The 57,671-nt window shown below is 71.3% G+C and carries 47 protein-coding genes and 1 tRNA gene (2 of these 48 running past the window's edge); 34 read left to right on the top strand and 14 right to left on the bottom strand.

Annotated features, from left to right (window positions below):
* Positions 1-364 carry the beginning of a DEAD/DEAH box helicase gene (locus tag ABZV42_RS19245; RefSeq protein ID WP_356052825.1) on the bottom strand. The gene continues 1,910 nt to the left of window position 1, outside the view, so 364 of the gene's 2,274 nt are visible here — the first part of the coding sequence; its start codon is at positions 362-364; its stop codon lies beyond the left edge, outside the window.
* Positions 365-836: 472 nt separating this feature from the next.
* Here ABZV42_RS19245 and ABZV42_RS19240 point away from each other — a divergent pair, with 472 nt between their 5' ends.
* Positions 837-1,598, top strand: coding sequence for a ferritin-like fold-containing protein (locus tag ABZV42_RS19240; RefSeq protein ID WP_355985902.1), 762 nt, complete (start codon positions 837-839; stop codon positions 1,596-1,598).
* A gap of 124 nt (positions 1,599-1,722) precedes the next feature.
* On the opposite strand, the gene ABZV42_RS19235 is transcribed toward ABZV42_RS19240, so the two are convergent.
* From ABZV42_RS19235 to ABZV42_RS19220, 4 genes are all read right to left on the bottom strand, one after another.
* Entirely contained in the window at positions 1,723-1,992 is a 270-nt protein-coding gene (locus tag ABZV42_RS19235) for a hypothetical protein (RefSeq protein ID WP_355985903.1), read from the bottom strand.
* A 272-nt stretch (positions 1,993-2,264) separates the two neighbouring features.
* Complete coding sequence (locus ABZV42_RS19230; RefSeq protein WP_028801993.1) at positions 2,265-2,492, bottom strand: DUF3107 domain-containing protein; 228 nt, start codon at positions 2,490-2,492, stop codon at positions 2,265-2,267.
* 219 nt (positions 2,493-2,711) lie between these two features.
* The gene (locus ABZV42_RS19225) at positions 2,712-3,353 is read right to left on the bottom strand and encodes a TetR/AcrR family transcriptional regulator (protein ID WP_355985238.1); all 642 of its coding nucleotides are present in this window, start codon (positions 3,351-3,353) and stop codon (positions 2,712-2,714) included.
* 187 nt (positions 3,354-3,540) lie between these two features.
* Positions 3,541-3,759, bottom strand: a complete 219-nt coding sequence (locus ABZV42_RS19220) for a hypothetical protein (protein WP_356052823.1) — start codon at positions 3,757-3,759, stop codon at positions 3,541-3,543.
* Positions 3,760-3,919: 160 nt separating this feature from the next.
* Here ABZV42_RS19220 and ABZV42_RS19215 point away from each other — a divergent pair, with 160 nt between their 5' ends.
* The 12 genes from ABZV42_RS19215 to moeZ all read left to right on the top strand — a co-directional run bounded on the left by ABZV42_RS19215 (position 3,920) and on the right by moeZ (position 19,061).
* Positions 3,920-4,909, top strand: a complete 990-nt coding sequence (locus ABZV42_RS19215) for an alpha/beta hydrolase (protein WP_355985243.1) — start codon at positions 3,920-3,922, stop codon at positions 4,907-4,909.
* Between the two features lie 8 nt (positions 4,910-4,917).
* Positions 4,918-6,648 carry a DUF3152 domain-containing protein gene (locus tag ABZV42_RS19210; RefSeq protein ID WP_356052821.1) on the top strand — a complete coding sequence of 577 codons (1,731 nt, stop codon included), beginning with the start codon at positions 4,918-4,920 and terminating at the stop codon, positions 6,646-6,648.
* A gap of 67 nt (positions 6,649-6,715) precedes the next feature.
* Positions 6,716-6,808: an Ms4533A family Cys-rich leader peptide gene (locus tag ABZV42_RS19205; RefSeq protein ID WP_328553587.1), complete on the top strand. Its 93-nt coding sequence runs from the start codon at positions 6,716-6,718 to the stop codon at positions 6,806-6,808.
* A 200-nt stretch (positions 6,809-7,008) separates the two neighbouring features.
* On the top strand, positions 7,009-8,727 hold the full coding sequence (locus ABZV42_RS19200; RefSeq protein WP_356052819.1) for an ABC transporter substrate-binding protein: 1,719 nt from the start codon (positions 7,009-7,011) through the stop codon (positions 8,725-8,727).
* Positions 8,728-8,731: 4 nt separating this feature from the next.
* The gene (locus ABZV42_RS19195) at positions 8,732-9,901 is read left to right on the top strand and encodes an ABC transporter permease subunit (RefSeq protein WP_356052817.1); all 1,170 of its coding nucleotides are present in this window, start codon (positions 8,732-8,734) and stop codon (positions 9,899-9,901) included.
* The gene (locus tag ABZV42_RS19190) at positions 9,898-10,896 is read left to right on the top strand and encodes an ABC transporter permease (protein WP_356052815.1); all 999 of its coding nucleotides are present in this window, start codon (positions 9,898-9,900) and stop codon (positions 10,894-10,896) included. Before ABZV42_RS19195 ends, ABZV42_RS19190 begins: the two co-directional genes overlap by 4 nt.
* Positions 10,893-12,542, top strand: coding sequence for an ABC transporter ATP-binding protein (locus ABZV42_RS19185; RefSeq protein ID WP_356052813.1), 1,650 nt, complete (start codon positions 10,893-10,895; stop codon positions 12,540-12,542). Before ABZV42_RS19190 ends, ABZV42_RS19185 begins: the two co-directional genes overlap by 4 nt.
* A 186-nt stretch (positions 12,543-12,728) precedes the next feature.
* The gene (locus tag ABZV42_RS19180) at positions 12,729-14,501 is read left to right on the top strand and encodes a DUF3492 domain-containing protein (RefSeq protein ID WP_356052811.1); all 1,773 of its coding nucleotides are present in this window, start codon (positions 12,729-12,731) and stop codon (positions 14,499-14,501) included.
* A complete protein-coding gene (locus tag ABZV42_RS19175; protein ID WP_356052809.1) occupies positions 14,498-15,637 on the top strand; it encodes a hypothetical protein in 1,140 nt (379 codons plus the stop codon). The genes ABZV42_RS19180 and ABZV42_RS19175 overlap by 4 nt, the downstream gene beginning before the upstream one ends.
* 485 nt (positions 15,638-16,122) lie before the next feature.
* Positions 16,123-17,082, top strand: a complete 960-nt coding sequence (locus ABZV42_RS19170) for an NAD-dependent epimerase/dehydratase (RefSeq protein ID WP_355985259.1) — start codon at positions 16,123-16,125, stop codon at positions 17,080-17,082.
* Positions 17,070-17,819, top strand: coding sequence for a spherulation-specific family 4 protein (locus ABZV42_RS19165; RefSeq protein WP_355985261.1), 750 nt, complete (start codon positions 17,070-17,072; stop codon positions 17,817-17,819). The genes ABZV42_RS19170 and ABZV42_RS19165 overlap by 13 nt, the downstream gene beginning before the upstream one ends.
* 63 nt (positions 17,820-17,882) lie before the next feature.
* Positions 17,883-19,061 (top strand): adenylyltransferase/sulfurtransferase MoeZ, encoded by a 1,179-nt coding sequence (moeZ, locus tag ABZV42_RS19160; protein ID WP_355985264.1) that lies wholly within the window; start codon positions 17,883-17,885, stop codon positions 19,059-19,061.
* Between the two features lie 71 nt (positions 19,062-19,132).
* Here the strand turns inward: moeZ and ABZV42_RS19155 are convergent, their stop codons facing one another.
* The 3 genes from ABZV42_RS19155 to ABZV42_RS19145 all read right to left on the bottom strand — a co-directional run bounded on the left by ABZV42_RS19155 (position 19,133) and on the right by ABZV42_RS19145 (position 25,383).
* Entirely contained in the window at positions 19,133-20,686 is a 1,554-nt protein-coding gene (locus ABZV42_RS19155; protein WP_356052807.1) for an alpha/beta hydrolase, read from the bottom strand.
* 115 nt (positions 20,687-20,801) lie between these two features.
* The gene (locus ABZV42_RS19150; RefSeq protein WP_356052805.1) at positions 20,802-22,346 is read right to left on the bottom strand and encodes an alpha/beta hydrolase; all 1,545 of its coding nucleotides are present in this window, start codon (positions 22,344-22,346) and stop codon (positions 20,802-20,804) included.
* A gap of 154 nt (positions 22,347-22,500) precedes the next feature.
* Positions 22,501-25,383 (bottom strand): lysylphosphatidylglycerol synthase transmembrane domain-containing protein, encoded by a 2,883-nt coding sequence (locus tag ABZV42_RS19145; protein WP_356052802.1) that lies wholly within the window; start codon positions 25,381-25,383, stop codon positions 22,501-22,503.
* Between the two features lie 185 nt (positions 25,384-25,568).
* Here ABZV42_RS19145 and ABZV42_RS19140 point away from each other — a divergent pair, with 185 nt between their 5' ends.
* The 5 genes from ABZV42_RS19140 to nudC all read left to right on the top strand — a co-directional run bounded on the left by ABZV42_RS19140 (position 25,569) and on the right by nudC (position 36,081).
* Positions 25,569-25,934, top strand: coding sequence for an MGMT family protein (locus tag ABZV42_RS19140; protein WP_162683959.1), 366 nt, complete (start codon positions 25,569-25,571; stop codon positions 25,932-25,934).
* 255 nt (positions 25,935-26,189) lie between these two features.
* Positions 26,190-29,702 carry an ATP-dependent DNA helicase gene (locus ABZV42_RS19135; protein ID WP_356052800.1) on the top strand — a complete coding sequence of 1,171 codons (3,513 nt, stop codon included), beginning with the start codon at positions 26,190-26,192 and terminating at the stop codon, positions 29,700-29,702.
* A gap of 229 nt (positions 29,703-29,931) precedes the next feature.
* Positions 29,932-33,615 carry an ATP-dependent DNA helicase gene (locus ABZV42_RS19130; RefSeq protein WP_356052798.1) on the top strand — a complete coding sequence of 1,228 codons (3,684 nt, stop codon included), beginning with the start codon at positions 29,932-29,934 and terminating at the stop codon, positions 33,613-33,615.
* A gap of 10 nt (positions 33,616-33,625) precedes the next feature.
* A complete protein-coding gene (locus tag ABZV42_RS19125; RefSeq protein WP_356052796.1) occupies positions 33,626-35,038 on the top strand; it encodes a dipeptidase in 1,413 nt (470 codons plus the stop codon).
* A gap of 95 nt (positions 35,039-35,133) precedes the next feature.
* Positions 35,134-36,081 (top strand): NAD(+) diphosphatase, encoded by a 948-nt coding sequence (nudC, locus tag ABZV42_RS19120; RefSeq protein ID WP_355985279.1) that lies wholly within the window; start codon positions 35,134-35,136, stop codon positions 36,079-36,081.
* Positions 36,082-36,151: 70 nt separating this feature from the next.
* Here the strand turns inward: nudC and ABZV42_RS19115 are convergent, their stop codons facing one another.
* Complete coding sequence (locus ABZV42_RS19115; protein ID WP_326785638.1) at positions 36,152-36,406, bottom strand: mycoredoxin; 255 nt, start codon at positions 36,404-36,406, stop codon at positions 36,152-36,154.
* 322 nt (positions 36,407-36,728) lie between these two features.
* On the opposite strand from ABZV42_RS19115, the gene ABZV42_RS19110 reads away from it, so the two are divergent.
* The 5 genes from ABZV42_RS19110 (at position 36,729) to ABZV42_RS19090 (ending at position 40,644) form a co-directional block, all read left to right on the top strand.
* Positions 36,729-38,924: an ATP-dependent DNA helicase UvrD2 gene (locus tag ABZV42_RS19110; RefSeq protein WP_356052794.1), complete on the top strand. Its 2,196-nt coding sequence runs from the start codon at positions 36,729-36,731 to the stop codon at positions 38,922-38,924.
* A gap of 164 nt (positions 38,925-39,088) precedes the next feature.
* On the top strand, positions 39,089-39,415 hold the full coding sequence (locus ABZV42_RS19105) for a hypothetical protein (RefSeq protein WP_355985283.1): 327 nt from the start codon (positions 39,089-39,091) through the stop codon (positions 39,413-39,415).
* Between the two features lie 176 nt (positions 39,416-39,591).
* A complete protein-coding gene (locus tag ABZV42_RS19100) occupies positions 39,592-39,960 on the top strand; it encodes a WhiB family transcriptional regulator (protein ID WP_355763875.1) in 369 nt (122 codons plus the stop codon).
* On the top strand, positions 39,957-40,280 hold the full coding sequence (locus ABZV42_RS19095; protein ID WP_355985285.1) for a hypothetical protein: 324 nt from the start codon (positions 39,957-39,959) through the stop codon (positions 40,278-40,280). Before ABZV42_RS19100 ends, ABZV42_RS19095 begins: the two co-directional genes overlap by 4 nt.
* Positions 40,281-40,419: 139 nt before the next feature.
* Complete coding sequence (locus ABZV42_RS19090) at positions 40,420-40,644, top strand: hypothetical protein (protein ID WP_355985287.1); 225 nt, start codon at positions 40,420-40,422, stop codon at positions 40,642-40,644.
* 109 nt (positions 40,645-40,753) lie between these two features.
* Here ABZV42_RS19090 and ABZV42_RS19085 read toward each other — a convergent pair whose 3' ends face one another.
* Both ABZV42_RS19085 and ABZV42_RS19080 read right to left on the bottom strand, forming a co-directional pair.
* The gene (locus ABZV42_RS19085; RefSeq protein ID WP_355985289.1) at positions 40,754-42,130 is read right to left on the bottom strand and encodes an AarF/UbiB family protein; all 1,377 of its coding nucleotides are present in this window, start codon (positions 42,128-42,130) and stop codon (positions 40,754-40,756) included.
* Positions 42,123-43,313, bottom strand: coding sequence for a ThiF family adenylyltransferase (locus ABZV42_RS19080; protein ID WP_355985291.1), 1,191 nt, complete (start codon positions 43,311-43,313; stop codon positions 42,123-42,125). The genes ABZV42_RS19085 and ABZV42_RS19080 overlap by 8 nt, the downstream gene beginning before the upstream one ends.
* Before the next feature lie 218 nt (positions 43,314-43,531).
* Here ABZV42_RS19080 and ABZV42_RS19075 point away from each other — a divergent pair, with 218 nt between their 5' ends.
* The 4 genes from ABZV42_RS19075 to ABZV42_RS19060 all read left to right on the top strand — a co-directional run bounded on the left by ABZV42_RS19075 (position 43,532) and on the right by ABZV42_RS19060 (position 47,388).
* Entirely contained in the window at positions 43,532-44,128 is a 597-nt protein-coding gene (locus ABZV42_RS19075; protein ID WP_355985293.1) for a M48 family metallopeptidase, read from the top strand.
* Between the two features lie 125 nt (positions 44,129-44,253).
* Positions 44,254-45,924: a TerD family protein gene (locus ABZV42_RS19070; RefSeq protein ID WP_355985295.1), complete on the top strand. Its 1,671-nt coding sequence runs from the start codon at positions 44,254-44,256 to the stop codon at positions 45,922-45,924.
* Between the two features lie 11 nt (positions 45,925-45,935).
* Entirely contained in the window at positions 45,936-46,616 is a 681-nt protein-coding gene (locus ABZV42_RS19065; RefSeq protein WP_355985297.1) for an AIM24 family protein, read from the top strand.
* Positions 46,617-46,632: 16 nt separating this feature from the next.
* Positions 46,633-47,388 (top strand): AIM24 family protein, encoded by a 756-nt coding sequence (locus tag ABZV42_RS19060; RefSeq protein ID WP_355985299.1) that lies wholly within the window; start codon positions 46,633-46,635, stop codon positions 47,386-47,388.
* Between the two features lie 116 nt (positions 47,389-47,504).
* On the opposite strand, the gene ABZV42_RS19055 is transcribed toward ABZV42_RS19060, so the two are convergent.
* Together ABZV42_RS19055 and ABZV42_RS19050 are read right to left on the bottom strand one after the other, a co-directional pair.
* The gene (locus tag ABZV42_RS19055; protein WP_355985301.1) at positions 47,505-48,026 is read right to left on the bottom strand and encodes an NUDIX hydrolase; all 522 of its coding nucleotides are present in this window, start codon (positions 48,024-48,026) and stop codon (positions 47,505-47,507) included.
* Positions 48,023-49,462, bottom strand: coding sequence for a zinc-dependent metalloprotease (locus tag ABZV42_RS19050; RefSeq protein WP_356052792.1), 1,440 nt, complete (start codon positions 49,460-49,462; stop codon positions 48,023-48,025). The genes ABZV42_RS19055 and ABZV42_RS19050 overlap by 4 nt, the downstream gene beginning before the upstream one ends.
* Positions 49,463-49,652: 190 nt before the next feature.
* On the opposite strand from ABZV42_RS19050, the gene ABZV42_RS19045 reads away from it, so the two are divergent.
* The 4 genes from ABZV42_RS19045 to ABZV42_RS19030 all read left to right on the top strand — a co-directional run bounded on the left by ABZV42_RS19045 (position 49,653) and on the right by ABZV42_RS19030 (position 53,149).
* The gene (locus ABZV42_RS19045; RefSeq protein WP_037620811.1) at positions 49,653-50,768 is read left to right on the top strand and encodes an SDR family oxidoreductase; all 1,116 of its coding nucleotides are present in this window, start codon (positions 49,653-49,655) and stop codon (positions 50,766-50,768) included.
* Between the two features lie 248 nt (positions 50,769-51,016).
* The gene (locus ABZV42_RS19040; protein ID WP_355985306.1) at positions 51,017-51,478 is read left to right on the top strand and encodes a molybdenum cofactor biosynthesis protein MoaE; all 462 of its coding nucleotides are present in this window, start codon (positions 51,017-51,019) and stop codon (positions 51,476-51,478) included.
* A 180-nt stretch (positions 51,479-51,658) separates the two neighbouring features.
* Positions 51,659-51,844, top strand: a complete 186-nt coding sequence (locus ABZV42_RS19035) for a hypothetical protein (protein WP_339131356.1) — start codon at positions 51,659-51,661, stop codon at positions 51,842-51,844.
* A gap of 207 nt (positions 51,845-52,051) precedes the next feature.
* Positions 52,052-53,149, top strand: coding sequence for a PDZ domain-containing protein (locus ABZV42_RS19030; RefSeq protein WP_356052790.1), 1,098 nt, complete (start codon positions 52,052-52,054; stop codon positions 53,147-53,149).
* Between the two features lie 72 nt (positions 53,150-53,221).
* Here ABZV42_RS19030 and ABZV42_RS19025 read toward each other — a convergent pair whose 3' ends face one another.
* Entirely contained in the window at positions 53,222-53,764 is a 543-nt protein-coding gene (locus ABZV42_RS19025; RefSeq protein WP_355985311.1) for a PPA1309 family protein, read from the bottom strand.
* A 164-nt stretch (positions 53,765-53,928) separates the two neighbouring features.
* Between ABZV42_RS19025 and ABZV42_RS19020 the strand changes: the two genes are divergently transcribed.
* The 3 genes from ABZV42_RS19020 to ABZV42_RS19010 all read left to right on the top strand — a co-directional run.
* Positions 53,929-56,913, top strand: coding sequence for a UPF0182 family protein (locus ABZV42_RS19020; protein ID WP_355985391.1), 2,985 nt, complete (start codon positions 53,929-53,931; stop codon positions 56,911-56,913).
* A gap of 64 nt (positions 56,914-56,977) precedes the next feature.
* Positions 56,978-57,051: transfer RNA gene (locus ABZV42_RS19015), tRNA-Met, on the top strand.
* A gap of 226 nt (positions 57,052-57,277) precedes the next feature.
* Positions 57,278-57,671 carry the beginning of a tetratricopeptide repeat protein gene (locus ABZV42_RS19010; RefSeq protein ID WP_355985313.1) on the top strand. The gene runs 1,457 nt beyond the window's last position, so 394 of the gene's 1,851 nt are visible here — the first part of the coding sequence; its start codon is at positions 57,278-57,280; its stop codon lies off the right edge, out of view.

Genomic DNA, 57,671 nt, shown 5'->3' with positions numbered 1-57,671 from the left:
TCTTCTGGCCCGCCAGGTCCAGCAGTCGCCCCGGGGTGCCGACGATGACGTCGACGCCCTTCTTCAGGGCCTCCACCTGGGGCTCGTACGCCCGGCCGCCGTAGATGGCCAGAACGCGTACGTTGCGGACCTTTCCGGCGGTCAGCAGGTCGTTGGTCACCTGGGTGCACAGCTCGCGCGTCGGGACGACGACGAGGGCCTGCGGCGCGTCGGTGAGCTGCTCGGGCTTGGCCCGGCCTGCCTCGACGTCCGCGGGGACGGTGACGCGCTCCAGGAGCGGGAGGCCGAAGCCCAGCGTCTTGCCGGTGCCGGTCTTGGCCTGGCCGATGACGTCGCTGCCGGAGAGGGCGACCGGGAGCGTCATCTCCTGGATGGGGAAGGGGTTGACAATGCCGACGGCCTCAAGGGCTTCGGCGGTCTCAGGGAGGATTCCGAGGTCTCGGAAAGTCGTAGTCAGGGTGCTGCCTCTTCTGTGTACGCGGTACGAGGCGAACGCGGGGGTCGTGTCGGGACCGTGCCGGGGACGTCGGCCGCTCTTTACGGGCGGGCCGGCTGGCATGGGACCACTGCCGACGCTCGAGCTCTCGTGCCGCTGAGGGTTCCCTCCGGATGCCGTACGCAATGTGCCGTACCGACGAGGAGGGCTGTCGGGTCGGAGCCGATCGGGCCACCGACCGGGCATCCTCATTCGTGCGGCCCGTCGAATCACTCGCCGGGCGCATTACCACCATACCCCGGATTCGCGCACATGCGATGGCCGATTTGGTCACGTAGTCGTCGTCGCACTGGTTGACCAGGGACTTCCCTCGTGCTGTGAGCGGGCTATTGTGCGCTTCATGACGACGCCTGACAACGCCGCTGAGAAGCCCGCCGAGGCCACCGCCGACACCGCCCCCGCGGCCACCGGGGTCGCGGCGCAGAGCTGGGAGACGGCCTCGGCCCAGCCCCAGTACCGCGCCGCGGTCGTGGACCTGCTCGGAGCGCTCGCGTACGGCGAGCTCGCGGCGTTCGAGCGGCTCGCGGAGGACGCCAAGCTCGCGCCCACGCTCAGCGACAAGGCGGAACTGGCGAAGATGGCGTCCGCCGAGTTCCACCACTTCGAGCAACTGCGGGACCGGCTCTCCTCGGTCGGCGCGGAGCCGACGGAGGCGATGGAGCCCTTCGTCGCCGCGCTCGACGGCTTCCACCGGCAGACGGCTCCCTCGGACTGGCTGGAGGGTCTCGTCAAGGCCTACGTCGGCGACTCGATCGCCAGTGACTTCTACCGTGAGGTCGCGGCCCGCCTCGACTCGGACACCCGCGGACTCGTCCTCGGCGTCCTCGACGACACCGGTCACGCCGGTTTCGCCATCGAGAAGGTCCGCGCCGCGATCGACGCCGACCCGCGTGTGGGCGGCCGGCTCGCGCTGTGGGCGCGACGGCTGATGGGCGAGGCGCTTTCCCAGTCGCAGCGCGTGGTCGCCGACCGTGACGCGCTGTCGACGATGCTGGTGGGCGGTGTGGCGGACGGATTCGATCTCGCGGAGGTCGGCCGGATGTTCTCCCGGATCACCGAGGCGCACACCAAGCGGATGGCCGCACTGGGCCTCGCCGCCTAGCGAGCCGGGAACTCCCGCCTGCCGGAGACCTGTCGAGCCGGGAACTCCTGCGCGCCGGTGACCTGAGGACCACGCCGTCTACGGGCGTGGTTCACGGTCGCGGGAGCGGGACCTTCGCAGCGGCCTACGCCGTCGCGGAGCGGCGCCGAAACCGCTCCTCGGGGCGCAGCAGCAGCGACAGCAGCGCCGCCGAGACGGCCACCGCACCGAGAAGGATGGCCAGGAAGTGGCCGGAGCCCAGCGCCGTGTGCGTCAGGAAGGCACCGAACAGGGCTCCCGCCACGCCGGTCGACATCACCAGGCTGCGCGCCGGCAGGCGGTGGGGCAGGCGGTACGAGGCCGCCCACGCCAGCGCGACACCGAGCAGTGCGGAGCCGAGCACTTCCAAGAACATGGTGGGGTCCCTCCCGCACGGCCGGTGCAAATCGGTCGTAGCCGGTCCTACCCCTGACGTTCGGAACGCAATCCTCCTCAGCGCCCGGCATGTGCTCCATCTGCGTCCGCGCAGGTGCGGGGCGCACGGGACGGCGGCCCGGAGCACCCGGCCGGCAGGCGCCCGTACGAACACGTACGAACACGTACGAACATGTGCGAGCACGCGGTACGGGAAGGGCCCGGTGACAGTGTCACCGGGCCCTTCCCGTACCGCTTCGTCGCCCAGTCGCTCTACAGAGCGCTGAAGCCGACCTTGCGCTGCGTGGGCTCGCCGAGCTCCACGTACGCCAGCCGGTCGGCCGGAACCAGGACCTTGCGGCCGTGGTCGTCCACGAGGCTCAGCAGCTGCGACTTGCCGGCCAGCGCCTCGGACACCGCGCGCTCGACCTCTTCCGGGGTCTGACCGCTCTCCAGAACGATCTCGCGGGGCGCGTGCTGCACGCCGATCTTGACCTCCACGGCTTTGTCCCTCCGACGGTCAGTCATGTGCGCGTTCGTACGCGCCGTACGCAGCACACATTAGCCCGGCGAGGGGACGCGCACGCTCCGCCCGGGAACGCCAGGAGCGAACAGCCGACGGGAACAAAGAAGCGGCCGACGGGAACAAGGAAGCGGCCGGGGGCGCGCCCCCGGCCGCTTCCACGGCGTCGGTGTTCCGCTGGTCCGGTGACCGGCGGATCAGTTCTGGTCGGTGCCGTGCAGTGGGAAACCCGCGATGCCCCGCCAGGCGAGCGAGGTCAGCAGCTGGACCGCCTGGTCGCGCGGCACGCTGCGGTCGCTGTGCAGCCAGGAACGGGCCACCACCTGGGCCAGCCCGCCGAGGCCCGAGGCGAGCAGCATCGACTCGGCGCGGGAGAGACCCGTGTCCTCCGCGATGACGTCGCAGATCGCCTCGGCGCACTCGTGTGTCACCTTGTCGACACGCTCGCGCACCGCCGGCTCGTTTGTCAGGTCCGACTCGAAGACCAGCCGGAACGCGCCGCCGTCGTCCTCCACGTACGCGAAGTACGCGTCCATCGTGGCGCGGACGCGCAGCTTGTTGTCCGAGGTCGACGCGAGCGCCGCCCGTACCGCCATGAGCAGGGACTCGCAGTGCTGGTCGAGCAGGGCCAGATACAGATCGAGCTTGCCCGGGAAGTGCTGGTAGAGAACCGGCTTGCTGACGCCCGCGCGTTCGGCGATGTCGTCCATGGCGGCCGAGTGGTATCCCTGCGCAACGAAAACTTCCTGGGCGGCGCCGAGAAGCTGGTTGCGCCGGGCACGGCGCGGCAGGCGAGTGCCCCGCGGGCGTGCTGCCTCTGTCTGCTCGATGGCTGTCACGCCGCCTCCCAAAGTTGTCCACGTGCGGTGTGCGCCGCGCCGCCATCGTACTTTTCGGTAACCCTGCTGTGCGCGGTGCGAGCGCAGAATTTCACGGACCGGACCCGACCGGGAGGGCGCACAGTGTGCGGAAGGGGACGAGATGGGCACCCGGCCGCCGCGGGGGGCCTTGATCAGCGGTGTCGGATCACCTGTAGTCGTCCTCGTTCAGCCGGACGACGCGGGCCTGCTCGGCCAGGTCCGCGTCGTCGGCGTTGAGGCGGTCGCCCGGGGGTTCCGGGTCGACGTCGTCCGCGGGGTCCAGCTCGGCGGACTGCTCGGCGGCGTCGGCCTCCGGGGCCTCGGGGTCGAGGATCTCCCGGAACTGGTCGTCGAACGTTGCGGGGTCTGTCGGGTCGACTGTCATGGTTCCTCTTCCCGAACGGGTACGGGTGCGCTCCTGATATGCGTACGAGTGCCCTCGTTCGAAGCCTAGGAGACGCGCGATCCGGACGCTATGCGATCCGCCCGCGATCTGTGACGGCGAACACATGAGCCCCCGCGTGATCGTCTCGTAACATTGCGGCATGTCTTCGACCGAACTCCCTTCCGCGCCGGCCGCCACCGTCATGCCGAGGGTCGGCGCCGTGAAGGTCGCGGAGGGGGAGCGGCTGCGATCGGTCGGGCTGCCGGGCATGACCCTGACGATCCGGTCGAGACCGTCGACCGGGGACGGCCTGCCGCCGGCGTTGTACGTGCACGGTCTGGGCGGTTCCTCGCAGAACTGGTCGGCACTGATGTCCCGGCTCGACGGGCTCGTGGACGGCGAGGCCCTCGACCTGCCGGGCTTCGGGGACTCCCCGCCGCCGGACGACGGCGACTACTCGATCACGGGACACGCGCGCGCGGTCATCCGCCATCTCGACGCGTCCGGACGCGGTCCTGTACATCTTTTCGGCAATTCACTCGGCGGCGCGGTGTCCACACGGGTCGCGGCCGTCCGTCCGGATCTCGTCCTGACGCTCACGCTGGTGTCCCCCGCGCTGCCCGAGATCCGCGCGCAGCGCACCGCCTGGCCGACCGCGCTCCTCGCCCTCCCGGGGGTGGCGGGGCTGTTCACGAAACTGACGAAGGACTGGAGCGCTGAGCAGCGCGTACGTGGGGTGCTGGCCCTCTGTTACGGCGATCCCGGCATCGTGACGCCCGAGGGGTTCCGTGATGCGGTCGACGAGATGGAGCGGCGGCTCGCCCTGCCCTACTTCTGGGACGCCATGGCGCGTTCGGCGCGCGGGGTGGTGAACGCCTACACACTCGGCGGGCAGCACGGACTGTGGCGTCAGGCCGAACGGGTGCTCGCCCCCACGCTCCTGGTCTACGGAGGCCGCGACCAACTTGTCGGCTACCGTATGGCGCAGCGCGCGGCCCGTGCCTTCCGCGACTCCCGGCTGCTGTCACTGCCGGACGCGGGGCACGTCGCGATGATGGAGTATCCGGAGACGGTCGCCACCGCCTTCCGTGAACTCCTTGCGGACCTGGAAGAGTCGACCTCTTCGGTTGCAGTCGGCGCGGAGAGCTGAGGCGGGAAGTGGGACGACACAGTCGTCGGGGGCGGGCAGGCAGGACGGACGCCGCGCAGACGCGAGCGGTTCCGGCGGAGGAGGCGGCACCCGCTCCGGCGCCGGGCCCGGACGGCGCCCACCACGCGGCGACCCGCCCACCGGGCTCCCTCGATCCTTATCCGCCCGCGGGCAGTCCGCAGCAAGGCCCGCGGCGTGTCCCCGACGGAACTCAGGCGCCCGGCGTCCCGCGTTTCCACGAGGGCACCCCGGCCCACGGAGTACCCCGTTTCCAGGGCGGTACTCCGGCTCAGGGTGGCCCGCGTGTGCAGGGCGGTCCCCCGGGTCAAGGTGCGCAGCGTTTCGCCGAAGGGACCCCGGCGCACGGGTTTCCGCGGGCGGCCGACGGCACTCCCGCGCGCGGGGTGCCACGTTTCCCTGACGGGACCCCGGCGCACGGCGTCCCGCGTTTCCAGGACGGCACCCCGGCGCGTGGGGTGCCGCGTTCATTCGACGGGACTCCCGCGCACGGAACGCCTCGTTTCCCTGATGGGACCCCTGCTCACGGCACGCCCCGGCTTCCCGACGGGACCCCCGGGCGCGGGGTGCCGCAGGTGCGGGGCGGGCATCCCGAGCAGCGTGAACAGGGCGGCGGCTGGGGGGAGTCCGGGGCCGGCGCGGCTCCTCAGGGCGCACCCGCCGGGCCGCGAGTGCCGCGGCAGCGCGGGCAGGCGGTGACGGGACCCCGGCAGGCGTACGTCGACGCGTTCGACCTCGACGAGCGGGAGAGCGGCGGCCCACGCGGGCCTCGCGGCGGTGCGGCGGCGCGGACGGCCGGCACCCGGGCCGCCGGTTTCGACGAGTCGGTGGACCGGAATGCCGAGCCCGCCGACACCGGTGAGCGGCCGTTGCCGCAGACCGGCGACGAGGACGAGAACAAGGCCCGCAAGGGATGGGCGTTCACCGGCATCGCGGCGGCAGCCGTCACCACCGTGCTGGCCGTCGTCGTGGCCGGACAGATGGCCACGGGAGGCCACGACGCCGACGCCCGGACGCAGGCCGCCGACGGCGGCAGCCGGGCGGCCCAGGACTCCGCCTCGCGCGGAGACGGCAGGCCGACCCAGTCGGGGCAGCCGCAGGTGGCCGCGGCGCCCCTGACGTACGACCAGCAGATGGCCAGGACGTACCCGCTCGGGGCGAAGCTCAAGGGCTCGGGGAAGTTCGACGTGGTGCCCGGATTCGCCAAGGCGCCCGGCAAGGGACACAGGTACACCTACCGGGTCGACATCGAGCAGGGCCTCGGTCTCGACGGCGCTCTCTTCGCCGACGCCGTGCAGAAGACCCTGAACGACACGCGGAGCTGGGCCCATGGCGACGCCCGCACCTTCGAACGGGTCGATTCCGGCAAACCGGACTTCGTCATCACGCTGGCGAGTCCCGGCACCACCGCCGAGTGGTGCGCCAAGTCGGGGCTCGACACCACGGAGGACAACGTGTCGTGCGACTCGGCGTCCACCGAGCGCGTCATGATCAACGCGTACCGCTGGGCCCAGGGCTCCGAGACCTACGGTTTCGGCGACAAGATTCACGCCTACCGCCAGATGCTGATCAATCACGAGGTCGGCCACCGGCTCGGACACGGGCACGTCACCTGCCAGAAGGACGGCGATCTCGCCCCGGTCATGCAGCAGCAGACCAAGTTCCTCGACCATGACGGAATCCACTGTCTGGCCAACCCCTGGCCCTATCCGGGGAGTTGACGGGGAGTCGACGGGGAGCGCTCCGGCCGCGTTGACATGCGCCGAAAGATCGTTCATATTTTTCCGCATGTCACCCCGTCACGCCTCCGTTCGCGCCGCCCTTGAGCTGGCGCTCTTCGGCGTGACCGCGCTCTGCGTGGCCGACATTCACTGTTGCTGACGCCCGCCCCCGGCGAGTGCGTCGCTTTCCTTCCCGTCTTGTTCCCGTGCGCTCCCGAACCTCCGCTGTTCGGCGTGCCTGTGCCTCTTTCGGTCCGGTCGGACACCGACGCCTGACGCCCTGGGCGAGCTCCGCGCTCCCCCGTCTCACCCCGTGTCATTCCGTCTCAGTATTCGAGTCATCCGAGAGGTCGTCTTCCGATGCGTCAACCGTCCGTCATAGCGCGCCGCGTGGCCGCGGCATCCGTCAGCCTGGTCGTGGCAGCGGGCGCCGCCGCCTGCGGGCCTAAGGACAACGATGCCAAGAGCTCCGGTGGCGACTCCCAGCCCCACAAGGGCGGCACGCTCACCGTCCTGAACGCCAACGCCCAGCAGGACTTCGACCCCGCGCGGCTCTACACCTCCGGCGGCGGCAACGTGCCCTCGCTCGTCTTTCGTACGCTCACCACGCGCAACCGTGAGAACGGGGCCGCCGGCGCCCAGGTCGTCCCCGACCTCGCCACGGACACCGGCCGCCCGAGCGAGAACGCGACCGTGTGGACGTACACCCTGAAGGCGGGCCTCAAGTTCGAGGACGGCACGTCGATCACGTCCGCCGACATCAAGTACGGCATCGAGCGTTCCTTCGCCGCCGAGCTCTCCGGCGGCGCGCCCTACCTGCGGGACTGGCTGATCGGCGGCGCCGGCTACCAGGGGCCCTACAAGGACAAGAAGGGCCTCGACTCGATCGAGACGCCGGACGCGCGGACCATCGTCTTCCACCTGAACAAGCCCGAGGGCGAGTTCCCCTACCTGGCCACGCAGACGCAGTTCACGCCCGTCCCCAAGGCCAAGGACACCGGCACGAAGTACGAGGAGCACCCGGTCTCCTCGGGTCCGTACAAGGTCGTCAAGAACGAGAACGACGGCGAGCGCCTCACCCTGGAGCGCAACACGCACTGGTCCGCGTCGACCGACGCCGAGCGCAAGGCGTACCCGGACAGGATCGACGTACGGTCCGGCCTGGACTCCTCCGTGATCAACCAGCGGCTGTCCTCCTCCCAGGGCACCGACGCCGCCGCCGTCACCACGGACACCAACCTCGGCCCGGCCGAGCTCGCCAAGGTGACGGGTGACAAGGAGCTGGCCTCCCGCGTCGGCACCGGGCACTTCGGCTACACCGACTACATCGCCTTCAACCCGAAGGTGAAGCCGTTCGACAACCCGAAGGTCCGCCAGGCGATCTCGTACGCCGTCGACCGCAGCTCGGTGATCAACGCCGCGGGCGGATCCTCGCTCGCCGAGCCCGCGACGACCTACCTGCCGAACCAGAAGTCCTTCGGCTACACGCCGTACGACCACTTCCCGGCGGGCGCGTCCGGCAACGCGGCCAAGGCCAAGGAGGTGCTGGCCGAGGCCGGTTACAAGAACGGCCTGACCGTGACGCTCACCCACTCCAACAGCAAGGACTTCGAGACCAGCCCGGAGATCGCGACGGCGATCCAGGACGCGCTCAAGAAGGCCGGCATCACCGTCAAGCTCCAGGGCCTGGAGGAGAACGACTACAGCGACAAGACCCACGGCGCGAAGACCGAGCCGGGCTTCTTCCTCGCCCACTGGGGTGCCGACTGGCCCTCCGGCGGTCCCTTCCTGGCCCCGATCTTCGACGGCCGGCAGATCGTCAAGGACGGCGCCAACTTCAACACCGGCTTCCTCGACGACAAGTCGGTCAATGACGAGATCGACGCGATCAACAAGTTGACCGACCTCGACCAGGCGGCCAAGCGCTGGGGTGCGCTGGACAAGAAGATCGGTGAGCAGGCACTGACCGTGCCGCTGTTCCACCCCGTCTACAAGCGTCTGTACGGCAAGGACGTCAAGAACATCGTGATCAGCGACTGGACCGGCGTTCTGGACATCTCCCAGGTCGCGGTGAAGTAGCGCCGTGAGCGAGGCACTTCCCGCCTCCCCGGCCCCCGCGGCGGACTCGTCCGTCGCGGGGGCCTCGGGGGCCCGTCAGTTCTGGCGGCGGCTGCGTGCGCAGCGCGCCGCCCTTGTCGCGGCGGCCGTCGTCGCGCTGCTCGTCCTGATCGCGCTCGCCGCACCGCTGCTCACGGCGATCGAGGGCCAGGATCCCACCACCTACCACCCCTCGCTGGTGGACTCCGCGCGCGGCGGCGTCCCCGTCGGCGCGCTCGGCGGCATCGGCGCCGACCACTGGCTCGGCGTCGAACCCCAGACCGGCCGCGACCTGTTCGCCCGCCTCGTCTACGGCGCCAGGGTCTCCCTCGGCGTCGCGCTCGCCGCGACTTTGGTACAGGTCCTGATCGCCGTCGTCGTGGGCGTCTCGGCGGCGCTCGGCAACCGATGGGTCGATCAGGTGCTGAGCCGGATCACCGAGATCATCGTCGCCCTGCCGCTGATGATCATGTCGTTGGCGCTGCTGGCCGTCGTGCCCGGCAGCTTCCCGCGGCCCGTCCTGGTCGCCCTCGTCATCGGTCTGATCGCCTGGGGCACCCTCGCGAAGATCGTGCGCGCACAGACCCTCACGCTCAAGCAGCTGGACTACGTCGCCGCCGCGCGGCTCAGCGGCTGGAGCACCTGGCGGATCGCCCGCCGCGATCTGCTTCCGGGCCTCGCGGCGCCGCTCATCACGTACTCAGCGCTCCTCGTGCCCGCGAACATCGGTGTCGAGGCGGCCCTGTCCTTCCTCGGCGTCGGCGTCAAGCCGCCGACGCCGTCCTGGGGGCAGATGCTGACCGCCGCCGACGTCTGGTACCAGGCGGCGCCGCAGTACCTGCTGCTGCCCGCGGGCGCGCTGTTCGTCACCGTCCTCGCCCTGACCGTCCTCGGCGACGGCGTGCGCACCGCCCTCGACCCGCGCGTGGCCTCCCGCCTGCGCGTCGGCACGGGCCGCAGGGGAGAGGCCAGGGCCGACGCGAGCGTGGACACCCCCACGGGCGACGTGCCCCGGCAGGTCGCGCCCGGAACGGATCCGCTTCCGCAGAGCGAGCCCGGCGACGGGACGAACGAAGCCGGCCGGCAGGGCGAGCCCGGAACGGAGCCGCTCCCGCAGGGCGCGCCCGCCGACGGAAAGAAGGAGGCCACGGCATGAGCGGCTTCAGCGGGTTCGTCCTGCGCCGGACCCTCGGCACCGCGGTCACCCTCCTCGCCATCTCGGTGATCGTCTACGTCGTCTTCTACGCCACCCCGGGCAACGTCGCCCAGATCACCTGCGGGCCGCGCTGCTCGCCCGCCCAAGTGCACCAGGTCGCCCAGCAGTTGCACCTCGGGGACCCGCTGTACGTGCGCTACTGGCACTTCCTCCAAGGCCTTCTCGCCGGTCAGGACTACTCGACCGGCACCTCCGTCCAGCACTGCCCCGCGCCCTGCCTCGGGCTGTCGTACCAGACCGACCAGCAGGTCACCCGGCTGATCCTGGCGAAGCTGCCGGTCAGCCTGTCGCTGGTCCTCGGCGCGATGGTCGTCTGGCTCGTGCTCGGTGTCGGCACCGGCGTGCTCTCCGCCTGGCGGCGCGGCCGGCTCAGCGAGCGGGTGCTGACCGGCCTCACCCTCGCGGGCACGGCGACACCCGTCTTCGTCATCGGCCTGATCCTGATGATCGTCGTCTGCGGCCAGCTGGAACTGCTGCCCTTCCCGCAGTACGTGAACCTCACCGACGACCCCGAACAGTGGGCGTGGAACCTGGTGCTCCCCTGGCTCTCGCTCGCCCTCGTCGAAGCCGCCGCGTTCGCCCGGCTGACCAGGGCCTCGATGCTGGAGACGCTGGCCGAGGACCACATCCGTACCTTCCGGGCGTACGGCGTGGGCGAGCGGTCGATCATCGGACGGCACGCCGTCCGGGGAGCGCTCGCCTCGATCATCGCGCTGAACGCCAACACCTTCGGGTCGGCGGTCGGCGGCGCGGTGCTCACCGAGACCCTCTTCGGGCTGCCCGGCATCGGCCAGGAACTGGTGCACGCGGTGAACGTCGTCGACCTTCCCGTGGTCGTCGGCATGGTCCTGGTCATCGGCTTCTTCGTGGTCATCGCCAACGCCGTCGCGGACGTGCTGTACGCGGTGGCCGACCGACGGGTGGTGCTGGCATGAACGACTCCTCCGCGACTTCTCTGGTCGAGGTGAGCGACCTCGTCGTCGACTTCGGGGGCCTGCGCGCCGTCGACGGCCTTTCCTTCCGGCTGGAGAAGGGCGCCGCACTGGGACTGGTCGGCGAGTCCGGCTCGGGCAAGTCCACCGTGGCGTCGGCCCTGCTGGCGCTGCACCGGGGCACCGGAGCGCGTGTCGGCGGCACGGTCCGCGTGGCCGGCGTCGACGTCCGGCGGGCGTCCGAGGACGAACTGCGCGGGCTGCGCGGCCGCAAGGCGGCCATGGTCTTCCAGGACCCGCTGTCCTCCCTCGACCCGTACTACGCGGTCGGCGACCAGATCGCCGAGGTGTACCGGGTGCACACCAAGGCCTCCCGTCGGGAGGCACGCGCGCGTGCGGTGCGGGTGCTGGACCGCGTAGGCATCCCCGACGCGGCCCGCCGGTCCCGCTCGCGCCCGCACGAGTTCAGCGGCGGTATGCGCCAGCGCGCCCTCATCGCCATGGCCCTGGTCTGCGAACCGGAACTCCTGATCGCCGACGAGCCCACCACGGCCCTCGACGTGACCGTCCAGGCGCAGATCCTCGACCTCCTGCACATCCTGCGGCAGGAGACCGGTACAGGCCTGCTGCTGGTCACCCACGACGTCGGGGTCGCCGCCGAGAGCGTCGACGAGATCCTGGTGATGCGGCACGGACGCGCCGTCGAGCACGGCCCGGTCGGCGCCGTCCTCGGCGCACCCCGGGAGCCGTACACCCGCGAACTGCTCGGCGCCGTACCCCGCGTGGACACCCCCCGACCGGCCGGGCGTGCCGGGCGGGACGAAGGCTCCGGACCCGTCGAGGACGGCCGGCCGGACGACATCGTCCTCGAAGCGGCCGGACTCCGGCGGGAGTTCGGGCGCGGCAAGCGCCGGATCGCGGCCGTCGACGACGTGTCGCTGACCGTCCGCCGGGGCGAGACCCTCGGCATCGTCGGCGAGAGCGGCAGCGGGAAGACGACCCTGGGAAGGATGCTGGTCGGACTCCTGGAGCCCACGGCCGGCGTGGTCCGACACGAGGGGCGCGAACTGACCGGCGTCCGCCCCTCGGTGCAGATGGTCTTCCAGGACCCTGTGTCGTCCCTCAACCCCCGGCGGAGCGTGGGCGAGTCCATCGCCGACCCGCTGCGGGCGCGCGGGGGGCAGGAGGACGGGCAGATCCGGCGACGCGTGAGGGAACTGCTGGAGCGCGTGGGACTCGGCGGGGCGCACTACGACCGCTACCCGCACGAGTTCAGCGGCGGACAGCGCCAGCGCGTCGGCATCGCGCGGGCACTGGCCGCCGAGCCCCGGGCGATCGTGTGCGACGAGCCGGTCTCCGCGCTCGACGTCACCACACAGGCCCAGGTGGTCGCCCTGCTCGGCGAGCTCCAGCGGGAACTCGGGCTCGCGCTCGTGTTCGTGGCGCACGATCTCGCGGTGGTACGCCAGGTCAGCGACCACGTGGCGGTCATGCGGCGCGGCCGGCTCGTCGAGTACGGCCCCGCCGACGAGGTCTACGAGCGCCCCCGCGACCCGTACACCCGGCAGCTGCTGGCCGCCGTGCCGGCGCTCGACCCGGAGGCCGCGGCACGGCGCCGCGCGGAGCGCGAGGAGCTGTCCCCGGCGTGATCCGGGGGCCGGGACCCCGCGGAAACGCGCCCGCGTGATCCCGTAGCGCGGCAAAACGCCGCCTGCGCGGGAAAGTTACGACCGTTCACCCCTTCTGGTGGTACGACGGACAACCGTCCGTCGTACCACCGCCTTGTCCGCATACCTTCGTCCCGCTGCGAGCCGCCGGGTCAACGGCGGCTCCCCATGCGGGAGATCGGGGGTGTGCTCGTGCGCATCGGACTGCTTACGGAGGGTGGCTATCCGTATGTGAGCGGTGATGCCGGACTCTGGTGCGACCGGCTCGTGCGTGGGCTCGGGCAGCACGAGTTCGACATCTACGCGCTCAGCCGCAGCGAGCGCCAGGAGGACCGGGGCTGGGTCCGGCTGCCGCCCCAGGTCGGCCGCGTCCGCACGGCACCGCTGTGGACGGCGCACGACGACGGGGTGGTGCACGGGCGCCGGGCCCGACGCCGGTTCTCCGAGGCGTACGGGGAACTGGCGGCGGCGGTGTGCGGGGGGCCGCAGGCTGGGAGCCCCGAAGTTCCGGGGGACCCGGCGGATTCCGCCGGCGCCGAGGCGGACCGTTTCGCCAGCGCCCTGTACGGACTGGCCGAACTCGCCAGGGACGAGGGCGGACTGGCCGGTGCCCTGCGCTCCGAGAGCGCGGTACGCGTCCTCGAACGAGCCTGCCGCGCACCCGGCGCACTCCGTACGGCCCGCACCGCGCGCGTTCCCGACCTGCTCGCCGTCGCCGCGCACATCGAGCGCACCCTGCGCCCCCTCTCGCTGGACTGGTACGAGGACGACGCGCTCGGCTCCGCGGACCTCTGCCACGCCGCGGCGGGCGGGGCGGCGGCGCTGCCCGGCCTCCTCGCCCGGCACTTCCTCGGCGTCCCGCTGCTGGTCACCGAATACGGCGTGCACCTGCGGGCGCACTACCTCGCCGCCGCGACCCTCGAAGAGGCTCCCGCCGTACGGGCGTTGCTCGCCGCCTTCCACGGCCGGCTCGCCACCGAGGTCTACCGCGCGGCCACGATCGTCACGCCCGGCAACTCGCACGCCCGCCGCTGGCAGGAGCGCTGCGGCGCCGACCGCGCCAAACTGCGTACCGTCCACCCGGGCATGGAGGCCGCGCGCTTCGCGGACGTCGGGGAGGCGGTGCCGGGCAGTCGGTGCGCGGACTCCGGCACGCTGGTGTGGGTCGGCCGTGTCGAGCCCGCCAAGGACCTGATCTCCCTGCTGCACTCCTTCGCCGAGATCCGCAAGGCCGAGCTGGGGACCCGGCTGCGGATCGTCGGCGCCCCCGCCGAGGACCCGGACGCGGCCACCTATCTGGCCCACTGCAAGGCGCTGGCCGCGCAGCTCTTCCCCGACGAGGCGGAGGGCGCGCACGCCGTCGGCGACAACCCGGTCTCCTTCGAGGAGATCGGCGGCCCCGAGATCCCGAACCTCGCGGAGGCCTACGCCTGCGGCGCCGTGGTCGTCCTGTCCAGCGTCGTGGAGGGCTTCCCGGTCAGCCTGGTCGAGGCCATGCTCTGCGGCCGGGCCACCGTCTCCACGGACGTGGGCGCCGTCGTCGAGATCATCGGGGGTACGGGGCTGGTGGTCCCGCCGCGCAACCCGCGGGCGCTCGCGGAGGCGTGCGTGGCGCTGCTGCGCGACCCCGAGCGAGGTGAGCGGCTCGGGGCGGCCGCCCGCGCCCGCGCCCTCGAACTCTTCACCGTCGAGCAGAACATCGCGGCATTTCACGGCATTTACCTGGAGATCGTCTCGCACTCCCCGGTGCGCCGGGTCCTCGTCGACGACGAGGGGGAGCCGCTGCCCTTCGGCACCCCCGCCGAGGCCCATGTGCCCGGCCGCTGGACCGAGACCCGCTTCCTGACCGAGCGCCGGCCGCGCTGGGCGGAGGGGGCACCGGTACGCGCCACCGTGCCCCCGCCCACGCCGGTACCCGTCTCCGTGGGGGAGGGCACATGACGATCGACAGCGCGAACGCGGGCGCCCCTCGGAGAGCCGGCAACCGGAACGAACCGGAGCGGCCCGCCGGGCGGCGCGGTGCGGTGGATCCGGTGAAGGCGCTCATGCACCGGCACCGCGAGCTCTGCGAACGGGCCGTGGACCCCCTGGAGATCGCGGCGGGCCTGGAGGCGCACGGGGTCACCGACCGGACCGCCGCGCGTCTGCGGCACCGGGACGTCTTCTCGCTCGCCGAGGAGATGTACGCCCGGGCGGCACGCGACGGGGAGGAAGCGCCCCGAACCCAGCCCGGGCCGGGGCGCCCCGGCCCGCGTGCCTATTGGGCGGCGCTCGCCCTGGCGCCGGGCGCCCTGTGCGCGGCCGTCGTCGTGGGTCTGCGGCTCACCGACGGGCAACCGCGTTCGGCCGTCGCCGTGTTCGGCGCCCTGGCCATGACGCCGGTCCTGCACATCGCCTTCCGGCGCGGGCCCCTGAGCACCCGGCGCCGCACGACGGGCGCCGCCCGCGCGTGGACCTGCTGGCTCATCGCCTACGCCCTCGTCGGAGACGGGCTGCTGAGCGCCGCCAGGGACGGCGGCCCGCACGGCCCCTGGCCCCTGGCCACCGCACCCGTGCTGGCCCTCTGCCTGGCCTGCGCCCCGGCGACCTGGTGCGCCCACCTCTTCGCCGCCCGCGCCCGCCGCCGGCTGAGCGCGAGCCGTGGCCTGGAGGAGTTCGCCGCCTCCGTGCGCCCTCTGCTCCTCGGGGCGTTCGCCCTGTTCGTGTCCGCGCTGTGCGGGCTGCTCGCGCTGTGCGGGACGGTACTGGACGAGCCGCCCGCCTACGCCGGAGCCGGTGCCCTCGGCGCACTGCTCCTCCTCGCACGGCTGCTCACGGCACGCGGCTTCACCCACGTCCCGGGCCGTGCGCTCGCCGGAGCCGGGGCGGCGGAGGCCCTCGCCCTCGCCACCGTCTTCGCCGCGCGCCTGCCCGGCTGTTCGTTCCTGGCCGTCCCTGTCGAGCGCCTGGCCGAAGCGGCGGGCCCCGGGGCCGTGCCCGCCCTTGCCTGCGGGGCGGGCGCCCTCGTCCTCTTCGTCCAAGCGGCCCGCACCCTCACCCGAGCCTCGGCCCACGCCCCGCCCTGCGAGGCCCCATGAACCACACCCGCCCCGAACCCGGAAGCCCCGAGCCGGCCAGCCCTGAGCCTCGACGCACCGAGTTCGCACCGGCCGAGCATCGACGCACCGAGCTCGCACGTACCGAGCCCCGACGCAAGGAGCTCGTACGCACCGAGCCAGCCCGCGCCCAACCTCGATGCACCGAGTTCGCACGGGCCGAGCCCCGACGGGCCGAGCGCCGACGCGCCGAACCCCGACGCGCCGAGCGCCTACGCGCCGAGCCCGGTGGCTCGTTCGGTCCGGTGGTTCGTTCGGCCGGGTGGTTCGAGGCCGGCCGGCACCGGCCCACGACGCCCCCACCGCCGTGAGTCCACCCCGGAATCCGGTCAGCCGCCCGGATCCGGGCCCCTTTTCTCCCGCGGGGCCGACACCGCGGGCCCTCTCCCCGACCTACGGCATCACCTTGAAGGAGACAGCCAGATGATCACCTCCCGAACCGGAGAATCCGCCCCGGGAGCCGCCCGATGAGGGTCCTGCTGATCGGAGCCAACGGCTACCTCGGCCGATTCGTCGCCGACAGACTGCTGGCCGACCCGGCCGTGCAGCTCACCGTGCTCGGCCGGGGCGACGACGCCGACGTACGGTTCGACCTCGCCTCGGGCAGCCCCGGCGCGCTCACCCGCTTCCTGGACGCGGTGCACCCAGGAGTCGTCATCAACTGCGCCGGCGCCACCCGCGGCGGCGCCCGCGAACTGACCCGGCACAACACCGTCGCCGTCGCCACCGTCTGCGAGGCGCTGCGCCGCAGCGGCTGCGGGGCCCGGCTCGTCCAGATCGGCTGCGGCGCCGAGTACGGGCCCAGCCAGCCCGGCTCCTCCACCGCAGAGGACGCCGTGCCTCGCCCGGGCGGCCCGTACGGGGTGAGCAAGCTCGCCGCGACCGAACTCGTCCTCGGCTCCGGCCTGGACGCCGTCGTGCTCCGTGTCTTCTCCCCGGCCGGACCCGGCACGCCCGCCGGATCCCCGCTCGGCCGGCTCGCCGAAGCCCTGCGCCGCGCCATGCAGGCCAACGACGGTGAACTCAAGCTGGGCGGCCTCGGTGTCCAGCGCGACTTCATCGACGTCCGCGATGTGGCCCGCGCCGTCCACGCCGCCTCCCTGTCCGCCGCGCAGGGCGTGATCAACATCGGTTCGGGCCGTGCCGTACGCCTCCGCGACGCCGCCGCCGTCCTCGCGCGGGTGGCCGGCTACGGCGGCAGCCTGCACGAACTGGACGGCCCGCCCGGCCCCATGCGGTCGGCCATCGGCCACCCCCGCCCCGAACCCGACCACGCGGCCCCGGTCGCCTACCCGTACCCGGACGGCTGCGGCAGTTGGCAGCAGGCCGATGTGCGCACCGCACGCGACCGGCTCGGCTGGCGGCCCCGGATCAATCTCGAGGAATCCCTCGCCGACATCTGGATGGAGGCTGCGTGTCGTATCTGACCAGGACCGCGACCGGTAGCGCGAGCACCGACCTGGGCCTCGGATTCGGTGTCCCCGGCTATGCGCATCCTCTCGTCGCTCCGCTCGAATGGGACGAACTCACCCGCCCCGGCACCCCCTTGCACTGGGTCGTCCTGAACGTGGACGACGGTCCCGGCGAGCGGCCCGACCCGCGCTGCCTGGAGGCGACGGGAAGGCTGCGCAACGCCGGGGTCAGGGTGCTGGGACTCCTCGACGCCGCCCGTGGAGTGCGCCCCTTCGGCGAGATGATCGCCGACGCGCGCCGCCACCTCGACTGGTACCAGGCCGACGGCTTCATCCTCGACCGCTGCCCCACCGAACGCGCCGCGCTCCCCGACGTCCGCCGGACGGTAGGTGAACTGCGCGCGCTCCGTGACGGTGCCCACATCGTGTTCGGCCACGGCACCCACCCGCACCCGGGATACGCCGAGTGCGCCGACCAGCTCGTGACCTTCTCGGGCCCCTGGACCGAATACCGCTGGTCGCAGGTCGCCGAGTGGACCGCCGACCATCCCCCCGAGCGCTTCTGCCATTTCGTGCACGGCATACCGCGCGGCCACCTGGACGAGGCGCTGCGCATCGCCCGCTGGCAGGGCGCCTCGACGATCTACTTCACCGACCGCTCCGATCACGGCGGGACGGCCGACCCCTGGGAGACGATGCCCGGCTACTGGGACGAGATCGTCTCGCGGATCGGAACGGGTGTCTCGGAATGAAGAAGGGCGTGGCAGTGTTACGGGGAGAACAACCGTAGTGATAGACCGACCAACGGAGTCCCCGTGTCGCTGCCACCCCTGGTCGAGCCAGCCTCTGAGCTCACCGTAGACGAGGTCCGCAGGTACTCCCGCCACCTGATCATCCCCGATGTGGGCATGGACGGGCAGAAGCGGCTCAAGAACGCCAAGGTGCTCTGTGTGGGCGCCGGCGGCCTCGGATCGCCGGCGCTGATGTACCTGGCCGCGGCGGGCGTGGGCACGCTCGGCATCGTGGAGTTCGACGAGGTCGACGAGTCGAACCTCCAGCGCCAGATCATCCACAGTCAGGCGGACATCGGCCGTTCCAAGGCCGCGTCCGCGCGCGATTCCGTGCTGGGTATCAACCCGTACGTGAACGTGGTCCTTCACGAAGAGCGGCTCGAGGCCGAGAACGTGATGGACATCTTCAGCCAGTACGACCTGATCGTCGACGGCACCGACAACTTCGCGACCCGCTACCTGGTCAACGACGCGTGCGTGCTGCTCGACAAGCCGTACGTGTGGGGCTCCATCTACCGCTTCGACGGTCAGGCCTCCGTCTTCTGGTCCGAGCACGGTCCCTGCTACCGCTGCCTGTACCCGGAGCCCCCGCCGCCGGGCATGGTCCCCTCCTGCGCCGAGGGCGGTGTCCTCGGCGTGCTGTGCGCGTCGATCGGTTCCATCCAGGTCAACGAGGCGATCAAGCTCCTCGCGGGTATCGGTGAGCCGCTCGTCGGGCGCCTGATGATCTACGACGCCCTGGAGATGCAGTACCGCCAGGTCAAGGTCCGCAAGGACCCGGACTGCGCGATCTGCGGCGAGAACCCCACCGTCACCGAGCTCATCGACTACGAGGCCTTCTGCGGCGTCGTGTCCGAGGAGGCGCAGGAGGCGGCCGCCGGTTCGACGATCACTCCCAAGCAGCTCAAGGAGTGGATCGACGACGGCGAGAACATCGAGATCATCGATGTCCGCGAGGTCAACGAGTACGAGATCGTCTCGATCCCGGGCGCCAAGCTGATCCCGAAGAACGAGTTCCTCATGGGCACCGCCCTGGAGACCCTGCCGCAGGACAAGAAGATCGTCCTGCACTGCAAGACGGGTGTCCGCAGTGCGGAGGTGCTCGCCGTCCTGAAGTCCGCCGGATTCTCCGACGCGGTGCACCTCGGCGGCGGCGTGATCGGCTGGGTCCACCAGATCGAGCCCGCGAAGCCGGTGTACTGACCGGCGGACCGTCCCGCTCTTTCGATGGCGGGGGTTTCGCGGACCAGGTGTCCGTGGAACCCCCGCCGTCGTCATGAACAGACCTTGCCGTCCTTCGGCACCGTCCCGTCCAGCAGATAGCTGTTCACGGTCGAGTCGACACAGTCGCTCCCGCTCCCGTAGGCGCCATGGCCCTCGCCCTTCCAGGTGAGCTCCACGCCCACGCCCTTGCCGAGCTCGTCCGCCATCCTGCGCGCGCCCTCGTAGGGCGTCGCCGGGTCCCCGGTGTTCCCGACGACCAGCACGGGTCCCGCTCCCGGCGCAGCGACCTCGGGATTGTCGAACTGACCGGCCACCGGCCAGTCGTGACACCAGCCGGCCGTGTCCCAGCCCATGAAGTCCCCGAAGACGGGCGAGATCTTCTCGAACTCGGACAGCCGCTTCTTCGTCTCCTCGGGAGTCGGCCGCTGCTTGTCGTCCAAGCACGATATGACCCGTTGTGAATGGGTCGTCGTGCCGTAGTGCCCGGAGGCGTCACGGTCGTTGTAGGCGTCGGCGAGCGTCAGCAGAGCCGAACCGTCGCCGTTCTCGGCGTCCTTCAGGGCTTCGGTCAGGCGCGGCCAGCCCTCCTTGCTGTAGAGCGGCAGCACGATGCCGGTGAGAGCGAGCGTCTGGCCGAGCCGACGGCCGCCGGTGGCGGGCAACGGCTTCGCGTCGATCCGCTTCAGCAGGTCCGCGATCTTCCTGGAGCCCTGCTTCGGGTCCTGCCCGGTGGACTTCAGGTAGTCGTCCAGGGCGCGCTGGAAGCCCAGCGTCTGGTTCTTGGCGTGGCCCACGGTGTCGGCGCTCGGGTCGACGACCGCGTCCAGCACCAGCCGCCCCGCGTTCTTCGGGAACAAGTGGGCGTACACACCGCCCAGTTCGGTGCCGTACGAGATGCCGAAGTAGTGCATCCGGCGGTCGCCGAGGACCTGGCGCATCAGGTCCATGTCGCGGGCCGTGTCCGTCGTCGAGACATGGGACAGCAGCTTGCCGGCGGCCTTCGCGCAGCCCTTTCCGAAGTCGGCGGCGTCCTTGAAGTACGCCGCCTCCTCGGCCGCGTCGTCCGGTGTGGCGTCCACCGACTCGGCGGCCTGGATCGCCTTGTCCCCGCGGCACCGCACACCCTCGCTGGCAGCCACCCCGCGCGGGTCCCAGCTCACCAGGTCGTAGCGTTCGTGGAGCGGGCCGACGACGCTTTCGTACGCCGGCATCGTGGAGACACCCGAGCCGCCGGGGCCACCGAAGTTGAAGAGGAGCGAGCCGATGCGTTTGTCCTGGCCGCCGGTCGCCCTGGAGCGGATGACGGCCAGGCCGATCGTCGCGCCCTTGGGCTTCGCGTAGTCCAGCGGCGCCTTGAGCGTGGCGCACTGCCAGCCGCTCCCGGGCGCGGGGGAGTCCGAAGTGCCTTTGCAGCGGCCCCAGTCGAGCTTCTGGGCGGTCAGTGCGGCGGGCAGGCCCGGTGAGCCGCCGGAGGGCGGCGCGGTGGCCGGTGCTCCGTCGCCGTTCTTCCCCTCGTTCTTGCCGTCGGACGGCGAGCCCCCGCCGCAGCCGGCCAGCAGAAGCGTGGCGGCGGTCACGGCCGTCCAGCGTGCGAAACGTGTCATGAGTGTCCCCCTCGCCCGTGGTCCGCCCGAAGTCGCGGATCACATGCAGGCCATAGTAGGCGCCAGCCGCAGACCACCGTCGAGGCCTGTGGATAACGCTCTGACCTGCGACTTTCTAGGAGCAGACGGTTCCGGCGGACGGCACGGTGCCCTCCAGCAGATAGCCGTTCACCGCCCCCTGCACGCACTTGTTCTTGCTGTCGTACGCGCCGTGTCCCTGGCCCTTGTACGTCAGCTGGACCCCGACGCCCTTGCCGAGCGCGTTCACCATCGCCCGGGCACCCTCGTACGGCGTCGCGGGGTCGCCGGTGTTGCCGACCACGAGGATCGGCAACGCTCCGGGGGCGCTCACGTCCGGGTGCTCGGCGGCTCCCGGCACGGCCCAGTCGGTGCAACTGACCATGCCCCAGGCCAGATAGTCACCGAACAGCGGGGAGGCGGCCCGGAACTCGGGAACCTTCGACTTCACGAAGTCCGCGGTGTAACGCGGCTTGTCGTCGGCACAGTTGATGGAGACGTTCGCCGGGGTGATGTTGCTGTACTGGCCGTTCTCGCTGCGTCCGTTCATCGAGTCCGACAGCAGCATCAAGACCTTGCCGTCGCCGTCGTACGCCTGCTGAAGTCCCTCGGTCAGGTACTCCCAGAAGTCCTTGGAGTACAGCGACTGCGCGATGCCGCTGGTCGCGGCGGTCTGGGTGAGTCGGCGCGGGAAGACGCCGGGGATCGGCTTGCTGTCGAGGTCCTTCAGCAGTCTGGCGATGCGGTCCTTGACGTCCTGCGGGTTGTCGCCGATGGGGCAGTCCTCGGCCTTCGAGGTGCAGTCCTCGGCGAAGTTGTCCAGCGCGAGCTGGAAGCCCTTGGCCTGGCCGAGGGAGCTCTGTTCCACGTTCTGGGTCGGGTCGACGACCCCGTCGAAGACGGCCCGTCCCACGTTCTTGGGGAACAAGTGGGCGTAGACGCCGCCCAGTTCGGTGCCGTACGAGATGCCGAAGTAGTGCAGCTTGTCGTCGCCGAGTACCTGCCGCATCAGATCCATGTCGCGAGCGGCGTCCGTGGTGCGCACGCGGGGAAGGACCTTGCCGGAGTTCTTCTCGCACGCCGCGTTGAAGGTACTGGTGTTCCGCAGAAGTGCCTGCTGTTCGGCGGTGTCGTCCGGAGTGGCGTCCTGCTGGAAGAACCGGTCGAGCTGCTGGTCGTTCTCGCACTTCACCCCCGCGCTGCGGCCGACGCCGCGGGGATCGAAGCTCACCAGGTCGTAGCGGGTGCGCAGGGCGGCGTAGTCCTGTCCGAAGGCGGGCAGGGAGGCGACTCCCGAGCCGCCGGGGCCACCGAAGTTGAAGATGAGCGAGCCGATGCGCTTGGCGGGGTCGCCGCTCGCCTTCGCCCGGATCAGCGCGATGCCGATCGTGTCGCCCTTGGGGTCGGACCAGTCAAGGGGCACCTTCATGGTGGCGCACTGCCACTCCGCGCCACCCGGCAGAGGTGAGGGGGCGTTGCCGCCGCCCTGGGCCTCGGACGGCGCGGAGCACGCCTTCCAGTCCAGCTTCTGCGCCGTCAGATCCGCGTCCTTGGAGTCACCGCTACAGCCGGACACCCACGATGTCAGCAGGACGGCTGTGACGGCCAGGGCGGTGGCGCGCGGCCGGGACGGGTTCGGCATGTTCCCCATCCTGCGGGCGGGCGGGGTGGGGCGCTCGGGGCGCGAGCCGTGTGGGTGAGCGCGCTCCAGGGGCTCTCACCCGTGGGCGCGGGCCGGGACGGGACCGTCCGTACGCCGCCGGGACGGGGCGCGTACGGAGGGTCCGGCGCGGTCTCTAGAGCGCGCCCTTGCGTGTCAGGTGGTTGAAGAACAGCCATCCGGGCAGCACCGGGATCCACAGTGTCAGCAGCCGGTACAGGAGCACCGCGGGCGCCGCGACCTCCTTGGGCAGACCGACGGCGATCAGTCCGACGGTCAGGGTCGCCTCGACCGCGCCCACCCCGCCGGGGGTCGGCGCCGCCGAGCCCAGCGCGTTGCCGGCGAGGAAGACGACGGCGACGCTGGCGAGGCTGAGCGTGGTCGGTTCCTCGTGGCCGAACGCGCGGATCGATGCGTCCAGGCACATCACGAAGCAGGCCGTCAGCAGCAGCATGCCGCCGATGCCGGTGACGAGCTTCTGCGGCCGCTGGAGCACGTCCAGCATGCGCGGTACGACGCCCGCGAACAGCGACCTCACGCGTGTGGAGACGAACTTGCGCAGCATCGGCACCGACGTCACGACGAGGATGAACACCGCGACCGTCAGCAGACCCGCGATGACCGTACGGGACGGCGACAGGGACGGTGTCTTCTCCGTACCGGTCAGATAGCCGAAGGACAGCAGCATCAGGATGTGGCAGCCGAGCCCGAACAGCTGCGACGCGCCGACACTCGCCACCGCGAGCCCCGGCCGCACCCCGGCCCGCTGGAGGAAGCGTGTGTTGAGGGCGACACCGCCGACCGCGGCGGGCGCCACGATCTTCACGAACGAGCCGGCGACCTGGGCCGCCGCGGTCCGCAGGAACGGAACCCGCTCGGGCACGAAGCCGAGGAGGCTCATCGCGGCCGCGAAGTAGCTCAGGGCGGAGAACAGGGCGGCCGCCGCGACCCAGCCCCATTCGGCGTTGTCGAAGAGGGTCCCGAACTCGATGTGGGTGAGCTGCGTGAGCAGGAAGTACGCACCGATCGCCCCGGCGATGAAGCTGATCAGCGTGCGGGGCTTGACCCGCTCCAGGCGGGCCGGCTCCACGGGCGCCTGCGGTCTGATCAGCAGTACCTGGTGGCGGATCTGGGTGAGCAGGTCCTCCTCGCGTGCCTCGTCCAGGGCCTCGTCGATCGCCCGCTTCTCGGCGCGCTGCTCGGCGCGTACGGCCTTCTTCCCGGCCTTCTCCGGCACGGGCGCGGCGGCTTCCCCGCCTTCCTCGGCCGCTTCCGCGGCGCGGGCCAGCTTGGCCTGCCGCGAGGCCTCCAGCACCGCCTCGCGTTCGCGCTGCGCGCGCTCCCGGGCGAGTCTGCGCAGCGTCGCGCGCGTGGAGCGCGTGAGTGCGATCGGCTGGAGCATGGGAAGACAGTCGGCGACGGCGTCAGGACCGAGCACGCCCACCGCCGAAGCCACCGCGCGCTCGGCGCCCACGCGCAGCCCGAGGGTGGTCAGCAGCTGGGCGATGTCCATGCGCAGCAGCAGATCGCCGGCCGCGATCTCGCCGCCGCGCAGATCCGTGAGGATCACCGTGCCGGAACGATCCACCAGAATGGCGTCGCCGGCGAGCCGGCGGTGCGCGATGCGCCGGGACTGGAGCGCCTGCACCTGGTGCCAGGTGTCGCGCAGCAGCTCGTCGGTGATCAGCTCGTCGGGCAGGGAGTCGAGGGTGTGCGCGCCGGTGTGCTCGTAGACGAGCATCACGGCGTCCGGGCCCAGCTCGGAGGTGGCGATCAGCTTGGGCGCGTTGGCCCCGGCAGCGATGGCCGCGTAGGCGAGGAGGGCCTCCTGCTCCAGCGCCTGGCGCAGTGACTGGAGACTGCGGCGGGTGGTGATGCCTCGCAGCGTCAGACGGCGCCACGCGCGGTAGAAGAAGCCCTGTGCCTGCTGTTCGCGGTCGACGACCGTGACGTCCAGCGGCGGGCCGTCCTCCAGCGTGACGAAGTAGCGCCGTCCGCGGTCACCGCTCTCCGAGGTCTCCGGCATCTCCTCGCGGGCCGCGCTGACCGGGTGGAAGCCGACGTGCCGAAGGCCCGCCATCAGCGTCCGTCCGGTCGGCCGCACGTTCGGCGACCCGACCGCGTACAGCGTCCCGTAGGCGACGGTCCAGCCGATCAGCACCGTCAGGATGATCGAGAACGGGGTCGTGTAGCCGGTCACCAGCATGGAGAAGGCGTCGAGGAGCAGCACGACCCAGAGCACCCCGCGCCAGCGCGGTCTGCGGGACATGCCGACGGCCGTCATGTAGGCGATGACCGGTGCGAGATAGCCGTGCACCGGGTCGGTGAGGGCGTGGATGTCGCCCGGCGAGGGCTGGGTGAGCGCCTCCTGGATGGAGCCCGGGGCGCCCTTCGCGACCCAGAGGTCGGTGGCGAGGGTCACTCCGTGCGCGAGGACCGCGGCGAGGACGCCGTCGGCGATGCGCAGCCCGTCCCGCTTGATCAGCCGCTCGATGGCGAAGGCGACCGGCACCAGGAGGATCGCGATGCTGGAGGCCAGCCCCGCGATCTTGATCAGCAGATCGGGTGCCTGCCCGGTGCCTTTGTTGATGTCCTGTTCGAGGCCCGAGGTGGTGCCGTGCGCGAACGCGGCGATGGCGAGCAGCACCACGATCGCGAGAACGCCGACCAGGAGCCGCATCAGGTCGGAGGGGCGGTGCACGCGCGCGGGAAGCAGCGGTTCGTCGCCCTCGACCTCGTCCGCGTGGACGATCTCGTCCAGGCAGTCGGTGCCGCGCTCGACCTGCCGCTTCTCCTCCGAGGGAGGTCGGGAAGGGGTTTCCCGGTCCTCAGGAGACGAGTTTTCCCGTGCCTGGGGAGAGGATCCGGCGGCCTCGCCGGAATCCGTCCCGGCCGTCCCGGAGGGGGAATCGGCCGAGTTGCCGTCCGTGTCCTTGCCTTCGACGCCGTCGGTGTCCGGGCGCGACGAGGCAGCGGAGATGCCCTCCGCGTCCTCGGGGTGCACGCCCTGCTGCCTCATGGTCTCTTCTTGATCTCGTATCACCAGTCACCGCCCGCACGATGGTGGCATGCCCGAACGACACACGGGGGCATCAGGGTGCAAATGCGGGGCGCGCAATCTGCTACAAGCGTCACTCCGCGGGAAGGAATATGCACAGTCGCCGCCGGGTCACGTTGTCGGTGGGGTGGGGCAGGATGGGGCGGATGAGCGAGGAGAGCCTTCCGGCGGACGCGCTGCCGGAGTACGCGGAGCGGGTCCTCGACGTCGCCGAGCTGATCCCGCCCGGCCGCGTCATGACGTACGGCGACATCGCCGAATGGCTGGAGGAGGGCGGGCCGCGGCAGGTGGGCCGGGTGCTGGCCCTGTACGGCGGAGCGGTTCCGTGGTGGCGTGTCATGCGCGCCGACGGTGTGCTGCTGCCCGGCCACGAACTGGACGCGCTGGCCCACTACCGCGCCGAGGGGACGCCTCTGAAGGAGGCGAGCCGGGCCTCGGCGGGACATCTGCCACGCGTCGACATGAGACGGGCCCGATGGGACGGCGGCGAACGCGCGGAAGGTCACACCTGACAGCTTCCGGCATTCACGGGGCCGAAGGGGACACTGAGGCCGGTACGAGGGAAACGAGGCACATCCGTGACATGCCGTACGTTCGTAAGTCACGGGACACATGGGGCGCACGGCGCGTGAGGGAACAATCGGAAGCCCTCCTTCCGGGAACCGCACCGGCGTAGCGTCGTCGGCACACGTCCCTTCCTCCCCGCGGTCACCGCCCTCCACGCGGCAGCCCGCCCACCAGTACGAGCACCAGGACCGGCGAACCACGTGAGCCCCACTTCTTCCACCAGGCGCCTGACGCACCCTTTCGTGCGCCAGAGGGCCCGTGGTGCTTACCGGCTGGTGCGCACCACGCCGGCCAGGGTGGATCCCCCTCGTCTTGACGCAGGGCAGCGCGCGGTGGTTGACCACGGGAGCGGACCGCTGCTCGTGCTCGCGGGGCCCGGTACGGGCAAGACGACCACGCTCGTCGAGTCCGTGGCCGCCCGGATCGAACGCGGCGGCGACCCGGAGCGGATCCTGGTGCTCACCTTCAGCCGCAAGGCGGCCGTCGAGCTCCGCGACCGCATGGCACTGCGCATAGGGGCCGCCCGCGCGCCCCGGGCCACCACGTTCCACTCCTTCTGCTACGCCCTGATCCGCGCCCACCAGGACAGTGACCTGTTCGTGGAGCCCCTGCGGCTGCTTTCCGGCCCGGAGCAGGACGTGGCCGTGCGCGAGCTGCTCGCGGGCCAGCCCGACCTGGAGCGGCTGGGCCTCGCCCATGTGCGCTGGCCGGACGAACTGCGCGCCTGTCTGACCACGCGCGGCTTCGCGGACGAGGTCCGCGCGGTCCTCGCCCGCAGCCGGGAGCTCGGTCTCGGTCCCGACGCGCTGGAGGCCTTCGCGCGGCGCATCGGCCGCCCGGACTGGGGCGCGGCGGCGGCCTTCCTCGCCGAGTACCTCGACGTCCTCGACATGCAAGGAGTCCTCGACTACGCGGAACTCGTCCACCGCGCGGTGCTCCTCGTCCGCCGCCCCGAGGTCGCCGAGCGGCTCGCGGCGCAGTACGACGCCGTCTACGTGGACGAGTACCAGGACACCGACCCCGCCCAGGTGCGGCTGCTGCGCGGCCTCGCCGGCGGTGGGCGCACCCTGGTCGCCTTCGGTGATCCCGACCAGTCGATCTACGCCTTCCGCGGCGCCGACGTGAACGGCATCCTTGAATTCCGCGACGCCTTCCCGCGCGTCGACGGCCGCCCGGCCCCCGTCGAGATCCTCGGGACGTCCCGCCGCTCGGGCGCCGGCCTGCTGGAAGCCACCCGCCGGCTCACCCTGCGCATGCCACTTACCCGCCTGCCGGCGCAGAAGGTACGCGCCCACCGCGAGCTGTCCCCGGTGCGGGACGGGGGGCACGTCGAGGTCTACACGTACCCGACGTCCGGCACGGAGCTCGACAACATCGCGGACATCCTGCGCCGCGCCCACCTGGAGGACGGTGTTCCCTGGGGGGAGATGGCCGTCCTCGTACGCGCCGGTTCCCGCACGATCCCCACGATCCGCCGGGCGCTCACCTCGGCGGGCGTGCCGCTCGACATCGACGGCGACGATCTGCCCCTGCGGCACGAGCCCGCGGTCGCGCCCCTACTGACGGCACTGCGGGCGGTGGCCCGCGCGGAGTCGGGGACGAGTGCGGAGGGGGCGTCCGGTGCGGACGTGATGTCCGCTGCGGCCGCGGATCCCCGTGCCGACGCCGATCCGAATGCCGATGCCGCCGCCGATCCGAATGCCGGCACAGCTCCGGATGCCGAAGCCGATACCGACCCGCACGCCGGCACAGCTCCGGGTGCTGACGCCGAGCCGAACGCCGAGACCGATCCGGATGCCGCCGAATCGCTGGAGGACGGCGACGGTGTCCACGTGGCGTCCTGGCTGGACACCGAGACCGCGCTCACCCTGCTTGCGTCGCCTCTCGCGAGCATGGACGCCGCCGACCTGCGGCGCCTCGGGCGTGCCTTGCGCGAGGAGGAGCGCGCCGGCGGAAACCTCGTACCGCCGCCGTCCGACGTCCTGCTCGCCCGCGCGCTGGCCGAGCCGGAGCGGCTCGTCGCGCACGATCCCGCGTACGCCCGAGGGGCCCAGCGCCTCGGCGCGCTGCTGCGCAAGGCGCGTGAGCGTCTGGCGGGCGGCGGAACGGCCGAGGAGGCTCTCTGGGACCTCTGGGACGGCACGCCCTGGCCGCAGCGCCTGGAGCGGGCCGCCCGGCGCGGCGGCGCGGCCGGACGCAACGCCGACCGGGACCTGGACGCTGTTTGCGCGCTGTTCGCGACCGCCGAACGCGCGGAGGAGCGCACCGGCGGCCGGGGCACTCTGAACTTCCTGGAGGAGATCGACGCCGAGGACATCGCGGCCGACACCCTCACCCGCAGGGCCGTCCGCCCCGATGCCGTACGCCTGATGACGGCGCACCGCTCCAAGGGCCTGGAGTGGCGTCTCGTCGTCGTCGCGGGCGTCCAGGAGGGCCTGTGGCCGGACTTGCGCCGCCGCGGCTCCCTGCTGGAGGCCGACCGCATCGGGCGGGACGGTCTCGCCGAACCTCTCACCCCCAGGGCACTCCTCTCCGAGGAGCGCCGGCTGTTCTACGTGGCGGCCACCCGCGCGCGTGAACGGCTCGTCGTCACGGCGGTCAAGGCACCGGCCGACGACGGCGACCAGCCCTCCCGCTTCCTGACCGAACTCGGCGTCGAGCCCAAGGACGTGACCGGCCGCCCGCGCCGGCCGCTGGCCGTCGCCGCGCTGGTCGCCGAGCTGCGCGCCACCACGGTCGACCCGCGCGTCTCGGAGAGCCTCAGGCAGGCCGCCGCCCGCCGCCTCGCCCGGCTCGCCGCCCTCGCCGACGAGGACGGCCGCCCGCTCGTCCCCTCCGCGCACCCCTACCGCTGGTGGGGCATGTACGAGCCGACGGAGAGCAAGGTCCCGCTGCGCGACCGCGACCAGCCCGTCGTGCTCTCCGGCAGCGCCCTCGACCAGCTCGCCAACACCTGTGCCCTGCAATGGTTCCTCGGGCGGGAGGTGAAGGCCGACGCGCCCGCGACGGCAGCTCAGGGCTTCGGCAACGTGGTGCACGTCCTCGCCGACGAGGTCGCCTCCGGGCGCACCCCCGCGGACCTCGACGTCCTCATGGAGCGCCTCGACTCCGTGTGGAACGCGCTCGCCTTCGACGCGCCCTGGAAGTCCGCGCAGGAGAAGGACCACGCGCGCGTGGCGCTCGAACGCTTCCTGAAGTGGCACGTCATGGACCGCACCGGGCGTACGCCGGTGGCCAGCGAGCACGACTTCGACGTGACCCTCGAAGCGGGCTCCTACGAAGTACGCATCCGCGGCTCCATGGACCGTGTGGAGGCGGACACCGAAGGCCGTGCCTACGTGGTCGACTTCAAGACCGGCAAGCACGCGCCGAGCGCCGCCGAGGTGACCCACCATCCACAGCTCGCCGTCTACCAGCTCGCCGTCGGCGAGGGCGCGGTCGACGAGGTCTTCGACGGCGCGCGTCCCGAAGCCGGCGGTGCCGAGCTCGTCCAGCTCCGCCAGGGAGCCGCCAAGAAGAACGGCGGCGAGACCCTCCCCAAGGTGCAGGCGCAGGAGCCGCTGGAGGGCGAGTGGGTCGGCGACCTGCTGGCGAACGCCGCGGGCAAGGTCCTCGACGAACGGTTCTCGCCGACGACGGGACAGCACTGCACGCACTGCTCCTTCCGGGCGTCGTGCAGCGCCAGGCCGGAGGGCCGGCAGGTGGTCGAGTGACAGGCCGCGCACCGGCCCCGGGCGGGGGGCCGTGGGCCTGGCCGCGCGGCGCACGCCGGGCCGGCGGGCGCCGGGTCGCGTGACGCCGTACGAGCCGTCCGTCCGGGTGGCCCCCGAGGACACGACGTCGACGAGTGACGTATAGCACCACATGTGCTGACCTGCGGTTCTATCGCCCCTGCCGCCGATGTGGCCACCGCTGTCAGTGGACGCCGCTAGCCTCTGCGACATGCCCGCCCGTATCACCGACCCCGAACAGCTCAAGGAGCTCCTCGGCATTCCGTTCACCCCGGAACAGACGGCCTGCATCACCGCGGAGCCGGCACCGCAGGTGATCGTGGCCGGAGCCGGTTCGGGCAAGACCACGGTGATGGCGGCCCGCGTGGTGTGGCTGGTCGGCACCGGGCAGGTGGCCCCCGAGCAGGTGCTCGGCCTGACGTTCACCAACAAGGCGGCGGGTGAACTCGCCGAGCGGGTCCGCAAGGCGCTCGTCAGGGCGGGAGTCACCGACCCGGACGTCATCGACCCCGACAACCCGCCGGGCGAGCCGGTCATCTCCACGTACCACGCCTTCGCGGGCCGGCTGCTGACCGACCACGGTCTGCGCATCGGCCTCGAACCGACGTCCCGGCTCCTCGCCGACGCCACCCGCTACCAGCTCGCCGCGCGCGTGCTGCGTGAGGCGCCGGGCCCGTACCCGGCGCTGACCCGCTCCTTCCCGGACCTGGTGGGCGACCTCCTGACCCTCGACTCCGAGCTCGCCGAACACCTCGTGACGGCGCAGGACCTGCGTGCCCACGACGCCGAGCTGCTGCGCACCCTGGAGAGCGCCCGGCTCACCAACGCCGATCTTCGCAAGGTCCCCGAGGCAGCCGCGGCCCGGCGCGAACTCGCCGAGCTGGTGGGCCGCTACCGCGCGGCGAAACGAGAGCGGGACCTCCTCGACTTCGGCGACCAGATCGCCCTGTCGGCCACCCTGGCCCGCACCCGCCCCGAGGTCGGGGAGATCCTGCGGGACGAGTTCCGGGTGGTCCTGCTGGACGAGTACCAGGACACGTCGGTGGCCCAGCGGGTCCTGCTCGCCGGACTGTTCGGCGGCGGCACCGGACACCCCGTGACCGCGGTGGGCGACCCCTGCCAGGCCATCTACGGCTGGCGCGGGGCCTCGGTGGCCAACCTCGACGACTTTCCCGAGCACTTCGCACGCCCCGACGGCCGCCCCGCTACCCGACAGTCGCTCAGCGAGAACCGCCGCAGCGGCGGCCGCCTCCTCGACCTCGCCAACGGCCTCGCCGAGCCGCTGCGCGCCATGCACGCGGGCGTGGAAGCCCTGCGGCCCGCCCCGGGGGCCGAGCGGGACGGCCTGGTGCGCTGCGCGCTGCTGCGCACCCACGCCGAGGAGATCGGCTGGCTCGCCGACTCGATCGCCCATCTCGTGCGCACCGGGAAGGCACCCGCCGAGATCGCCGTCCTGTGCCGTACCGCCACCGACTTCGCGGAGATCCAGGGCGCGCTCGTCGCCCGTGACATCCCCGTCGAGGTGGTGGGCCTGTCCGGTCTGCTGCACCTGCCCGAGGTGGCCGACCTCGTGGCCGTCTGCGAAGTCCTCCAGGACCCGGGGGCCAACGCCTCCCTCGTCCGGCTGCTCACGGGCCCGCGCTGGCGGATCGGCCCGCGCGATCTCGCCCTCCTCGGGCGCCGCGCCCGTCTGCTCGTGTCCCACGCGCGCGTGGGCGCTGACGACGATCCGGACCGCAGGCTCGCCGCGGCCGTCGAGGGGGTCGACCCGGCCGAGGTGATATCGCTGGCCGACGCGCTGGACACGTTCCTGGAGACGCCCATCGCGGCGGCTGGGGACGACGACGGGCTGCCCTTCTCGCCGGACGCACGCGTGCGCTTCGCGCGGCTCGCCGCCGAGCTGCGCGACCTGCGCCGCTCGCTCGCCGACCCGCTGATGGACGTCCTGCACCGGGTCCTCGCCGTCACCGGCCTGGAGGTCGAGCTCTCCGCGTCCCCGCACGCCCTGGCCGCCCGCCGCCGCGAGACCCTGTCGAACTTCCTGGACATCGCCGCGTCCTTCGCGTCCGGCGACGGCGAGGCGAGCCTGCTGGCCTTCCTCGGCTTCCTGCGTACCGCCGCGCAGTACGAGAAGGGCCTGGACAACGCTCTGCCCGGGGGCGAGAACACCGTCAAGGTCCTCACCGCACACAAGTCCAAGGGCCTGGAGTGGGACGTCGTGGCCGTCCCAGGTCTCGTCGACGGCACCTTCCCCAGCGGCCAGGGCCGCGAGAAGTGGACCGCCCAGGGCAAGGTCCTGCCCCACCGGCTGCGCGGCGACGCCGACACGCTGCCCGACGTCGAGGCCTGGGACGCCAAGGGCATCAAGGCCTTCCACGAGGCCATGAAGGCCCACCAGAGCACCGAGGAACTGCGCCTCGGCTATGTGACGTTCACCCGTCCCCGTTCCCTCCTGCTCGGCTCCGGTCACTGGTGGGGGCCCTCCCAGAAGCGGACGCGCGGCCCCTCGGACTTCCTGCACGCCCTCTACGACCACTGTGCGGCCGGACACGGCGAGATCGAGGTCTGGGCGGACGAACCGGCCGAGGACGAGGAGAATCCGGCCCTGCGCGAGGCGGCCGCCGACCACGCCTGGCCGCTCCCGCTCGACGACGCGGCGCTCGTCCGGCGCCGCGCCGCGGCGGAGACGGTGCTCGCCCACCTGGAACGGGTCGCGTCCCACGACGAGACCCACCCGGGCGCCGACGCTCACCCGTACACGGCCGCCCACGACCCCGGCTCGTACGACGATCCGGACTGGCCGCCCCCGCCCGAGGCCGACATCCCGCCCTACGACGAGTACGACGAGTACGAGGAAGGCGGCGCCTACGGCGAGGACGGGCTCCCGGAGGACGAGTTCGCCGAAGCCGGTCCTACGGAGGACCGCTTCCGCGAGCACCGCTCCCGCGAGGACCGTCCGACGCAGGAACGTCTCGCGGAGAACGCCCTGTCCGAGGGCGAGAGTGAGGACCGGGACTGGGACTCCTGGACGACGGAACGGCCCGGAGACCGTCCGGCCGGCCGCGGGAGCGGGCGCCCGACGGTGCCGCACCAGGCCCAGGCTCCTGCCGCCCGCCCGCACCCCCGGGAGCCCGGGACCGAGCGCCTCACGCCCGAGGAGGCCCGCACCCTCGCCTCCTGGGACCGCGACCTGGACGCGCTGACCGGGGAGCTCCTGCGCGCCCGCGAGACCGTCACCCACGTACCCCTGCCGGCCTCGCTCACCGCTTCCCAGCTGTTGCGCATGGCCGCCGACCCGGACGGCTTCGCACAGGAACTCGCACGCCCCATGCCACGCCCCCCGCAGCCCGCCGCGCGCCGGGGCACGCGCTTCCACGCCTGGGTGGAGTCCCGCTTCGAGGAACTGCGGCTGCCGATGCTGGACCCCGAGGACCTGCCCGGCAGCGAGGCGGAGATCGCCGACGAGCACGACCTGCAAGCCCTGAAGGACGCCTTCGAACGCAGTCCCTACGCGCACCGCACCCCGTACCGGGTCGAGGTGCCCTTCCAGCTCTCGATCGCGGGCCGGGTCGTCCGCGGCCGGATCGACGCCGTCTACCGGAACGGCGAAGGCGACGGGACGACGTACGAGATCATCGACTGGAAGACCGGCCACGGCCGCACGGCCGACCCGCTCCAGCTCGCGCTCTACCGCCTGGGCTGGGCCGAGCGGCAGGGAGTGCCCCTGGAAACCGTCACGGCCGCGTTCCTCCACGTGCGCGACGGTGAGATCGTACGACCGGACGGCCTCCCGGATCGTGCGGCGCTGGAGCGGCTGCTCACCGAGGACCCGGCGGGCGCACCGGACGGGCTTCCCGGGGAACCGCCGGACGAACACGCCTCTGTGGGCGGATAGGCTCAGGAACATGAGCAAGCCCGTTGACAACGCCGTCAGCACCGTCCGTACGTACATCGAGACCCACCGCGCGGCCTTCCTCGACGACCTCGGTCAGTGGCTGCGCATCCCCTCGGTCTCGGCCCAGCCCGACCACGCCGCGGACGTGGCACGCAGCGCCGACTGGCTCGCCGCCAAACTCCGGGAGACCGGCTTCCCGACCTGCGAGGTCTGGCCGACCGCGGGTGCCCCGGCCGTCTTCGCCGAGTGGCCCTCCGAGGACCCCGGCGCACCCACCGTCCTCGTCTACGGGCACCACGACGTGCAGCCCGCCGCGCGTGAGGACGGCTGGGACACCGACCCCTTCGAGCCGGTGATCCTGGGCAACCGCCTCCACGCGCGCGGGGCCGCGGACGACAAGGGGCAGGTGTTCTTCCACACACTCGGCGTCCGCGCCCACCTCGCGGCCACCGGGCGTACCACCCCGGCCGTTCACCTCAAGCTGCTGATCGAGGGGGAGGAGGAGTCCGGCTCACCGCACTTCCGTGAACTCGTCGAGAAGCACGCGGAGCGCCTCGCCGCCGACGCCGTGATCGTCTCCGACACCGGCATGTGGTCCGAGGACACCCCCACGGTCTGCACGGGCATGCGGGGGCTCGCCGAGTGCGAGATCGTCCTCCACGGACCCGAGCAGGACATCCATTCCGGGTCCTTCGGCGGCGCCGTGCCCAACCCCGCCACCGCGATCGCCCGCCTGGTCGCCGCCCTGCACGACGAGCACGCGCGCGTGGCCGTACCCGGCTTCTACGAGGGCATCACCGAACTCACCGACCGCGAGCGCGAACTCTTCGCCGAACTGCCTTTTGACGAAGAGCGGTGGCTGAGCACCGCCAGGTCCACGGCCACCCACGGAGAGGCCGGACACACCACCCTGGAGCGCGTCTGGGCCCGCCCGACCGCCGAGGTCAACGGCATCGGCGGCGGCTACCAGGGCGCTGGCAGCAAGACGATCATCCCGTCCTCGGCCCTGGTGAAGCTCTCCTTCCGGCTCGTCGCGGGGCAGGACCCGGACCACATCGAGAAGGCCGTACGCGCCTGGGCCGCCGAGCAGGTGCCCGACGGCATCCGGCACGAGATCACGTTCGGGGCGGCGACCCGCCCGTGCCTGACGCCACTGGACCACCCCGCCCTTCAGTCCGTCGTACGCGCCATGGGCCGGGCCTTCGAGCAGCCCGTCCGCTACACCCGCGAGGGCGGCTCGGGACCGGCGGCCGACCTCCAGGAGGTCCTCGGGGCCCCGGTGCTCTTCCTCGGCATCTCCGTTCCCTCCGACGGCTGGCACGCCCCCAACGAGAAGGTCGAGATCGACCTCCTCCTGAAGGGCGTCGAGACGACCGCCCACCTGTGGGGCGACCTGGCCGAGAACTGGCGCGAGACACACTGAACAAGCAGAACCGCAGCGCCAAGAGCGCACCGTACGACCGCCCTGCTGAACCGCCCGCCGAAATATCCGTTCCACCGGGGGAGTTGGAAGCATCCGTGACCACCTGGACCGACCACAGCGCCGACCGTCCCATCTCGCTCACCGCTCCGAGCGGCATCGACCGGGCCGCCCACCACCGGCTCGACGAGGCCTGGCTCGCGGCGGCCTGGAGCCACCCCACGACCCGCGTCTTCGTGGTCTCCGGCGGTCAGGTGCTCATCGACGAGACGGCCGACGGCACCACCGAACTGCTGATGACGCCCTCCTTCGAGGCCCCGCTCACCGAGGCGCACCGCTACTTCCTGGGCACGGACGACGACGGGGTGAGCTACTTCGCGCTCCAGAAGGACGCCCTTCCCGGCCGTATCGACCAGTCCGCCCGGCCGGCCGGCCTGCGTGAGGCCGGTCTCCTGCTGTCGCCGCGCGACGCCGGTCTGATGGTCCACGCGGTCGCCCTGGAGAACTGGCAGCGGCTGCACCGCTTCTGCTCCCGCTGCGGCGAGCGCACCGTCATCGCCGCCGCCGGTCACATCCGCCGCTGCCCCGCGTGCGGCGCCGAGCACTACCCGCGCACCGACCCGGCCGTGATCATGGCCGTCACGGACGACGACGACCGCATCCTGCTCGGCCGGCAGGTGCACTGGCCCGAAGGCCGCTTCTCCACCCTCGCGGGCTTCGTCGAGCCCGGCGAGTCGATCGAGCAGTCGGTGCGCCGAGAGGTCTTCGAGGAGGCCGGCGTGACGGTCGGCGAGGTCGAGTACGTCGCCAGCCAGCCCTGGCCGTTCCCCTCCAGCCTCATGCTGGGCTTCCGGGCCCGCGCCACCTCGTCGGAGATCACCGTCGACGGCGAGGAGATCCACGAGGCCCGCTGGTTCTCCCGGGACGACCTGAGGGCCGCCTTCGAGTCCGGCGAGGTCATGCCTCCCTACGGGATCTCGATCGCGGCACGCCTGATCGAGCTCTGGTACGGCAAGCCGCTGCCGACCCGGGGAACCGCCGTCTGAGAGCGCTCGGGACATGACGAACGCCCCTCCTGCGAGTTCGCGGGAGGGGCGTTGCCGTGCGCGCGGGAGGTCAGGCGGTCAGGGCCTGCTTCACCTGGGCGAGACTCGGGTTCGTCATGACGACCTCGGCGCCCCCGGCGGCGACCACCAGGACCGTCGGAACGGTCTGGTTGCCGCCGTTCGCCTTCTCGACGAACGCCGCGGACTGCGGGTCCTGCTCGATGTTGATCTCGTTGTACGCGATGCCCTCACGGTCCATCTGGCTCTTGAGCCGACGGCAGTAGCCGCACCACGTGGTGCTGTACATCGTCACAGTGCCCTGCATGTCTCATGCGCTCCTTCACGGCGGGTGGCTGGTCGCTGCAAGTGGAACGCAGGCCGCCCGGCCGCCATTCCCGCGGGGGGTATCCGGGCCGCCCGTCGGGACGAGACACTCGCCGCGACCGCGCCCCACCGCAGGTGACACGGCCGCGGCAGGGGAGAGGCGGGACACCCGTGGCCATGGCTGGAACACGCCCGCGGCGGATGCGGCGGACATGACACTCGCACCCCTGGTGGACGTGACGCTCACCGCATTCGTACGACCGCAGCCGCCTCCCTGTGGACAACCGGCTCACCCGTCTCCGCCGACCTGGCAGCATGGCTGTGTGACAGCAGCAACGCACTCCACCCTCTTCCCGCAGGTTCCGGACACGGCCGACGCGGTGCTCGACGGGCTCGACCCCGAGCAGCGCGCGGTCGCTACCGCCCTGCACGGTCCGGTGTGCGTGCTGGCGGGAGCCGGCACGGGCAAGACGCGGGCGATCACCCACCGCATCGCCTACGGGGTGCGCGCGGGGATCCTCCAGCCCTCCAGCGTGCTCGCCGTCACCTTCACCAACCGTGCCGCCGGAGAGATGCGCGGACGGTTGCGCCAGCTCGGCGCCGGAGGCGTCCAGGCCCGCACCTTCCACTCCGCCGCGCTGCGTCAGCTCCAGTACTTCTGGCCGAAAGCCGTCGGTGGGTCACTGCCCCGGCTGGTGGACCGCAAGATCCAGCTCGTCGCGGACGCGGCGGCCGCCTGCCGCATCCGCCTCGACCGAGGAGAGCTGCGGGACGTCACCGGCGAGATCGAGTGGTGCAAGGTCACCCAGACCATCCCCGCCGACTACGCGGCGGCCGCCGCCCGCGCCGGCCGCGAGGCGCCCCGGGACCCGGCGGAGACCGCCAAGATCTACTCGGCGTACGAGGACCTCAAGCGCGACCGCGCGGTCATCGACTTCGAGGACGTCCTGCTGCTCACGGTCGCGATCCTCCAGGACCGGCACGACATCGCCGAGCAGGTCCGCTCCCAGTACCAGCACTTCGTGGTCGACGAGTACCAGGACGTCAGCCCGCTCCAGCAGCGCCTGCTGGACCTGTGGCTCGGCGAGCGGGACAACCTCTGCGTGGTGGGTGACGCCAGCCAGACGATCTATTCGTTCACCGGTGCAACTCCGGACCACCTTCTCGACTTCCGCACCCGCCATCCCGGAGCTACCGTCGTCAAGCTCGTCCGCGACTACCGCTCCTCGCCCCAGGTCGTCCGGCTGGCCAACGGTCTGCTCTCCCAGGCGCGCGGCCGGGCCGCCGAGCACCGGCTCGAACTGATCTCCCAGCGGCCCCCGGGCGCCGAGCCCGTATACGCCGAGTACACGGACGAGCCCGCGGAGGCCGAGGGCGCCGCCCGCCGCATCCGCGACCTCATCGCCTCGGGCGTACCCGCCGGTGAGATCGCGATCCTGTTCCGCACGAACTCCCAGTCCGAGACCTACGAGCAGGCCCTCGCCGACGCCGGTGTGCCCTACCAGCTGCGCGGCGCCGAGCGGTTCTTCGACCGTCCCGAGGTGCGCAAAGCCGGCGCGGCCCTGCGCGCCGCGGCCCGTTTCGGCGGCAACGACTCGCTGCTCGACGATGTTGTCGACCTGCCCTCGCAGGTTCGCGCGGTGCTCTCGGGCGAGGGCTGGACCGGCAACCCCCCGGCGGGTTCCGGAGCGGTCAGGGAGCGCTGGGAGTCCCTGGCCGCCCTGGTGAACCTCGCGCAGGACTTCGCGGTCGCCAGGCCCGGCGCGACACTCGGTGACCTGGTGGCCGAGCTCGACGAACGAGCGAGTGCCCAGCACGCCCCGACCGTGCAGGGTGTCACCCTCGCCTCCCTGCACTCCGCCAAGGGGCTCGAGTGGGACGTCGTGTTCCTGGTGGGTGTCGCCGAGGGCATGATGCCGATCACCTACGCAAAGACCGACGAGCAGATCGAGGAGGAGCGCCGTCTCCTCTACGTCGGTGTCACCCGCGCCAGAGAGCACCTCTTCGTCTCCTGGGCGCTCGCCCGCTCGCCCGGAGGCCGCGCGGGCCGGCGCCCGAGCCGGTTCCTCGACGGGCTGCGTCCCGGCTCCGTCGCCACGGTGGGCGCCGGTTCGGGTGCCCGCTCGGGAGGCATCGAGCGTGGCGTCGGAAGGGCCGGCGTCACCGCCGTACGGCGTACGAGCCGCAGTCCCGCGCGCTGCCGGGTGTGCGGCCGCACGCTCACCGACGCCGGCGAGATGAAGCTGATGCGCTGCGACGGCTGTCCCTCCGACATGGACGAAGGTCTGTACGAGCGGCTGCGCGAGTGGCGCGCGGTGCAGGCGGAGCGCAGCGGGCAGCCCGCGTTCTGCGTCTTCACCGACAGGACGCTGATGGCGATCGCCGAGACCGCGCCGGACGACGAGGGCGAGCTCGCCCGGATCCCCGGGGTCGGCGTCCGCAAACTCAACCGCTTCGGGGCCGAGGTTCTGGCCATCTGCGCAGGTCGGGAGGTCGGAGAAGACGGTGCGGGCAACTGATTCAAACTCGTCGAGAAAATAGTTTGCGCATGCCCGGGCAATCCCCATAGGTTCTTAACCACGGCGGCAGCGGCCTTCTCGAAGGCCCTGGTTCCGTGCTGTACTTAATATCCGTCGGACCGGCTCGCACCGGTCCCCCAAGACGCCGAGAGGAGGCGATCCCAGTGATCAGCATCAACACCAGCTTCAGCACCACCGTGAAAATGACCGATCGCTCGGTCGTCGTCTCCACGTGCCCGCTCGGCGTCTCGAACCTGGGCACCGGTCTGTCCGGCATTACCGCCGTCCGGCCGGCGTCCTCCGTGTCTCTCACGGGTCTTCCCGTTAGTGAGCGCAATGAGCGACCGACCCAGGCACTGGAAGCGGCAGTAGTGGCAGAAGCACATGCCTATGCCTTTGCGGCAGCCGGTGCCGGATCCCTGAAGCAGACACAGCAGCACCACACGATGTGGGCCTTCCGTGGGCCTGAACCCTGGAGTGATCCAGCCTGATTCACCATCAGGCCGGCGCCTTCAGGGCCGCGGAACCCCACCCGGGATCCGCGGCCCTTCTGTTTGTCCCCGACCGGGGACGCCAGAGCGAAGGGGCCTCGGGAAAAGAAAAGAACCCGGTACCAGCCGCCAACCGGCCGACCCAGGCCGGCACGACCAGACGAGGAAGACGAACCGTGCAACTCGAAGCGCACGCCCCGTCCGTACCGCCTTCCGAAACGATCTCCCCGCCCGGCCTCACGGAGGACTCCACCTTGATCCCCCTCACCGCGCTCACCGCGCTCGACGACGCCATCGAGAACCTCGGCGTACCCGTCCCCTGCCGTTCCTACGACCCGGAGGTCTTCTTCGCCGAGTCGCCGGCCGATGTCGAGTACGCCAAGTCTCTCTGCCGCACCTGCCCGCTGATGGAGGCCTGCCTCGCCGGCGCCAAGGAGCGGCGTGAGCCCTGGGGCGTCTGGGGTGGCGAGCTCTTCGTCCAGGGTGTCGTCGTAGCCCGCAAGCGGCCGCGTGGCCGCCCGCGCAAGAACCCGGTTGCGGCATGAACATCCGAGGAACGATCGACCGCCCCCTGACGCACGACCCCAAGAAGCAGGCCCCGATGAAGCCGTCCACGAGCGAGCCCGCGGGCTCCGCGACCACAGACTTCGCCACCACCGGCGCGACCGACTCGCGTCAGAACAGGACCCGAGAGATGCAACTCATCCCAGAAGCCCTGGCTCGTGCGCATATGCACGAGCGACTGCACCAGGCGGAGCGGGAACGTCAGGCCGTGCGCCTGGCGACCGCTCGCCGCATGCAGCGCAGGGCCGAGCGCGCCTCGATGCGAGCTCGGCGCGCGCTGGCCATGGCGGTCATGCAGTAATCGACGTACATCGTCGTAGCAGCCGTTGCAGTCGCAGCACTGACAGGCATTGACCCTGGCGGGGGCCGGTCCGAACGGACCGGTCCCCGCGGTGCGTTGTACCGCGCGAACAGCCGGAAGCGGCGATATCGTCGCCAGGGTGACGAGTCTTCCCGAAGACAGTGACAGCACCGGCCCCGCGGCCGAGTCCGACGCGGACGAAGCCGAGAAGATCGTGTGCGCCCGCTGCGGCACCACGGCACCCGGCCCCCGGCCGACATGGACCTGTTCCGTCGAGAACGGCGCCCGCCAGTACTTCTGCGACAACTGTGCCCGCGACAACCTCAGAGCGATCGAGGGCCGTCTCGACTCGGCGTGGTGGTAGCCAGGCCCGCCGAAGCCCCTGCCGCCCCTCTCCAACCCCCGCCGCACCGGCCGGGCACTGTCCGCGCCGGCCCGGTCCCCGCCGCGCCGGCACGGTCGGTGACGCCGGCTCAAGCCTCGGCGGCCGACACCTCTTCGTCCAGTTCCCCGTCCTCCAGCTCCTCCTCCGACACGAACCCCGGCAGCCACTCCTCCAGTTCGTCACGCAGACGGACCGTCGCGCCGAGCTGGCACAGGACACCTATGGTGCTGAGCGTCACCCGGTGTATGAGGAGGTAGGAGGGCGGCAGGTTCAACTGCCTGCCCAACTGGTGGGCGGGGGAACGCGGATCGGCGATGCGGGCGGCCTGACTGCGCATCCAGGTGCGGGTGAAGGTGAACTCGTCCACCTCGGCCGGTTCGATGATCGGCAGCAGATAGTCGAGGACCGCGTCGGGTTCGAGGTCTATCGACTCCTTGACGAAGCCTTCCTCGCAGAGCAGTTCGTAGACCGACTCGGCGTCACCGTCCAGCGTCATGCGGAGGGAGTCGCCGATCGGCTGGGGCAGGCCGCCGGGGAGCCGGTCCACCGTGCCGAAGTCCAGGACACCCAGACGCCAGCCGCTCTTCTCGTCCGGCAGCAGACGGAAGTTGCCCGGATGCGGATCGGCGTGCAGCAGGCCGGTGCGGGCGGGGCCCGAGAACAGGAAGCGGGCCAGCAACTGGCCGGCACGGTCCCGCTGCTCGCGTGTGCCGGCGCTGATCACCTCCGACAGAGGCACCCCGTCCATCCACTCCGTCACCAGGACCTGCTCGCACTGGTGGACCACCGCGGGCACCAGCACGTCCGGGTCGTCAGCGAACTCCTCGGCGTGCGCCGCCTGGGCCTGCGCCTCCAGGCCGTAGTCGAGCTCCTCGGAGACCCGGTCGCGTAGCTCCGAGATGAGCGGCTTAATGTCCATTCCGGGGATCAGGGGCCCCAGGAGCCGGGCGAAACGGCTGAGTTGGGTCAGGTCGGACAGAAGAGCCTCGCCCGCGCCCGGATACTGCACCTTGACGGCGACCTCACGCCCGTCGTGCCACACCGCCCGGTGCACCTGGCCGATCGAGGCCGCCGCCGACGGCTTGTCCTCGAACTCCACGAACAGCTCGGCCCAGTCCGCGCCGAGCCGTTCCTCCAGCACGGAGTGAACCGTGCGCGTCGGCATGGGAGGCGCCGCGTCCTGGAGTTTCGTCAGCGCCGCCCGGTAGGGGCCCGCGATCTCCTCAGGCAGTGCCGACTCGAACACGGACAGTGCCTGCCCGAACTTCATCGCACCGCCTTTCAGCTCCCCGAGGACCTTGAAGAGCTGCTCGGCCGTGCGCTGCTGGAGTTCCCGGCCCACGATCTCAGCCGACTTTCCGCCGATCCGCTTCCCGAGCCCCCAGGTCGCCCGCCCGGCGAAGCCGAGTGGCAGCGCGGCCAGTTTGGCAGTCCGGGTGACTGCCTTCCGGGGAAGATCAGACATGCGCCCTCCAGGTCCCAGCAAGCTGTGCCGCGTGCGGCTGTCGCCCTGCCATTGTCTCGTGTGCTTCGCCGTCCTCGGGAGTCCGCTCGCCATTTGTTTTCCTGGCGGTGCCGCAGGAGCAGGCGGGATGCGCCCCGACCGGTGTCGCCCGCCACTCGCATCCGGGCAGTGACGCCTCCCAGCGGGTCCCCGCGCCGACGGGCGGATCTCCGTCGAGGAAGGCGAGCGCGTGGCTGGTGGCGAGTCCGGCGACCGCCGCGGCCAGGGCGAGATCGCAGGCGCCCACCCGGCGCTGCCGCCCGGAGCGCCACTGCGCGACGAGGCGCGGCCAGGCCGGATCGATGTCCGTGCGCCGCTGGTCCAGACAGCCCGCGCAGCCGGTCTCGCCCGGCAGGACCAGGGGACCCACGACTCCGGTCGCCTCGACGACCCCCGCGTACAGATGGGGAGTCCCCGAGGCGATCAGGCCCTCGGCGGACAGGGGGTCGGGCGCGTGGACGGCGAGACCGTCCCGGGGAGCGAAGATCACCAGGGACAGCCCGCGCGTCCCTTCCCTCTCCGGCTCCCCCGGGGTGGCTCGTGGCGGACGGTCCGGGGCGGCCCGGCGCACCGCCCGCCGGGCGGCGTCCTCCCGGCGCTCGCCGATGGACTCGACGGGGAGCCCGCCCGGCGCCACGTCCCACGGCTCGACTCGGCCGAGGTCGCGCACCTCTACCTCGCCCACGCCGGCGCCCGCGAGCAGCGCGGCCACAAGAGCTCCCACCCGGCCGGCGCCCCGCACCCGCACGCGAAGGCGGCGCCGGGCAGCCAGCCGTTCGGCGGCCCCGCCCGGCTCGCGGGCGACGAGGGAGAGGGAGGCGAGATCCGGGCGCAGCCGGTCCATGGCCTCCTTCCTCTCGCGCAGGGCGTCCGCGGCCGGGCCGCCTCCGGTCGTGTCGTCCAGGAGGCCGGACCCGGCCAGCCGGTCCACCAGTCCGTCGACATGGCCGTCGGGCAGCCCCATCTCCCGCCCCTGCTCGCGCAGCAGCGGCATCCCGCGTGTCCCGTCGAGCAGTTCGAGAAAGCTGCCTGTCGCCGTGTCCATCGGGCCCAGCACCATCGCGTGCGCCGGTGTCATTCCGAACTGCACGGTGTTGAGATCCCGCCAGCCGCGCCGCAGAGCGGGCTTCACGATCGGATGCATGACCTACCCCCGTAGAGCTGTCCATACGTCACCGTATGTCCGCGGTGCACTCCCGCAGCGCGGACCGGATGCCAGCATGCCCGTGCCTGCCGGACCCCGCTGAAAGTTGTCCACAGATGGCACCGTTCGTCGTACGAATCAGACGGGCAGAGTGCGGATCGGCATCGAACCGTCCCCGGGGCGGGACTTCCCCCACGTGCAGAAGGTAACGTCAGGGCGTGCCCGCCGACCCACCGCACAGCGCCGCCGCATCACAGCGCAGCACGACGCGCCCGCCGCCGAGCGGTTCGGGGGCGAGCGCGATCGAGGTCCGCAGGAGTGCCCGACGGCGCAGAACGGTCTCCGCGTACCGCGAGGGCGACCGTACCGTCGTCCTCATCCCCGCCCGGATGTCCGAGGCGGAGGAGAAGCGCTGGGTGACCGTCATGCTCGACAAACTGGCCGCCCAGGAAAGCCGGCGGGTGCTCGGCGACACCGAGCTCGCCGAACGCGCCGAGCGGCTGTCGGCCCACTACTTCGACGGCCGGGCGCGGCCCTCGTCGGTGCGCTGGGTGACCAACCAGAACACCCGCTGGGGCTCCTGCACCCCCGCCGAGGGCAGCATCCGTCTGTCGCACCGGTTGCAGGGCATGCCCGAGTACGTCGTCGACTACGTCCTCCTCCACGAGCTCGCCCACCTGCTCGTACCGGGTCACGGGCCCCGCTTCTGGCGGCTCCTGGAGGCCTATCCGCGTACCGAGCGCGCCCGCGGCTATCTCGAAGGCGTCGTCGCCGCGGACCGGCTGCCCCACCCTCCGGCGACGCGCGACGAGTAGGCGCCGGCTCGTCCCGCCGGGAGTGTGATTGTGTACCGGGTCTGCACCGGCTTCGTCCACTTCCGGACTTTGCCGTTAGCCTGACGCGACGCACTCGCATTCCGGATGGGGGACGGTCGTTACGCATGGCCAGGGAATTCCAACGCGGCCACAAGGCCAAGATCAGTGACCTCACCGCGGGCACAGATCTGTACGTAGGTGTGCAGATCACCGGCCCCGGACTCACCTTCGACATCAGCTGCTTCGGCCTGGACGCCGACGAACGGCTGGCGGACGACCGGTACTTCGTCTTCTTCAACCAGCCGAAGTCTCCTGAGGAGTCCATTCAGCTGCTCGGTACCCAGTCGGGTGACACGGAGTCCTTCCGCGTCACCCTCGACCGGATTCCGGCGCAGATCCAGAAGCTGTCATTCACGGCGACGATCGACGGCGCCGGCCAGATGTCGCAGATCGCCCCCGGATACCTCCGCGTCGTCGCGGGCGGCGAGGAGGTGGCCCGGTACGCGTTCAGCGGTGCCGAGTTCTCCACCGAACGCGCCGTGATGCTGGGCGATTTCTACCTCAAGGACGTCTGGCGCTTCGCCGCGGTGGGACAGGGCTTCGACGGCGGCCTCGACGCGCTGCTGAAGAACTTCGGCGGCGAGGTCGCCGACGAGGCGCCTGCCGCCCCGCAGCCCGGCGCCACGCCGTCCTTCGGCCCGCCCGCGCAGGCAACCGCCGCGCCCACGTTCGGCGCGCCGTCGGCGCCCGCCCCGGCGCCCGCGCAGGGTTTCGCGCCGCCCCCCGGTGCCACCCCGCACGCTCCGATGCCCGCTCCCTCGGTGCACGGCGCCCCGACGATCGTGGCGCAGCTGTACACCCCTCCGGGCGGTGCTGTCCCGCCGCCGGGACCCGCGCCCTACGGGCAGCCGCCCGGTCCGCCGCCGGGATACGGCCAGCAGCCGCCCGGCCAGCCGGCGCACCTGCCGCCCGGTTACGGCCAGCAGGCACCGGCCGCTCCTCCCGGATACGGCCAGCAGCCCCCGACGGCGCCCCCCGGCTACGGCCAGATCCCGGGCCAGGCACCCGGGCAGTACCCGGGTCAGCCCGGCGCCCCCTCCCCGTACGGCGCGCCCCAGGGAACTCCGCAGGTCGGGGCCGGTGTGTCTGCGGCTCTGGGGGCCTTCAAGGAGACGCCCACCGGCCAGCGGTGGACTCCGCAGAACAAGAAGCTCATCCGGGTCGATCTCGGCATCGGCGGTCAGCCCGTGCTGGCACGCCAGGGCAGCATGGTGCTCTACCAGGGCAAGGTCGACTTCAGCTACAAGGGCGCCGGGTTCGCGGGCCGCCTCGTAGGGAGCGCGACGGGCCAGGAGATGCAGCTGATGCGCTGCACCGGCCAGGGCCAGGTGTTCTTCGCCGAGAACGCCACCCATGTGCACCCCATCGAGCTCCAGGGGGACGCGATCTGCGTCTCCGCGGAGAACGTCCTCGCCTTCGACGAGTCCCTCCAGTACGAGGTCCGCCGGATCGAGGGGCACGGCATCCCCGGGGGCGCGCTGTTCACGATGCAGTTCCAGGGGACGGGCACCATCGTCGTCAAGACGCACGGCGCCCCTGTCGTCCTGCCGGTGACCCCCACGACGTTCGCCGACTGCAACGCCGTCGTCGCCTGGTCCGCCGCCGCGCAGGTGATCGTCTCCAGCCAGGTGAGGATGCGCCGGAACGCCTACGCCGGTGACACCGGCGAGAGCGTGAACCTCCAGTTCCGTGCCGCGCCAGGCAGTTTCGTCGTCGTCCAGCCGTACGAGGTCTGAGGGAGCCCGTCATGAACCAGCCACTCGCGGGCTTCGCCCCTGCACCTGTCACCGCGCGCATGGAGAACCACGGCAATCACATGCTGAAGGTCGCCATGCAGACCGGAAACGACCTCCTCGCGCGCGTGGGGTCGATGGTCGCCTACGAAGGGTTCGTCCAGTACGAGCCCAACCCGCCCGCCGTACGCCAGATCGCCCGCGACTGGATGACCGGCGAGGGGGCGTCCCTCATGAAGTGCTCCGGAGACGGCCTGCTCTACCTGGCCGACTACGGGGCCAACGTCGTCGTCATCAACCTCAACGGGGACGCGATCTCCGTCAACGCGACCAATCTGCTCGCCTTCGACGCCCACCTCACCTGGGGTGTCGAGCGCGTGAAGGGGCTCGCCAAGTTCGCCGGGCAGGGTCTGTGGAACACCAAGATCTCCGGTCAGGGCTGGGTCGCGCTGACCTCCCGGGGTACACCGATCGTCGTCGACTGCGGCGGCGGTGAGGACGAGACGTACGTCGACCCGGACGCGCTCGTCGCCTGGTCCCCGAACCTCAAGGTGAAGGGCAAGCGCAGCTTCAAGGCGCAGTCGCTGATCGGACGCGGCAGCGGTGAGGCCTTCCAGATGGCGTTCTCCGGACAGGGCATCGTCGTCGTCCAGCCCAGCGAGGACAGCACCGACCGCCTCCGAGTCCGGGGCTGAGGGGGAGCAGGACATCATGCAGAGCCCGCTTTTCGGCTACAACGAACAGCAGACCCAGGACCGCTACAGCCTGCAGAACTCGCAGATGCTGCGCGTCGTCCTGGAGGGTCACGACGACATCCTCGCCCGCAAGGGCACCATGGTCGCGTACCAGGGTCTCGTCGAGTTCGACGCCGAGTACCAGAACAGCAGCCAGCACCGGGCGCGTGCGTACACCGGTGAGGGCCTCGACCTGATGCGCTGCCACGGGCAGGGCACGGTCTACCTGGCCAACCTCGGCCAGCACGTGCACGTCCTCGACGTCGACCAGGACGGTCTGACCGTCGACAGCGCCTATGTGCTGGCGATGGACTCCGGACTGCATCACGAGGTCATCGCCGTGGACAGCCAGTACGGCATCTCCGGCTCGGGCAAGTACCAGCTCAACATCACGGGGCGCGGCAAGGTGGCGCTGGTGACCTCCGGGTCGCCACTGATGATGCAGGTCACCCCGGACCGGTACGTCAACTGCGACGCCGACGCGATCGTCGCGTGGTCCACCGGTCTGCGCGTGCAGATGCAGGCCCAGACCCACTCCTCGGGAGTGTGGCGTCGCCGCGGCAACACCGGTGAGGGCTGGGAACTCAGCTTCATGGGCACCGGCTATGTGCTCGTGCAGCCGAGTGAACTGCTGCCGCCGCAGAACGCGGTGATCGGCCAGGGGCTGCGCGCCCAGTACGGCATGGGCCAGCAGGGCGTGCACGCGCAGAACCAGGGCAACGCCTGGAGCTGACGGCAGCCCGTCCGGGAAGCGACGGGCCGGCGAGCGGAGGTAAGGGGCGACCGTCAATGACGATTGCCCCTTACCTCCGCTCGCTCGTGTGCGCCGCTGCTGGCTTCCGGCGCCGGTCACAGCCGGGCGCAGGCCGCCTCCAGGAGTCGTACGACCGAATCGTCGGCCACCCCGGCGACCTCGTCGTACCCGAACCAGCGCAGGTCCAGGGACTCGTCGCTGATGGCCTCGACGGCGTCGGCCGGGGCGAGGGCCGCGTACTGGACGTCCAGATGCCAGTGGCACGGCGCCGGGATGGCGTGCCGGTCCAGCGTCACCGGGCCGCCGGGCAGCAGGGTCAGACCTTCGATGCCCGACTCCTCGGCCGCCTCGCGCAGGGCGGCCCCGGCCAGGGTCGAGTCGCCCGGCTCGCAGTGCCCGCCCATCTGGAGCCACATCTGGAGCTTGCGGTGCAGCGTCAGCAGCACCCGCCCGCGTGACGGGTCGATCACCAGGGCGCTCGCCGTGAGGTGCCCGGCGTGGCAGGCCTTCCACATTCCGTCCGGGTGCTCGGACAGGTGGTCCAGATAGGCCTGGCGCAGTTCTTCCTGGCCCTCGTAGCTCTTCAGTACGAGGACCGCGTCGTCGTACAGGCTCACTCCGTGCCGTCGCCCTTGCCGGAGTCCTCGGAGCCGTCGGTGTCGCCGTCCTTCTTCAGGTTCGGCTTCTCGGCGGTGCCGCTCGCGGCCTCGCCGAGCATCTTGTCGAGCTCGGAGAAGTCCATGTGCTCGCGGTGCACGAAGCCGTCCGGGTCGTCCAGGTCGGACGCCGTCGGCAGCATGTCCGGGTGGGCCCACAGACCGTCCCGGCCGTCCACACCGCGCGCGTCGGTGAGCGAGGCCCACAGGCGCGAGGCGTCGCGCAGCCGGCGCGGGCGCAGCTCAAGGCCGATGAGCGTGGCGAACGTCTGTTCGGCGGGACCGCCCGTGGCGCGGCGGCGGCGCAGCGTCTCGCGCAGCGCGTCGGCCGACGTGAGCCGGGGCTTGGCGGCCGAGTGGACGACCGCGTCCACCCAGCCCTCGACCAGCGCGAGCGCCGTCTCCAGGCGGGCCAGCGCCGCCTTCTGCTCCGGCGTGTCCTCCGGCTGGAACATGCCCTGCTGGAGTGCCTGCTGGAGCTCCTCGGGGTTCTGCGGGTCGAACTGCCCGACCACGTCCTCCAGCTTGGCGGTGTCGACCTTGATCCCGCGCGCGTATCCCTCGACAGCGCCGAACAGGTGAGAGCGCAGCCACGGCACGTGCGCGAACAGGCGCTGGTGGGCGGCCTCGCGCAGGGCGAGATAGAGCCGCACCTCCTCCTGGGGGACGCTCAGGTCCTTGCCGAACGACTCGATGTTCAGCGGCAGCAGCGCGGCCTTGCCGACCGGGCCGAGCGGCAGACCGATGTCGGTCGACCCGACGACCTCGCCCGCGAGCACGCCGACGGCCTGGCCGATCTGCGTACCGAACATGGCGCCGCCCATGGAGCGCATCATGCCGATCAGCGGGCCCGCCATGGCCTGCATCTCCTCGGGCAGCACATCGCCCATGGCCGCGCCGACCCGCTCGGCGACCGGGTCGACGAGCTCCTTCCACACGGGCAGGGTCGCCTCGACCCATTCCGCGCGGCTCCAGGCCAGCGCGGAGGCGGCTCCGGACGGCAGGGACGTCGCGTCGTCGAGCCACAGATCGGCCAGCCGGACGGCCTCCTCGACCGCGAGCCGCTCGGCCTGGCCGACGCTCGCGTCCTTGGTGCCGTCAGAGGTGCCCTGGGCGACCGTCTGCCGGGCGATCTGCTTGGCCATGTCCCAGTTCACCGGTCCGCCCTCGTACGAGAGCATCTGCCCCAGCTGCTGGAACGCGGCGCCCAGGTCGTTGGGGTTCATCGAACCGAACATGGCTGCGAGCGGATTGTCGGCTCCGGGACCGCCGGCTCCGGGCGGCCCGAAACCGAACGGTCCCTGGCCACCGCCGTCCTGCTGGTCCTTCTTCTTGCCCTCGTCGCCGTTGTCCGGCTCCTCCGGCGGAAGGCCGAATCCGAATGGGGTGTCACTCACGGGATTCCTCGGCTGGTAAGGCCGCCGGTTCGTTCCGACGGCGGCTGCCCACAACACCACCCAGCGTAGACACCTGAACCCGATCGGGCCTCGGTGCTTCGCCGACTCGTCGCCTGCGGCAGGATGGATGCCACCTGGTAGGGGCGCGTCACACGTGCCCGTTACTGAAGACAACCGCTGGAGACGCCCGGTGAGTTCCCCAGATCCGCAGGTTCGCGCAGCGCGAAACCACTCAACCAGCCCAGCCTCGCGCGGCCCCGTCGTCGCGGTGACCGGCGCCGCGGGCGGTGTGGGGGCGCTGCTCACCGAGCGGCTGGCCGCCAGCGAGGAGATCAGGCAGGTCGTCGCCATCGACGAGCGGCGCGGCGAGTGCGCCGACGCCCAGTGGCACATCCTGGACGTCCGGGACCCGGCCATCGCCGAGAAGCTGCGCGGGGCGGACGTCGTGGTCCATCTGGCGCTCGACCTCGATCTGGAGACGGACGCGGCGGCCCGGACCGCCTACAACGTCCGGGGGACGCAGACCGTGCTCACGGCCGCCGCGGCGGCCGGGGTCCACCGGGTCGTGCTGTGCACGTCGGCGATGGTCTACGGAGCGTTGCCCGACAACGAACTGCCGCTGTCCGAGGACGCCGAACTGCGGGCGACAGCCGAGGCGACGGGCGTCGGCGACCTGCTGGAGATCGAGCGGCTCGCGCGCCGCGCGCCGCGGGCGCACCCCGGGCTGAATGTGACCGTCGTACGGCCCGCGGTACTCGTCGGTGGCGGTACGGACACCGCGCTGACCAGGTACTTCGAGTCTCCCCGGCTGCTCGTGGTGGCGGGGTCGAGGCCCGCCTGGCAGTTCTGCCACGTCGAGGACCTGTGCGCGGCGCTGGAGTACGCGGTCGTCGAGAAGGTCGAGGGCGAGCTGGCCGTCGGGTGCGACGGGTGGCTGGAGCAGGAGGAGGTGGAGGAGCTGAGCGGGATCCGGCGGATGGAGCTGCCGTCCGCGGTCGCGCTGGGTGCCGCCGCCCGGCTTCACCGGATCGGGCTCACTCCCTCGCCCGCCGGGGACCTCGCCTACACGATGTACCCCTGGGTGGTGAGCGGGAGCCGGCTGCACGATGCGGGATGGCGGCCGCGCTGGACCAACGAAGAGGTTCTGGCGGAGCTGCTGGAGGAGGTCGCGGGGCGGCACACGGTGGCCGGCCGGCGGCTGGGCCGCAAGGACGCGACCGCGGCGGGCGCGGCGGGCGCGACGGTGGCGCTGCTGGGCGCGGCGGCGGTGGTCCGCCGGGCCCGGAAGGCCCGGCGCAGATTCTGACCCCGGGCCCGCGCCGCGCCGTGGCGTGAGCCCCACAGCGCGACACAACCCCACGACCTCACGGCTCTACGACCTCAGGACCTCACGGCCCCACGACCTCACAGCCTCACGACTCTACGGCGCCCCCGGCCCCCGACACGGCTCAACGGCACGCAGGACTGTTCTGGAGGAGGTTCCAAGCCGTACGCGCGCGTGCCGGGTGAAAGCCGTATTCCACGGGGTCGGCGGCGTGCGGCACGATGGGAGGCATGGCACCTACCTATGACCACCCCGGTGAGCGGGCCGCGCAGGATCCGATCCGGCTGCTCGCGATCCGCGACGAACCGCTCTCCCTGGACGAGGTCTTCAAGGCGGTGGGGGACGACGCCGCCGGGGGGACCGCGCTGTTCGTGGGAACCGTGCGGAATCACGACGCGGGCGCCGACGTCGACGAGCTCGGGTACTCGTCCCACCCCACCGCCGAGGCGGAGATGCGCCGTGTCGCCGAGAAGGTGGCCGCCGCCTATCCGGTACGGGCTCTGGCCGCCGTTCACCGGGTCGGTGACCTGCGTGTCGGGGACCTGGCCGTGATCGTCGCCGTCTCGTGCCCGCACCGCGGCGAGGCCTTCGAGGCCTGCCGCATGCTGATCGACGATCTCAAGCACGAGGTGCCGATCTGGAAGCACCAGAGGTTCTCCGACGGCTCCCAGGAGTGGGTCGGCGCCTGCTGAGACCGGCCGGATCTCCTCCCTCCCGAGGCTTACCGGGGGCTGACCGACTTCTCACCCTCGTCCGGTTGCGTAACCGGGGCCCTGCCGTGAGCGTTGACAGTGCGGATGGTTAATCTGCTGAACAGTGCGGATGTTAAATCTGCTGATCAGTCAGGTCGCTCATGGGGATGGGAGGTCGACATGGCGGCGCTTGCCTGGTTGCTGATTCCGCTGATGGCCGCGATCGGTGCCAGTCTGTGGGGCGGTTGGGCCGGCCGGAATCGCAAGGCCGCGGGAGACGGTGTCGAGCTCGCGGGATACACGCGCTTCCGTGAGGCCATGGAGCGGACCGACGTGCGGGAGAAGTCCCACTCCGACGCCGTCTGAGGTCCGGGGTCCGTCCCCCTCACGCCCGCGCTATGCGCCCGGGCGTTCGACGGACCGCTTCCGGCCTCCGGTCGGCCCGCAGCCGTGTGGAACGCTTCGGATCACCGCCCGGAACACGGCATTCGTGCCGTTCGGGCGGGCTCCGGACCCTCCACGTACGGACGGCCCCGACGGTGCGCATACATCACTGTCCCGTACTGTCGTTCCATGCCACGCCGCACCGCGACGATGCTCGCCTCCACTCTGATCCTGATCGCGCTCCTGTGCGCGGGAGTGTTCATCAAAGTGCCGTACTCGGAGATGTCACCGGGTCCCACGGTGAACACACTGGGTGACCACGACGGTGAGCCGGTGCTGCAGATCTCGGGCCGCAAGACGTATCCGACGACCGGTCACCTGAACATGACCACGGTGCGGGTCACGAGCGCCGACTACAACATGAACCTCGTCGAGGCCGTGTACGGATGGCTGGCGCACGACAGCAAGATCGTGCCGCACGACACGCTCTACCCGGGTGGCAAGACCGAGCAGCAGTCGACGCAGGAGAACGCCGAGGAGTTCAGCCAGTCCCAGGAGAGCGCCAAGGTGTCCGCCATGAAGGCGCTGGGCATCCCCGTGAAGTCCTGGGTGATCGTCTCCACCGTCGTCAAGGGTTCGCCCTCCGAGGGCCGGCTGCACGCCGGTGACGTCATCAAGGCCGTCGACGGTACGACCGTGAAGGCCCCGGACGACGTCGCGAAACTCGTCACCAAGCACAAGCCCGGCGAGAAGGTCGTGTTCAGGATCGTGCCCGCCAAGGAGCAGGCCGCCGCCGTGAAGGAGCACACGACGGCGACCGCGACCAAGGACGTGACGATCACCACGGCCAAGTCGGACGACGGCGGTACCAACCGCGCCATCGTCGGGATCTCGGCCGGGACGGACCACACGTTCCCGTTCACCATCGACATCAAGCTCGCCGACGTCGGCGGCCCGAGCGCGGGTCTGATGTTCTCGCTCGGCATCGTGGACAAGCTGACTCCGGGGAACCTCACCGGAGGCAAGTTCGTGGCCGGCACCGGCACCATCGACGACGACGGCAAGGTCGGCCCCATCGGCGGCATCGACATGAAGACGGTCGGCGCGCGCAACAAGGGCGCCCAGTACTTCCTGACGCCGAAGGACAACTGCGCCGAGGCCGCCAAGGACACCCCCGACGGGCTGAAGCTCGTCAAGGTCGGCACCCTCGGCGACGCGATGAAGGCTCTCAAGGACATCGACGCGGGCCGCACCGCCGATCTGCCCAAGTGCACTGCCAAGGGCTGACGGACACCGCCCGTCCGTGACCGGGGGCGCCCCGCGAACCGCGGAGCGCCCCCGGTCCCGTCCGTGCGCCGATCAGTCCGCGAACGTCGCCGACAGCGCCTCGGCGAGGCCCGGAACGAGGCCCGCGCCCGTGAGCACCTCCGTCGGCGCGTCCTTCTCGCGCAGCCGCACTGCCGAGTCGCGGGTGCCGTCACGCAGCACACCGACCGTCATGCGGACCTCTTGGCGGTCCGGATGCGCGGCGACCCACTGGGTCAGCTTCTTGCCGCTCAGACCCTCCGGGACGGACGCCTCCGCCGACGGCGGCAGCATCAGCCGCTCGACGGTGAGCGCGCAGCCGACGACGGCGTCCGGCCAGGCGATGGTGCCGAGGAACTCGTCCAGCGGCTTGCCGACAGGGATCTCCTCCTGCTCGACGGGGGTGAGACCGGTGGTCTCCTGGGCGTTCTCCAGGTTGAGCTGAGCGGCGAGACCGGGTTCCTGGGTCCGCAGCCGTGCGGTGTCTACGAGGGCGAAGAGGCGGGCGGGCTGGTCCCAGCCGAGGCCGGAGGCGTACTCGTCGATTTCGAGTACGGCCCGGGTCAGGGGGCTCGCTGCCATGGGAGTGTTGGACATGGTCACAATCCTGCCTCGTTCGTGACCTGAATCGGGAACCGAGTAAAGCGTGAGTAAGTTGCATAGATGAGGCTCCTCGATCACGGAGCCTTGCTGACGGTCCACCGACACGGGGGCCCGACGGAATCGACAGCGACTTCGAGGTGCGCACCTTGGCTTTCCAGATGCCGGATCGTGGCGGAGGCCCGACGGGGCCACGGATCAGAGTGGGCCGGCCGTCCCGGCGCGTCAGGACCCTGCTCATGACACTGGGCGTACTGGCCGTACTGGCCATGGCCTTCGTCATGTTCGCGGGGTTCTGGACGGACTGGCTCTGGTACCGCTCGGTCCACTACTCGTCGGTCTTCACCACCACACTGTGGACCAAGATCGGGCTCTTCTTCGTCTTCGGTCTGCTGATGGCGGCCGCGGTGGGCTTCAACATCTGGCTGGCGCACCGGCTGCGTCCGCCGCTGAGCGCCATGTCGATGGAGCAGCAGAGCCTCGACCGGTACCGCATGGGCATCGCGCCCTACAAGCGCTGGCTGCTGCTCGCGATCACGTCCCTGGTGGGTCTGATCGCCGGCGCCTCCGCGTCGGGCCAGTGGCGCACATGGCTGATGTGGGTGAACGGAGTCCCCTTCCATCAGACGGACCCCCAGTTCCACCTCGACGTCTCGTTCTACGCCTTCGACCTGCCCTGGTACCGCTTCCTGCTCGGCTTCGGCTTCGCCGCCGCCGTGCTCTCGCTGATCGCCGCCGCGCTCACGCACTACCTGTACGGCGGTCTGCGGATCACCAGCCCGGGAGCGCGTGCCACGGCCGCGGCCACCGGGCACCTCTCGGTGCTCCTCGGTGTCTTCGTCGCCCTGAAGGCGGTCGCCTACTGGCTCGACCGGTACGGACTCGCCGTGAAGTCCAGCGACTTCAAGGCGACCGGCAACTGGACGGGCCTGCGCTACGTCGACGCGAACGCGTATCTGCCCGCCAAGACGATCCTGTTCTGCATCGCCGTCATCTGCGCGCTGCTCTTCTTCGCGACGCTGTGGCGGCGGACCTGGCAGCTGCCCGTGATCGGCTTCGGCCTCATGGTGCTCTCGGCCGTCCTCATCGGCGGCCTGTACCCCGCGATAGTCCAGAAGTTCCAGGTCGAGCCCAACGAGCAGGCCAAGGAAGCGCCGTACGTCGAGAAGAACCTCAAGGCGACCCGCGAGGCGTACGGGATCGCCGGCACCGATGTGCAGGACTACCCGGGGGCGAGCGACACCAAGGACAAGTCCGAGCTCCGTGACGACGCCGACACCGTCGCGAGCATCCGGCTGATGGACCCGAACGTCGTGTCGCCGACCTTCCAGCAGCTCCAGCAGGTCCGGAACTACTACGGCTTCCCGTCGAACCTGGACGTCGACCGGTACAGCAAGGACGGCAAGGAGCAGGACACCGTCCTCGGTCTGCGCGAACTGAACCTCGCGGGCATCCCGAAGAACAACTGGATCAACGACCACTTCCGGTACACGCACGGATACGGCGTCGTCGCGGCCAAGGGCACCACGGCCGACAGCGAGGGCCGCCCGGTGTTCACCGAGTACAACCTGCCGTCCAAGGGCGACCTCGGCTCGTACAAGCAGCAGATCTACTACGGCGAGAAGACCACCCAGTACTCGATCGTCGGCGGTCCCCAGAAGGAGATCGACTACTCCGACGACACCGGTGAGAAGACCACCAGCTACAAGGGCAAGAGCGGTGTGAGCCTGGCGAGTCCGGTCAACCGGGCCGCGTACGCGGTGGCGTTCGGCGAGCCGCAGATCCTGTACTCGGGCGCCATCGGCGAGGGCTCGCGGATCCTGTACAACCGCACGCCCAAGGACCGGGTCGAGGCGGTGGCCCCCTGGCTGACCATCGACGGCGACGCCTACCCGGCGGTCGTCGACGGGAAGATCCAGTGGATCGTCGACGCGTACACCACCACCAACGGCTATCCGTACGCCTCGCGCACCACGCTCGGCGACACCACGGCGGACTCGCTGACGGCGGCCAACAACCAGCGCGCGGTGGTGGCCCAGCAGAACCAGGTCAACTACATCCGCAACTCGGTGAAGGCGACCGTCGACGCGTACACCGGCGCGGTCAAGCTGTACCAGTGGGACACCGAGGACCCGGTCCTGAAGACCTGGATGAAGGCGTTCCCGGACACGGTGCAGTCGCGGAAGTCGATCTCGCCCGAGCTGATGGCTCATCTGCGATACCCGCAGGACCTGTTCAAGGTCCAGCGCGAACTGCTCACCCGCTACCACGTGAAGGACGCCCAGACGTTCCTGAGCGGCAGCGAGGTGTGGCAGGTCCCGGACGACCCGACGAACAGGTCGGGCAGCGCGGTGCCGCCGTACTACCTGAGCATGAAGCTGCCGGGGGATTCGTCGCAGGCGTTCTCGCTGACGACGACGATGACACCCAACGGCCGTGACAACCTGAGCGCGTTCGTGTCGGTCAACGCCGAGGCGGGGACGCCCGGTTACGGGAAGATCAGCATTCTGAAGCTGCCGACCGGCAGAACGGTCGACGGACCCAAGCGTGTGCAGAGCCAGTTCAACTCCGAGCCGTCCATCGCCGAGTCCATCAGACTCCTCAGAGGCGGCGACTCGGAAGTCGAGTACGGCAACCTGCTGACCGTGCCGCTCGACGGCGGACTGCTCTACGTGGAGCCCGTCTACGTCCGTGGTGGCGATCTCAAGTACCCGCTGCTGCGCAAGGTGTTGGTGACCTACGGAGGCAGCACCGCCTTCGAGGACACGCTGGGCCAGGCGCTCAACAAGGTGTTCGGGGCCGAGAGTTCGACCCAGCCGCCGGACACAGGCACCACCAAGCCGCCGACGTCGAGCAATCCGACGGTCCAGGCCGCGCTCGACGACGCCCAGAAGGCCTTCGACCAAGGGCAGGAAGCCCTCAAGAAGGGCGACTGGAAGGCGTACGGCGAGGCACAGAAGAACCTCGAGGACGCGCTGAAGCGGGCCGAGGACGCGCAGGCCAAGGCGGACAAGACCACCGGCGGTTCCGGCGCGGACAAGACGGCCGGCAAGGGCGCCGACAAGAGTGGCGGTGCGGGCGCGAGCCCCAGCGCCGACCCGAGCAGTAGTCCGAGCAGCAGCCCGAGCAGTAGTCCGGGCAGCTAGAAGAGCCCTGGAAACGGCTGGTCAGAAGCCCACCCCGCGCCGTGATACGGTTGAGGAACAACAGCGCGGGGTGGAGCAGCTCGGTAGCTCGCTGGGCTCATAACCCAGAGGTCGCAGGTTCAAATCCTGTCCCCGCTACTGAAGTCGAAGGCCCGGATCCAGTTCATGGATCCGGGCCTTCGGCGTGTGACGCCACGCCGGGGTGCGTCGGTGACCTGGCGACTCGTGTGAAGTGCCGCGACATGCGAGGGGAGTTGGGCGATCTGTGTTTGACTTGTCTCTCTGTGGGCATGTCGACAAAACGCTGAAGTGACCTCACTGGCTGCGGTATACCAGGTGTACCCAGGTTGCAGGTGGTGCGACGATGGACGTTATGGGGGACAAGGCAACTCTGTTGGATACAGGGCGGTTTGCGCAGTCTGCCGACTTCGAGCAGCCTGCGGATCTCACGCAGTCCTCCGACCGGGACGAGACCGGCGAGGCTGCCGAGGAGGCGCGCCAGTGGTCGGCCGCACAGGCCGGCGACGTCGAGGCGATGAGCGTCCTCGGGGCCATGCTGCTGCGCCGCGGTGATCTCGACGCGGCGGAACCGCAGTTGCGCGCCGCCACCTCCGCCGGTGACCGTGCCGCCGCCAACAATCTGGGTGTCCTCCTCTACCAGCGCGGATACGCCGACGAAGCCGCCGGATGGTGGCGGATCGCCGCCGTGGCCGGAAGCGCCGCCGCCGCGCACGCGCTCGGCCGGCACCACCGTGAGC

This window comes from Streptomyces sp. NPDC005281 (genome assembly GCF_040607495.1).
GTDB lineage: Bacteria > Actinomycetota > Actinomycetes > Streptomycetales > Streptomycetaceae > Streptomyces.
The sequence above is the reverse complement of the archived record's forward strand: the minus strand, read 5'-3'. Positions and strand labels throughout refer to the sequence as shown.

Bases quoted from the DNA above. Each gene is read 5' to 3' on its own strand.
- ABZV42_RS19240 (WP_355985902.1), top strand. From the start codon at position 837: ATGACGACGCCTGACAACGCCGCTGAGAAGCCCGCCGAGGCCACCGCC.
- ABZV42_RS19235 (WP_355985903.1), bottom strand. From the start codon at position 1,992: ATGTTCTTGGAAGTGCTCGGCTCCGCACTGCTCGGTGTCGCGCTGGCG.
- ABZV42_RS19220 (WP_356052823.1), bottom strand. From the start codon at position 3,759: ATGACAGTCGACCCGACAGACCCCGCAACGTTCGACGACCAGTTCCGG.
- ABZV42_RS19215 (WP_355985243.1), top strand. From the start codon at position 3,920: ATGTCTTCGACCGAACTCCCTTCCGCGCCGGCCGCCACCGTCATGCCG.
- ABZV42_RS19205 (WP_328553587.1), top strand. From the start codon at position 6,716: ATGTCACCCCGTCACGCCTCCGTTCGCGCCGCCCTTGAGCTGGCGCTC.
- ABZV42_RS19200 (WP_356052819.1), top strand. From the start codon at position 7,009: ATGCGTCAACCGTCCGTCATAGCGCGCCGCGTGGCCGCGGCATCCGTC.
- ABZV42_RS19190 (WP_356052815.1), top strand. From the start codon at position 9,898: ATGAGCGGCTTCAGCGGGTTCGTCCTGCGCCGGACCCTCGGCACCGCG.
- ABZV42_RS19185 (WP_356052813.1), top strand. From the start codon at position 10,893: ATGAACGACTCCTCCGCGACTTCTCTGGTCGAGGTGAGCGACCTCGTC.
- ABZV42_RS19180 (WP_356052811.1), top strand. From the start codon at position 12,729: ATGCGGGAGATCGGGGGTGTGCTCGTGCGCATCGGACTGCTTACGGAG.
- ABZV42_RS19175 (WP_356052809.1), top strand. From the start codon at position 14,498: ATGACGATCGACAGCGCGAACGCGGGCGCCCCTCGGAGAGCCGGCAAC.
- ABZV42_RS19170 (WP_355985259.1), top strand. From the start codon at position 16,123: ATGAGGGTCCTGCTGATCGGAGCCAACGGCTACCTCGGCCGATTCGTC.
- ABZV42_RS19155 (WP_356052807.1), bottom strand. From the start codon at position 20,686: ATGACACGTTTCGCACGCTGGACGGCCGTGACCGCCGCCACGCTTCTG.
- ABZV42_RS19150 (WP_356052805.1), bottom strand. From the start codon at position 22,346: ATGCCGAACCCGTCCCGGCCGCGCGCCACCGCCCTGGCCGTCACAGCC.
- ABZV42_RS19145 (WP_356052802.1), bottom strand. From the start codon at position 25,383: ATGAGGCAGCAGGGCGTGCACCCCGAGGACGCGGAGGGCATCTCCGCT.
- ABZV42_RS19140 (WP_162683959.1), top strand. From the start codon at position 25,569: ATGAGCGAGGAGAGCCTTCCGGCGGACGCGCTGCCGGAGTACGCGGAG.
- ABZV42_RS19130 (WP_356052798.1), top strand. From the start codon at position 29,932: ATGCCCGCCCGTATCACCGACCCCGAACAGCTCAAGGAGCTCCTCGGC.
- ABZV42_RS19125 (WP_356052796.1), top strand. From the start codon at position 33,626: ATGAGCAAGCCCGTTGACAACGCCGTCAGCACCGTCCGTACGTACATC.
- ABZV42_RS19115 (WP_326785638.1), bottom strand. From the start codon at position 36,406: ATGCAGGGCACTGTGACGATGTACAGCACCACGTGGTGCGGCTACTGC.
- ABZV42_RS19095 (WP_355985285.1), top strand. From the start codon at position 39,957: ATGAACATCCGAGGAACGATCGACCGCCCCCTGACGCACGACCCCAAG.
- ABZV42_RS19085 (WP_355985289.1), bottom strand. From the start codon at position 42,130: ATGTCTGATCTTCCCCGGAAGGCAGTCACCCGGACTGCCAAACTGGCC.
- ABZV42_RS19080 (WP_355985291.1), bottom strand. From the start codon at position 43,313: ATGCATCCGATCGTGAAGCCCGCTCTGCGGCGCGGCTGGCGGGATCTC.
- ABZV42_RS19070 (WP_355985295.1), top strand. From the start codon at position 44,254: ATGGCCAGGGAATTCCAACGCGGCCACAAGGCCAAGATCAGTGACCTC.
- ABZV42_RS19065 (WP_355985297.1), top strand. From the start codon at position 45,936: ATGAACCAGCCACTCGCGGGCTTCGCCCCTGCACCTGTCACCGCGCGC.
- ABZV42_RS19060 (WP_355985299.1), top strand. From the start codon at position 46,633: ATGCAGAGCCCGCTTTTCGGCTACAACGAACAGCAGACCCAGGACCGC.
- ABZV42_RS19040 (WP_355985306.1), top strand. From the start codon at position 51,017: ATGGCACCTACCTATGACCACCCCGGTGAGCGGGCCGCGCAGGATCCG.
- ABZV42_RS19035 (WP_339131356.1), top strand. From the start codon at position 51,659: ATGGCGGCGCTTGCCTGGTTGCTGATTCCGCTGATGGCCGCGATCGGT.
- ABZV42_RS19030 (WP_356052790.1), top strand. From the start codon at position 52,052: ATGCCACGCCGCACCGCGACGATGCTCGCCTCCACTCTGATCCTGATC.
- ABZV42_RS19025 (WP_355985311.1), bottom strand. From the start codon at position 53,764: ATGTCCAACACTCCCATGGCAGCGAGCCCCCTGACCCGGGCCGTACTC.
- ABZV42_RS19020 (WP_355985391.1), top strand. From the start codon at position 53,929: ATGCCGGATCGTGGCGGAGGCCCGACGGGGCCACGGATCAGAGTGGGC.